General features: G+C 69.7%; 48 protein-coding genes, 2 tRNA genes and 2 pseudogenes (2 of these 52 only partly in view). 30 read left to right on the top strand and 22 right to left on the bottom strand.

What is annotated here, in order from left to right; genetic code table 11:
• From murJ to trxA, 6 genes are all read left to right on the top strand, one after another.
• Window positions 1–1,993 carry the 3' portion of a murein biosynthesis integral membrane protein MurJ gene (gene murJ / locus BUE44_RS10750; RefSeq protein ID WP_073496574.1) on the top strand. 449 nt of this gene lie to the left of the window's left edge, so only the last 1,993 of its 2,442 coding nucleotides appear in the window; the start codon falls outside the window, past its left edge; its stop codon occupies window positions 1,991–1,993.
• A 141-nt stretch (window positions 1,994–2,134) separates the two neighbouring features.
• Window positions 2,135–3,919 carry a protein kinase family protein gene (locus tag BUE44_RS10745; RefSeq protein ID WP_073496572.1) on the top strand — a complete coding sequence of 595 codons (1,785 nt, stop codon included), beginning with the start codon at window positions 2,135–2,137 and terminating at the stop codon, window positions 3,917–3,919.
• Window positions 3,920–3,954: 35 nt separating this feature from the next.
• The gene (sigM, locus tag BUE44_RS10740) at window positions 3,955–4,629 is read left to right on the top strand and encodes an RNA polymerase sigma factor SigM (protein WP_073496570.1); all 675 of its coding nucleotides are present in this window, start codon (window positions 3,955–3,957) and stop codon (window positions 4,627–4,629) included.
• Window positions 4,626–5,510 (top strand): anti-sigma factor family protein, encoded by an 885-nt coding sequence (locus tag BUE44_RS10735; protein WP_073496568.1) that lies wholly within the window; start codon window positions 4,626–4,628, stop codon window positions 5,508–5,510. The genes sigM and BUE44_RS10735 overlap by 4 nt, the downstream gene beginning before the upstream one ends.
• 145 nt (window positions 5,511–5,655) lie before the next feature.
• The gene (gene trxB / locus BUE44_RS10730) at window positions 5,656–6,606 is read left to right on the top strand and encodes a thioredoxin-disulfide reductase (RefSeq protein ID WP_073496566.1); all 951 of its coding nucleotides are present in this window, start codon (window positions 5,656–5,658) and stop codon (window positions 6,604–6,606) included.
• Window positions 6,607–6,648: 42 nt separating this feature from the next.
• A complete protein-coding gene (gene trxA / locus BUE44_RS10725) occupies window positions 6,649–6,978 on the top strand; it encodes a thioredoxin (RefSeq protein ID WP_073496564.1) in 330 nt (109 codons plus the stop codon).
• A gap of 127 nt (window positions 6,979–7,105) precedes the next feature.
• On the opposite strand, the gene BUE44_RS10720 is transcribed toward trxA, so the two are convergent.
• The 9 genes from BUE44_RS10720 to rpmH all read right to left on the bottom strand — a co-directional run bounded on the left by BUE44_RS10720 (window position 7,106) and on the right by rpmH (window position 13,764).
• The gene (locus BUE44_RS10720; protein WP_073496562.1) at window positions 7,106–7,723 is read right to left on the bottom strand and encodes a GNAT family N-acetyltransferase; all 618 of its coding nucleotides are present in this window, start codon (window positions 7,721–7,723) and stop codon (window positions 7,106–7,108) included.
• Between the two features lie 75 nt (window positions 7,724–7,798).
• Window positions 7,799–8,893, bottom strand: coding sequence for a ParB/RepB/Spo0J family partition protein (locus BUE44_RS10715; RefSeq protein ID WP_073496560.1), 1,095 nt, complete (start codon window positions 8,891–8,893; stop codon window positions 7,799–7,801).
• Window positions 8,890–10,014, bottom strand: coding sequence for a ParA family protein (locus BUE44_RS10710; RefSeq protein ID WP_073496558.1), 1,125 nt, complete (start codon window positions 10,012–10,014; stop codon window positions 8,890–8,892). The genes BUE44_RS10715 and BUE44_RS10710 overlap by 4 nt, the downstream gene beginning before the upstream one ends.
• Before the next feature lie 235 nt (window positions 10,015–10,249).
• Window positions 10,250–10,993, bottom strand: a complete 744-nt coding sequence (rsmG, locus tag BUE44_RS10705; RefSeq protein ID WP_073496555.1) for a 16S rRNA (guanine(527)-N(7))-methyltransferase RsmG — start codon at window positions 10,991–10,993, stop codon at window positions 10,250–10,252.
• Window positions 10,994–11,101: 108 nt separating this feature from the next.
• The gene (locus BUE44_RS10700) at window positions 11,102–11,620 is read right to left on the bottom strand and encodes a Jag family protein (protein ID WP_073496553.1); all 519 of its coding nucleotides are present in this window, start codon (window positions 11,618–11,620) and stop codon (window positions 11,102–11,104) included.
• Window positions 11,621–11,635: 15 nt separating this feature from the next.
• Window positions 11,636–12,892, bottom strand: a complete 1,257-nt coding sequence (gene yidC / locus BUE44_RS10695; RefSeq protein WP_073496551.1) for a membrane protein insertase YidC — start codon at window positions 12,890–12,892, stop codon at window positions 11,636–11,638.
• A 2-nt stretch (window positions 12,893–12,894) separates the two neighbouring features.
• Entirely contained in the window at window positions 12,895–13,212 is a 318-nt protein-coding gene (yidD, locus tag BUE44_RS10690; RefSeq protein WP_073496549.1) for a membrane protein insertion efficiency factor YidD, read from the bottom strand.
• On the bottom strand, window positions 13,209–13,607 hold the full coding sequence (rnpA, locus tag BUE44_RS10685; protein ID WP_073496547.1) for a ribonuclease P protein component: 399 nt from the start codon (window positions 13,605–13,607) through the stop codon (window positions 13,209–13,211). Before rnpA ends, yidD begins: the two co-directional genes overlap by 4 nt.
• Window positions 13,608–13,626: 19 nt before the next feature.
• Window positions 13,627–13,764, bottom strand: a complete 138-nt coding sequence (gene rpmH / locus BUE44_RS10680) for a 50S ribosomal protein L34 (protein ID WP_030354375.1) — start codon at window positions 13,762–13,764, stop codon at window positions 13,627–13,629.
• Between the two features lie 389 nt (window positions 13,765–14,153).
• On the opposite strand from rpmH, the gene dnaA reads away from it, so the two are divergent.
• From dnaA to BUE44_RS10620, 12 genes are all read left to right on the top strand, one after another.
• Window positions 14,154–16,010, top strand: coding sequence for a chromosomal replication initiator protein DnaA (gene dnaA, locus BUE44_RS10675; protein WP_073496545.1), 1,857 nt, complete (start codon window positions 14,154–14,156; stop codon window positions 16,008–16,010).
• 732 nt (window positions 16,011–16,742) lie between these two features.
• Entirely contained in the window at window positions 16,743–17,873 is a 1,131-nt protein-coding gene (gene dnaN / locus BUE44_RS10665; RefSeq protein ID WP_073496541.1) for a DNA polymerase III subunit beta, read from the top strand.
• Window positions 17,870–18,877 (top strand): phosphogluconate dehydrogenase (NAD(+)-dependent, decarboxylating), encoded by a 1,008-nt coding sequence (gene gnd, locus BUE44_RS10660; protein ID WP_407640017.1) that lies wholly within the window; start codon window positions 17,870–17,872, stop codon window positions 18,875–18,877. The genes dnaN and gnd overlap by 4 nt, the downstream gene beginning before the upstream one ends.
• 58 nt (window positions 18,878–18,935) lie before the next feature.
• Complete coding sequence (gene recF, locus BUE44_RS10655) at window positions 18,936–20,084, top strand: DNA replication/repair protein RecF (RefSeq protein WP_073496537.1); 1,149 nt, start codon at window positions 18,936–18,938, stop codon at window positions 20,082–20,084.
• Window positions 20,081–20,629, top strand: a complete 549-nt coding sequence (locus BUE44_RS10650) for a DUF721 domain-containing protein (RefSeq protein ID WP_073496535.1) — start codon at window positions 20,081–20,083, stop codon at window positions 20,627–20,629. Before recF ends, BUE44_RS10650 begins: the two co-directional genes overlap by 4 nt.
• A gap of 332 nt (window positions 20,630–20,961) precedes the next feature.
• Complete coding sequence (gene gyrB, locus BUE44_RS10645; RefSeq protein ID WP_073496863.1) at window positions 20,962–22,962, top strand: DNA topoisomerase (ATP-hydrolyzing) subunit B; 2,001 nt, start codon at window positions 20,962–20,964, stop codon at window positions 22,960–22,962.
• Between the two features lie 43 nt (window positions 22,963–23,005).
• Window positions 23,006–25,660: a DNA gyrase subunit A gene (gyrA, locus tag BUE44_RS10640; protein WP_073496533.1), complete on the top strand. Its 2,655-nt coding sequence runs from the start codon at window positions 23,006–23,008 to the stop codon at window positions 25,658–25,660.
• 3 nt (window positions 25,661–25,663) lie between these two features.
• Window positions 25,664–26,335, top strand: a complete 672-nt coding sequence (locus tag BUE44_RS10635; RefSeq protein ID WP_073496531.1) for a DUF3566 domain-containing protein — start codon at window positions 25,664–25,666, stop codon at window positions 26,333–26,335.
• A 70-nt stretch (window positions 26,336–26,405) separates the two neighbouring features.
• A tRNA-Ile gene (locus tag BUE44_RS10630) sits at window positions 26,406–26,479 on the top strand.
• Between the two features lie 234 nt (window positions 26,480–26,713).
• Window positions 26,714–26,854 carry a DLW-39 family protein gene (locus tag BUE44_RS37830; RefSeq protein ID WP_200804389.1) on the top strand — a complete coding sequence of 47 codons (141 nt, stop codon included), beginning with the start codon at window positions 26,714–26,716 and terminating at the stop codon, window positions 26,852–26,854.
• A 180-nt stretch (window positions 26,855–27,034) separates the two neighbouring features.
• The gene (locus tag BUE44_RS10625) at window positions 27,035–29,023 is read left to right on the top strand and encodes a vWA domain-containing protein (protein ID WP_079189651.1); all 1,989 of its coding nucleotides are present in this window, start codon (window positions 27,035–27,037) and stop codon (window positions 29,021–29,023) included.
• Window positions 29,020–30,492 (top strand): hypothetical protein, encoded by a 1,473-nt coding sequence (locus BUE44_RS10620; RefSeq protein WP_073496530.1) that lies wholly within the window; start codon window positions 29,020–29,022, stop codon window positions 30,490–30,492. The genes BUE44_RS10625 and BUE44_RS10620 overlap by 4 nt, the downstream gene beginning before the upstream one ends.
• Before the next feature lie 10 nt (window positions 30,493–30,502).
• On the opposite strand, the gene BUE44_RS10615 is transcribed toward BUE44_RS10620, so the two are convergent.
• Both BUE44_RS10615 and BUE44_RS10610 read right to left on the bottom strand, forming a co-directional pair.
• Window positions 30,503–31,792: a serine/threonine-protein kinase gene (locus BUE44_RS10615; protein ID WP_073496528.1), complete on the bottom strand. Its 1,290-nt coding sequence runs from the start codon at window positions 31,790–31,792 to the stop codon at window positions 30,503–30,505.
• A gap of 39 nt (window positions 31,793–31,831) precedes the next feature.
• Window positions 31,832–32,401 (bottom strand): DNA-binding protein, encoded by a 570-nt coding sequence (locus BUE44_RS10610; protein ID WP_073496526.1) that lies wholly within the window; start codon window positions 32,399–32,401, stop codon window positions 31,832–31,834.
• A 103-nt stretch (window positions 32,402–32,504) separates the two neighbouring features.
• On the opposite strand from BUE44_RS10610, the gene BUE44_RS10605 reads away from it, so the two are divergent.
• Window positions 32,505–32,577, top strand: a tRNA-Ala gene (locus BUE44_RS10605).
• 106 nt (window positions 32,578–32,683) lie between these two features.
• Here BUE44_RS10605 and BUE44_RS10600 read toward each other — a convergent pair.
• Window positions 32,684–32,917 (bottom strand): S1 RNA-binding domain-containing protein, encoded by a 234-nt coding sequence (locus tag BUE44_RS10600; protein ID WP_073496524.1) that lies wholly within the window; start codon window positions 32,915–32,917, stop codon window positions 32,684–32,686.
• A 432-nt stretch (window positions 32,918–33,349) separates the two neighbouring features.
• Here BUE44_RS10600 and BUE44_RS10590 point away from each other — a divergent pair, with 432 nt between their 5' ends.
• Window positions 33,350–33,628 (top strand): hypothetical protein, encoded by a 279-nt coding sequence (locus tag BUE44_RS10590; protein WP_073496520.1) that lies wholly within the window; start codon window positions 33,350–33,352, stop codon window positions 33,626–33,628.
• Window positions 33,629–33,699: 71 nt separating this feature from the next.
• Window positions 33,700–34,371: an 8-oxoguanine DNA glycosylase OGG fold protein gene (locus BUE44_RS10585; RefSeq protein ID WP_073496518.1), complete on the top strand. Its 672-nt coding sequence runs from the start codon at window positions 33,700–33,702 to the stop codon at window positions 34,369–34,371.
• An 84-nt stretch (window positions 34,372–34,455) separates the two neighbouring features.
• Here the strand turns inward: BUE44_RS10585 and BUE44_RS10580 are convergent, their stop codons facing one another.
• A complete protein-coding gene (locus BUE44_RS10580; protein ID WP_407640015.1) occupies window positions 34,456–35,481 on the bottom strand; it encodes a tyrosine-type recombinase/integrase in 1,026 nt (341 codons plus the stop codon).
• Here BUE44_RS10580 and BUE44_RS10575 point away from each other — a divergent pair.
• From BUE44_RS10575 to BUE44_RS10565, 3 genes and pseudogenes are all read left to right on the top strand, one after another.
• Window positions 35,461–36,302: pseudogene (locus BUE44_RS10575) on the top strand (hypothetical protein); the annotation flags it as partial. The gene BUE44_RS10580 and the pseudogene BUE44_RS10575 overlap by 21 nt on opposite strands.
• Window positions 36,303–36,765: 463 nt before the next feature.
• Entirely contained in the window at window positions 36,766–38,310 is a 1,545-nt protein-coding gene (locus BUE44_RS10570) for an ATP-binding protein (protein WP_073496512.1), read from the top strand.
• A gap of 67 nt (window positions 38,311–38,377) precedes the next feature.
• On the top strand, window positions 38,378–41,359 hold the full coding sequence (locus tag BUE44_RS10565; protein WP_073496510.1) for a Z1 domain-containing protein: 2,982 nt from the start codon (window positions 38,378–38,380) through the stop codon (window positions 41,357–41,359).
• A 100-nt stretch (window positions 41,360–41,459) separates the two neighbouring features.
• Here the strand turns inward: BUE44_RS10565 and BUE44_RS39510 are convergent, their stop codons facing one another.
• Both BUE44_RS39510 and BUE44_RS39750 read right to left on the bottom strand, forming a co-directional pair.
• A complete protein-coding gene (locus tag BUE44_RS39510) occupies window positions 41,460–41,675 on the bottom strand; it encodes an 8-oxoguanine DNA glycosylase OGG fold protein (RefSeq protein ID WP_322939925.1) in 216 nt (71 codons plus the stop codon).
• Between the two features lie 67 nt (window positions 41,676–41,742).
• Window positions 41,743–42,120, bottom strand: a pseudogene (locus BUE44_RS39750) (8-oxoguanine DNA glycosylase OGG fold protein); the annotation flags it as partial.
• A gap of 516 nt (window positions 42,121–42,636) precedes the next feature.
• Between BUE44_RS39750 and BUE44_RS10555 the strand changes: the two are divergent.
• Window positions 42,637–43,911 (top strand): DNA cytosine methyltransferase, encoded by a 1,275-nt coding sequence (locus tag BUE44_RS10555; RefSeq protein ID WP_073496506.1) that lies wholly within the window; start codon window positions 42,637–42,639, stop codon window positions 43,909–43,911.
• Window positions 43,912–43,944: 33 nt separating this feature from the next.
• On the opposite strand, the gene BUE44_RS10550 is transcribed toward BUE44_RS10555, so the two are convergent.
• The 5 genes from BUE44_RS10550 to BUE44_RS10530 form a co-directional block, all read right to left on the bottom strand.
• Entirely contained in the window at window positions 43,945–44,436 is a 492-nt protein-coding gene (locus tag BUE44_RS10550) for a very short patch repair endonuclease (protein WP_073496504.1), read from the bottom strand.
• Window positions 44,433–45,386 carry a NaeI family type II restriction endonuclease gene (locus BUE44_RS10545; protein WP_073496502.1) on the bottom strand — a complete coding sequence of 318 codons (954 nt, stop codon included), beginning with the start codon at window positions 45,384–45,386 and terminating at the stop codon, window positions 44,433–44,435. Before BUE44_RS10545 ends, BUE44_RS10550 begins: the two co-directional genes overlap by 4 nt.
• A gap of 287 nt (window positions 45,387–45,673) precedes the next feature.
• Window positions 45,674–47,509, bottom strand: a complete 1,836-nt coding sequence (locus tag BUE44_RS10540) for a DEAD/DEAH box helicase (RefSeq protein ID WP_073496500.1) — start codon at window positions 47,507–47,509, stop codon at window positions 45,674–45,676.
• A complete protein-coding gene (locus tag BUE44_RS10535; RefSeq protein ID WP_073496498.1) occupies window positions 47,510–48,928 on the bottom strand; it encodes a ParB N-terminal domain-containing protein in 1,419 nt (472 codons plus the stop codon).
• 40 nt (window positions 48,929–48,968) lie between these two features.
• A complete protein-coding gene (locus BUE44_RS10530) occupies window positions 48,969–49,652 on the bottom strand; it encodes a hypothetical protein (RefSeq protein WP_200804388.1) in 684 nt (227 codons plus the stop codon).
• A 313-nt stretch (window positions 49,653–49,965) separates the two neighbouring features.
• Between BUE44_RS10530 and BUE44_RS10525 the strand changes: the two genes are divergently transcribed.
• The gene (locus BUE44_RS10525; protein ID WP_073496496.1) at window positions 49,966–50,643 is read left to right on the top strand and encodes a helix-turn-helix domain-containing protein; all 678 of its coding nucleotides are present in this window, start codon (window positions 49,966–49,968) and stop codon (window positions 50,641–50,643) included.
• Between the two features lie 321 nt (window positions 50,644–50,964).
• On the top strand, window positions 50,965–51,249 hold the full coding sequence (locus BUE44_RS10520; protein ID WP_143172494.1) for a hypothetical protein: 285 nt from the start codon (window positions 50,965–50,967) through the stop codon (window positions 51,247–51,249).
• A gap of 725 nt (window positions 51,250–51,974) precedes the next feature.
• On the opposite strand, the gene BUE44_RS10515 is transcribed toward BUE44_RS10520, so the two are convergent.
• On the bottom strand, window positions 51,975–52,508 hold the full coding sequence (locus BUE44_RS10515) for a GNAT family N-acetyltransferase (RefSeq protein WP_073496492.1): 534 nt from the start codon (window positions 52,506–52,508) through the stop codon (window positions 51,975–51,977).
• Between the two features lie 162 nt (window positions 52,509–52,670).
• Window positions 52,671–53,315, bottom strand: coding sequence for an FMN-dependent NADH-azoreductase (locus tag BUE44_RS10510; RefSeq protein WP_073496490.1), 645 nt, complete (start codon window positions 53,313–53,315; stop codon window positions 52,671–52,673).
• Between the two features lie 84 nt (window positions 53,316–53,399).
• On the opposite strand from BUE44_RS10510, the gene BUE44_RS10505 reads away from it, so the two are divergent.
• The 3 genes from BUE44_RS10505 to BUE44_RS10495 form a co-directional block, all read left to right on the top strand.
• On the top strand, window positions 53,400–53,882 hold the full coding sequence (locus tag BUE44_RS10505; protein WP_073496488.1) for a MarR family winged helix-turn-helix transcriptional regulator: 483 nt from the start codon (window positions 53,400–53,402) through the stop codon (window positions 53,880–53,882).
• Window positions 53,883–53,999: 117 nt separating this feature from the next.
• Window positions 54,000–57,467, top strand: coding sequence for an AfsR/SARP family transcriptional regulator (locus tag BUE44_RS10500; RefSeq protein ID WP_073496486.1), 3,468 nt, complete (start codon window positions 54,000–54,002; stop codon window positions 57,465–57,467).
• A 72-nt stretch (window positions 57,468–57,539) separates the two neighbouring features.
• Window positions 57,540–57,671, top strand: the beginning of a protein-coding gene (locus tag BUE44_RS10495; RefSeq protein ID WP_073496858.1) for an MFS transporter. It continues 1,452 nt past the right edge of the window; 132 of the gene's 1,584 nt are visible here — the first part of the coding sequence; it begins with the start codon at window positions 57,540–57,542; its stop codon lies off the right edge, out of view.

Raw genomic sequence — 57,671 nt, 5'->3', positions numbered from 1 at the left:
CAACGAGACGACGGGCTTCTCGATCCCCGTCTACCAGGACCCGGGATACGGCCAGGACTTCCACCAGGGCGAGCCCTACGCGGACCCGCACTACGCCGACTCCCAGTACGTCGACCCGCGCTATGCCGACCCGCGCTACGGCTATCCGTACCAGCAGCCCTACCAGGAGCCGTACCAGCAACCGCAGCAGCAGCCCTACCAGGAGCCTTACCCGGCGCAGGGGTACCAGCAGCCCGGGCAGCCGCCACAGGGCGCCCAGCGGCCCGGTACGGCCGCCACGGGTCCGCTCCGGCCTGCAGCGGCCGGCGCCGGCACCACCGCGACCGTACCGACCGCCGGCAGCGCCGCTCCAGCCGCCCGGTCCGGCGGCATCCTGAAGTCCAGCGCCCTGATGGCGGCCGGCACCCTGGTGTCCCGCGTCACCGGCTTCGTCCGCACCCTGGTGATCGCCGCGGCCATCGGCGTGGCCACCCTCGGCGACTCCTACCAGGTCGCGAACGTGCTGCCGACGATGATCTACATCCTCACCATCGGCGGCGGTCTCAACTCGGTCTTCGTGCCCCAGTTGGTGCGCGCGATGAAGGACGACGACGACGGCGGCAGCGCCTACGCCAACCGGCTGCTGACCGTGGTGATGGTGGCGCTCGGCGGCATCGTCACCGTGACCGTGCTCGGCGCGCCGCTGCTGGTCAAGCTGATGTCCGCGAAGATCGCCGACAACCCGGACACGTACAACGTGGCCATCGCCTTCGCCCGCTACTGCATGCCCACCATCTTCTTCATGGGCGTGCACGTGGTGATGGGCCAGGTGCTCAACGCGCGGGGCAAATTCGGCGCGATGATGTGGACACCGGTGCTGAACAACGTCGTGGTGATCTTCACCTTCGGCATGTTCATCTGGGTCTACGGCTCCTACGGCTCCACCCGGATGGACGCCACCACGATCACCCCCGAGGGCGTGCGGCTGCTCGGCATCGGCACCCTGCTCGGCCTGGTCGTGCAGTCGCTGGCGATGCTGCCCTACCTGCGGGACGCGGGCTTCAAGTTCCGGCCGCGCTTCGACTGGCGCGGGCACGGCCTGGGCAAGGCCGCCAAGCTGGCCAAGTGGACGTTCCTGTTCGTCCTGGCCAACCAGGCCGGCCTGATCGTCGTCACCCAGCTGGCCACGTGGGCGGGCGCCAACGCCGACAAGAGCGGCTATCAGGGCACCGGCATCACCGGCTACAACTACGCACTGCTGCTGTGGCAGATGCCGCAGGCGATCATCACCGTCTCGGTGATGGCCGCGGTGCTGCCGAGGATCTCCCGGGCCGCCGCCGACGGTGACATCACCGCGGTCCGCGACGACATCTCCTACGGACTGCGCACCTCGGCGGTCGCGATCGTGCCGGCGGCCTTCGCCTTCCTCGCCCTCGGCGTGCCGATGTGCGGGCTGCTCTACGCCGGCACCAACGAGGGCTCCGCCCGCAACATCGGCTTCATCCTGATGGCCTTCGGTGGCGGCCTCATCCCCTACTCCGTGCAATACGTCGTCCTGCGGGGCTTCTACGCCTTCGAGGACACCCGCACGCCGTTCTACAACACGGTGATCGTGGCCGCCGTCAATGCCGCGGCCTCGGCCCTCTGCTTCGTCGCACTGCCCGCCCGCTGGGCCGTGGTCGGCATGGCCTTCTCCTACGGCCTGGCCTACGCGGTCGGCGTCGGGGTGGCCGTCAAGCGGCTGGGGGCCCGCCTCGGCGGCGACCTGGACGGCCGCCGGGTGATCCGCACCTACGCCCGGCTGGTCGGCGCCTGCGTCCCGGCCGCCGCGGTGGCCGGGGTCGCGGCCTACGTGATCAGCGGGAAGCTGGGCGGCGGCCCGGCCGGATCGCTGGCCTCGCTCGTGGTCGGCGGTGTCCTGTTGGGCGGGATCTTCCTGGTCATCGCGAAGCGGATGCGGATCCAGGAGCTGAACGGCATGATCGGCATGGTGCGGGGGCGGCTCGGCCGCTGATGCGACGTCCGCCCCTCGGCATTGCCGCCGCCGCGCAACCTTCATGGCCCGCCGCGTGTCGTGCATAGAGCCGGACTGTGGGCACAATTGTCATCGGCTCGACGTGGGGTCGCGCTCATGGATGGGGAGGCAGGAACGACGGTGGCGGATCGGAGCACGGCGGCCGTCGGAGTGGCTGATGAGGGCGGCGAGGCACCGCCCGCAGCCCAGCAGGACGACGCCACACCCGACGGTACGACGACGGACGACCAGGTAAGCGACACCGCCGGCGACGGCACCCCGCCCAAGGACATGGCGGACAGCACCCAGAAGATCGAGGACGACCCGGAGAAGACCGCACAGGACCCCGTCGCCACCGCCGGACCCCCGCCGGCAAAGCCCCGCCCCAAGCCCAGGGCCACCGCGCCCGACCTGCACAGCGGCCACCGGCTGGCCAGGCGCTACCAGCTCGCGGAGTGCGTCACACGAGTGGACGGCTTCAGCAGCTGGCGCGCGGTCGACGAGAAGCTGCGCAGGGCCGTCGGCATCCACCTGCTGCCCGCCGACCACCCGCGAGCCCGCCAGGTGCTCGCCGCCGCCCGCTCGGCCGCGCTGCTCGGCGACCCCCGGTTCGTCCAGGTCCTCGACGCGGTCGAGGAGGGCGACCTGGTCTACGTGATCCACGAGTGGCTGCCGGACGCCGGCTCGCTCGCGGACCTGCTGGCCGCGGGCCCGCTGGAGCCGCACGAGGCCTACCAGATGGCCAGCCAGGTCTCCCAGGGGATGGCCGCGGCCCACCGCGAGGGGCTGGCCCATCTGCGACTGGACCCCGGTGCGGTGCTGCGGACCAGCTCCGGGCAGTACCGCATCCGGGGGCTGGCCGTCGCCGCCGCGCTGCGCGGGCTCAGCTCCGAGCGCCCGCAGCGGCAGGACACCGAGGCGATCGGCGCACTGCTCTACGCCGCCCTCACCCAGCGCTGGCCCTACGAGGAGGACGCGCACGGCCTGGCGGGACTGCCCAAGGGCGTCGGCCTGGTCGCGCCCGACCAGCTGCGCGCGGGCATCCACCGCGGCATGTCGGACGTGGCGATGCGGGCGCTGGTCAACGAGGGGGCGACCGCGTCCCGCGAGGAGTCGCCCTGCACCACGCCGGAGGAGCTGGCAAAGGCCATCGCCGGCATTCCGCGGATCCGGCCGCCCGAGCATCCCGCCCCGGTCTACCAGCCGCCGGCCTTCCAGCAGCCCCCGCAGCCGCCGCCCGGCGCGACCCGCTACGCGGGCGCGGGTCCGGCCGCCGCTCCCCCCGTCCCGCCGCCCGCCCTGCCCGGGCGCACCGGCAGCGCACTGAAATGGGCCGTCTCCGCGCTGCTGATCGTGGCGATCGGGCTCGGCAGCTGGCAGCTCGCCGACGCCATGAAGTCCCGCGAGAACCACAGCCCGCGCAAGCCGACCACCTCGCCGCACGCGAACCAGAACCCGGCGCCGCCGCCCGCCACGCCGCTGACCATCGTCAGCGCCAAGGACTTCGACCCACCGCCGGGCAACGGTAGTGAGACCTCGTCCCAGATCGACCGGCTCAAGGATCATGACCCGAACACCTACTGGGAGACCAGTTGGTACACGACGGCCGACCTCGGGGGACTGAAGGACGGCGTCGGGGTGATCCTGGACCTCGGCGCCGAGCATCGGGTCAGCGGTGTGACGGTGAGTCTGAAGGGCGGCGAGACGGACCTGGAGCTGTGGGCGGCGCCCTCCGGCACCAACGCCCAGCCGACCCGGCTCGACGGATTCCAGAAGGTGACCGGCGGCTCCGGCACGCAGCAGGTGGCGCTCAAGCCCGGCACGCGGGTCACCGGCCGCTACCTGCTGGTCTGGCTGACCAAGCTCCCGAAGGACTCGGACGGCACTTTCCGTGGCAGGATCTCGGAGATCAGCGTGACGGGCTGAACCGGCCCGACGGAAGCGGACGGGGGAGTCTGGCCTTGCAGCGCATACCGCTCGGCGAAGCCGACGACACCGATCTGCTGGCCCGCCATGTGGCGGGCGAAGCTGATGCCTTCGGCGAACTGGTCCGCAGGCACCGCGACCGGCTCTGGGCGGTCGCCCTGCGCACGCTGGGCGACCGTGAGGAAGCCGCTGACGCCGTGCAGGACGCCCTGGTGTCGGCCTTCCGGGCCGCCCATACCTTCCGCGGCCAGTCCGCCGTCACGACCTGGCTGCACCGGATCACCGTGAACGCCTGCCTGGATCGGGCCCGGCGAGCCGCCTCACGCCGCACCGCACCGGTAGCCGACGAGAAGAAGTTCGAATCGCTCCTCGAACCGCACGAGTCCGCCGAGATGCCCGCCGAGCGCGACGAACTGCACCGCGAACTCCTCGCGGCACTGGCGACGCTGCCCGCCGAGCAGCGGGCGGCTCTGGTGCTGGTCGACATGCAGGGCTATCCGGTCGCGGAGGCGGCCGCCGTGCTCGCCGTACCGGAGGGCACGGTGAAGAGCCGATGCGCTCGCGGTCGCGCCCGGCTGCTGCCGTTGCTCACCCACCTACGGGCCGGCGGCGGAGCCGACCGGGCCGGGCCGGTCGGCGGAAGGAACCGGACGGAGGGGACATCCGTCCCACCGGCAGGAACGGAACAGGGCGGAGGTGACCACCGATGACATCTACCACGGATCAGGACCCGCACCCCGACGTCATGGCGATCTCCGACCTCATGGAGGGCATCCTGCCGCCGGAGCGGGCGACGGTGGTCCGCGCCCATGTGGAGTCCTGCGTGGAGTGCGCCGAGGTGCTGGCATCGCTCCGCGAGATCCAGGATCTGCTCGGTGGAATGCCGGAGCCGGAGCCGATGCCCGTCGAGGTGGCCGCACGCATCGACGCAGCGCTCGCCGACGAGGCCCGGCTCGACGGCGTTCTGCCGTATGTTCCACGTGAAACATCGCTGCCGTCGCAGGACGCCTCCGGCCCGCGAAGTGTTCCACGTGGAACATCCGCGTCGGTCGGCCGCTCCTCAGCTTCCACCGGACCCGGTCGCCGCCGGTTGCGCCGCGGGCTGCTGATCGGTGCGGCCTCGGTCGCCACCGTCCTCGCCCTGGGTGGCCTGGTCTACGAATTGGCGTCCTCCAGCGGTGGGAACACCATGAACGCCGACAGCGGTGCGCAGCGAAAGAGCGGCGCCCGAAACCAAGACGCCTCCAGCGTGGTGGGAGACGACGTGGCACGGCTCCTCGGCGGGGCGCGGGGGGGCAAGACCGGCAGCAACGGTGTCACCTCGCCGATGCTGCACGCCGACGGGGACTCCAGGGTCACCGCACCCGACGGCACCGTCGTCACCGTGCCGAGCTGCGTGCTCCAGGCCACTCATCGGACCCAGCGGCCGCTGGCCGCCGACCGGGAGCCCTACCAGGGCGTCGACTCCTTCCTCGTGGTGTTGCCGGATCCTGCCGACGGCGACCGGGTCGACGCGTTCGTGGTGACAGCCTCCTGCACGGCCGACACCCCCGGCAGAGTGCTCTTCCACAACAGCTATCCACGGAGCTGAGCAGGCCTCCGTCCGGCTCACCGTGGTGGGCGTGGGGCGGTGCGCCGCCGGGGGAATGCCAGCCCCGTAGGATCCGTTAGGCACGACGAGAGTCCAGCCAGCGCCGGACCCCCACAGCAGTCCCGCAGAGACGAGGAAGACACCCGTGAGCGACGTCCGTAACGTGATCATCATCGGCTCGGGGCCCGCGGGCTACACCGCGGCGCTGTACACGGCACGCGCCTCTCTCAACCCGCTGGTCTTCGAGGGCTCGGTCACCGCTGGCGGTGCGCTGATGAACACCACTGAGGTGGAAAACTTCCCCGGGTTCCGGGACGGCATCATCGGGCCGGACCTGATGGACAACATGCGCGCCCAGGCTGAGCGGTTCGGCGCCGAGCTGATCCCTGACGACGTGGTCGCGGTCGACCTCAGCGGCGACATCAAGAGCGTCACGGACTCGGCGGGCGTCGTCCACCGGGCCAAGGCGGTCATCGTCGCCACCGGGTCGCAGCACCGGAAGCTCAACCTGCCCAACGAGGACCAGCTCTCCGGTCGTGGCGTCTCCTGGTGCGCCACCTGTGACGGCTTCTTCTTCCGCGAGCACGACATCGCTGTGATCGGCGGCGGCGACACCGCGATGGAGGAGGCGACCTTCCTCTCCCGGTTCGCCAAATCCGTGAAGATCGTGCACCGCCGGGACAGCCTGCGGGCGTCCAAGGCGATGCAGGCCCGCGCCTTCGCCGACCCGAAGATCTCCTTCGTCTGGGACAGCGAGGTCGCCGAGCTCCATGGCGACGGCAAGCTCTCCAGTCTGACCCTGCGTAACACCAAGACCGGAGAGACCTCGGAGCTGCCCGTCACCGGGCTGTTCATCGCGATCGGCCACGACCCGCGGACCGAACTCTTCAAGGGTGTGCTCGACCTCGACGCGGAGGGCTATCTCACCGTCCAGGCACCGAGCACCCGCACCAGTCTGCCCGGCGTCTTCGCTGCCGGAGACGTCGTGGACCACACCTATCGCCAGGCGATCACCGCGGCGGGCACCGGCTGTTCCGCCGCCCTGGACGCCGAGCGCTACCTGGCGTCGCTCGCCGACGCCGAGAATGCCGTCTGATCCCCATCCCCACCCGCTTGAACCGAACCTGAGGAGACTGCCGTGGCCGGCAAGCCCAAGTCCGTGACCGACGCCGACTTCGCCGAAGAGGTCCTGGCCAGCGACAAGCCCGTGCTGGTCGACTTCTGGGCCGAATGGTGCGGCCCCTGCCGCCAGATCGCCCCGTCCCTGGAGGCCATCGCGGCGGAGCACCCGGACGAGATCACCATCGTCAAGCTCAACATCGACGAGAACCCCGTCACCGCTGCGAAGTACGGCGTGATGTCCATCCCGACCCTCAACGTCTACAAGGGCGGCGAGGTCGTGAAGACGATCGTGGGCGCCAAGCCGAAGGCCGCGCTCGTCCGCGACCTGTCCGACTTCATCAGCTGATCGCGCACTGTTCCACGTGGAACATCGAAGGGCCGGCTCCCCCGGAGGGAGTCGGCCCTTCGTGTCATGGGTGAAGTGGGAAGGTGAACACGAGGGTGAGGGCGGCGGGTTGGTCCGCCCGGTCACGTCACAGCGGGCGGAGAGCCGGCTCCTTCTGGACGGCGCCCAGCAACCGGTCGATGGCCATCTCGACGTCCTCCTTCCAGGAGATCGTGGAGCGCAGCTCCAATCGCAGCCGGGGAAAACGAGGATGCGGGCGGACCGTCTTGAAGCCGACCGCCAGCAGATGGTCGGCCGGCAGCACGCAGGACGGCGCTGACCACTTCGCGTCGCCGAAAGCCTCGATCGCCTTGAAGTTCCGCCGCACCAGATCCTTCGCCACGGTCTGCACCAGCACCCGGCCGATGCCCTGGCCCTGGTAGCCCGGCAGGATGCGAGCCGTCATGAGCTGAACGGCGTCAGCGGACACCGGGCTGGTCGGGAAGGCCAGCGAGCGCGGTACGTAGGCGGCCGGGGCGTAGAGCACGAATCCCGCCGGGACCTCGTCCACGTAGACCACCCGGCCGCAGGAGCCCCACTCCAGCAGCACCGCGGAGATCCAGGCCTCCTTCTCCAGCTCGGGCTTGCCCGCTTGGATCGCGGCCTCGCCACTCACCGGGTCCAGCTCCCAGAAGACGCAACGCCGGCAGGGCTTGGGAAGGTCGGGAAGATTGTCGAGAGTGAGCGGTACAAGCCGACGGCCCATCTGTCAAGGACCCCATTCCTGTCGCTGACCGAACTACGGTGGCACCCCGGCGCTCAGGGCCGAGGTGCCACGGCGTCACTCGTCGTCGTCCTCGGCCTCGTCCTCCAGCCGGTTCTCCAGGACCTTGCCCTCGCCCGGCGCCATCGCGCCGAGGATGCGCTCCAGATCCTCTATCGAGGCGAACTCCACCACGATCTTTCCCCGCTTCTGGCCCAGGTCCACCTTCACCCGGGTGTCGAAACGGTCGGATAGCCGGGTCGCCAGATGGGTGAGCGCCGGCGAGACCCGGCGGCCGGCCCGCGGCGCCGCCGACTTCTTGGCCGTCGTCGGCTCGCTGTTCATCAGCTTCACGATCTCCTCGACCGTGCGGACCGACAGCTCCTCCGCGACGATCCGGAGCGCCAGCTTGTCCTGGGCTTCGGAGTCCTCCAGCGCGAGCAGCGCGCGAGCGTGCCCGAAGGAGATCACTCCGGCCGCCACCCGGCGCTGCACCGGGGCCGGCAGCTTCAGCAGCCGCAAGGTGTTGGACACCTGCGAGCGGGACCGGCCGATCCGGTCGGCCAGCTGCTCATGCGTGCAGGAGAAGTCCCGCAGCAGCTGGTCGTAAGCCGCCGCTTCCTCCAGCGGGTTGAGCTGTGCCCGGTGCAGGTTCTCCAGCAGGGCGTCCAGGAGGAGCTTCTCATCATCGGTGGCCCGGACGATCGCCGGAATCCGCTCCAACCCTGCTTCGCGGCAGGCCCGCCAGCGGCGCTCACCCATGATCAGCTCAAAGCGGTCCGCGCTGATCTGCCGTACGACGACCGGCTGGAGCAGGCCCACCTCCTTGATGGAGGTGATCAGCTCGTTGAGCGCGTCCTCGTCGAACACCTCACGCGGCTGCCGCGGATTGGGGGTGATCGCGTCGAGTTCCAGCTCGGCGAAGTAGGCACCGTCGACCGGTACTCGCGAAGCCGAAAGATCCGGCTCTGTTTCACGTGAAACAGGGATGTCCACCACCGGCGGTACGGACTCCGTCGGCCGGCGGTCCACCAGCCCCGCCACCTTGGCCGCCGCGACGCCGCGGTCCGTCACCAGGACCGGCCCGGTCCCCGACGTTGGGCTGGTCGCCTGCGGCGCGGCTGGGATCAGCGCGCCGAGACCACGGCCGAGTCCTCTGCGTCGATCACTCACTGGATCCCCTCCGACATGCTGTGCGGGTGCTGCTCGTTGTGCTGTTCGCCCTGCGACTGCGGGTCGTACTCGACGGCCATCTCACCCGGTAGGCCCCGCAGCGCCATCTCCCGGGCGGCCTCCAGATACGACAGCGCGCCACTGGAGCCCGGGTCGTAGGTCAGGACGGTCTGGCCATAGCTGGGCGCCTCGGAGATGCGTACCGACCGGGGAATGCTGGTGCGCAGCACCTCCTTGCCGAAGTGGGTGCGCACCTCCTCCGCCACCTGGGAGGCCAGCCGGGTCCTGCCGTCGTACATCGTCAGCAGGATGGTGGAGACGTGGAGCTTCGGGTTGAGGTGAGCGCGGACCAGGTCCACGTTCTTCAACAGCTGCCCCAGGCCCTCCAGCGCGTAGTACTCGCACTGGATCGGGATGACCACCTCGGCGCCGGCCACCAGGGCGTTGACGGTGAGTAGACCGAGCGAGGGCGGGCAGTCGATCAGGACATAGTCCAGCGGCTGCTCGTACGCCTCGATCGCCCGTTGCAGCCGGCTCTCCCGGGCCACCAGCGAGACCAGTTCGATCTCGGCGCCGGCCAGGTCGATCGTCGCGGGAGCGCAGAAGAGCCCCTCCACGTCGGCCACCGGCAGCACCACGTCAGACAGTGGCTTGCTCTCCACCAGGACGTCGTAGATCGACGGCACCTCGGCGTGGTGGTCGATCCCCAGCGCCGTGGAGGCATTGCCCTGCGGGTCGAGGTCGATCACCAGCACCCGGGCACCGTGCAAGGCCAGGGAGGCCGCCAGGTTCACCGTCGTCGTGGTCTTGCCGACCCCGCCCTTCTGGTTGGCGACCACCATCACCCGGGTCTGCGCGGGTCTGGGCAGCCCTTCACCGGTGCGGTTCAGTGCCTCGACGGCCATCTGGGCAGCGCGGCCGATCGGGGTGTCATCCATAGGAGGCAATGTTTCACGTGAAACACCGCTCCCGAACCCCGGGGGCACGGAAAGTGGTCCCCCGGCTGATTCAGCTGAGCGGGGACCGGGGACCGGGTCGGCCATCGGCCCCGCGATATTGGCGTCGGACCGCAAGGACTCACACTCCTCGACTTCAGGCTCGCTATGAGGAGAGCCTGCCATGCCCGAGGGGTGCTGAACCAGCGAGCCCCGGTCGGCTGTGGATAAATCCCGGTTATCCACAGCCGAATTGGGCTTGGACGGTTTGTTGGCGCGCGCCTCGGCCGCGGCGCGACCACGGCTGAGGACTCCTGGAAGCAGTGAGCGACGTTTCACGTGGAACACGATGCGCCGCGCCAAGCCGGTATCCCGGCAGACACTCCGGATTATGCAGTTTTGGCCGTTTCCGGCTAGTCGCTCAGCGGCGTCGGCGCCCCGCGCTGCCGCCGCTGCGCGGGGTACGGCTCGCGCGGGCAGCCTTCGCCCGCCGAGTGGCCGCCCGAACTCCGCCGGGGCTTTCTCCTACCAGGACCCGGACGACTGTGGACAACGGATCGACCACGCCGGCGCCGACCTGTGTCACCGAGGCGCTCACCGCGCCCAGCCGGCCCAGCGCCGCCCTGGCCGCCTTCAGCTCCTCCTCGGCAGTGTCGCCCTTCAGTACCGCCATCTCACCGTGCGGGCGCAGCAGCGGCAGCCCCCAGCCGGCCAGCCGCTCCAGCGGCGCGACCGCGCGAGCGGTCACCACGTCCACCGGCGGCAGCTTGCCCACCATCTCCTCGGCCCGACCGCGGACCACCGTCACGTTGGCCAGCCCCAGCAGCCGTACCACCTCCTCCAGGAAGGTCGTACGGCGCAGCAGCGGCTCCAGGAGGGTGATCTCCAGGTCCGGCCGGGCCAGGGCCAGCGGGATGCCGGGCAGGCCGGCGCCCGAGCCCACATCGCAGACGGACACGTCCTCGTCGATCACCTCGGAGAGCACCGCGCAGTTCAGCAGGTGCCGCTCCCACAGCCGGGGCACCTCGCGCGGCCCGATCAGACCGCGTTGCACCCCGGCATCCGCCAGCAGCTCGGCATAGCGCAGCGCATCGGCGAACCGCTCGCCGAACACCGCCCCGGCCTGCTCGGGCGGCGCCGGAAGCTCCGCTGCTGCCTCCGTCACGGGACTGTCCTTTCCTCGGTTCTCGCATGCGTTCGTTCGTGTCCAGGCTGACAAGCTTCGGCCCCGCCTGCGAGCAGACGGGGCCGATCGATCGGGGCGAACAGCCGGTCAGACCGGCAGGACGACCACCCTGCGCTGGGGCTCCTCGCCCTCGGACTCGCTGCGGAGACCTGCCGCGGCGACCGCGTCGTGCACGACCTTGCGCTCGAACGGCGTCATCGGGTCCAGCTTCACCGGCTGACCGGTCTCCTTGGCCTCGGCCGCGGCCTCGGCGCCCAGCTGGGCCAGCTCGGCGCGCTTGCGGGCCCGGAAACCGGCGATGTCCAGCATCAGCCGGCTGCGCTCACCGGTTTCCCGGTGCACCGCGAGCCTGGTCAGCTCCTGGAGCGCCTCCAGCACCTCGCCGTCCCGCCCGACGAGCTTGGTCAGCTCGCGGGTGGAAGTGTCACCGATGATCGACACCGACGCACGCTCGCCCTCGACGTCCATGTCGATGTCACCGTCGAGGTCGGCGATGTCCAGCAGCCCCTCCAGGTAGTCCGCCGCGATCTCACCCTCCTGCTCCAGCCGGGTCAGAGTCGCGGACGAGCCGCTGTCGGGTGCCGTGGTGGTGTTGACGTCGCTCACGCCTGGACTCTCCTCTTACTTCTTCTTCGACGACAGGTTGCCCGGCTTGGCCTTGGCCCCGCCGGACTGCTTGCCCGGCGTGCCGCCGCTCTGCTTCTGGCCGCCCGCCCTCGGGGCACCGGCGCGCGGTGCGCCGCCGCTGCTCTTGCCGCCGCCACCGGACCTGGGAGCACCGCCCTTGGGAGCACCGCCCGACGTGGGACCGCCCGGCTTCGCACCACCGGACGCGGACTGGTCTGCACTGGGGGCGTCAGCCTTGGCATCGCTGACGGAGTCGTTGGAGCCGTCGGCGACAGAGCCGGCCGAGCCGCCCGCCCGGGGCGCTCCGGGACCGCCCGCGGCGGCTCCGGTCTGGCGCTTGGCCTTCGGCTGCCGCTTGGGCTGGGTGCGGTTGGCACGCGCGACCTCGACCGCCTCCTTGGCGGCGACCTCCTCGGGCGCCTCGACCAGCTTGCCCTTGGCCCGCAGCCGCTCCTGGCGCTGCTGGAAGGCCAGGCTGCCGGGGGTGGGGTTGCGGTAGATCACGAACATCTGCTGGCCCATGGTCCACACGTTGGTCGTCAGCCAGTAGATGAGGACACCGACGGGGAAGTTGATACCCATCACGGCGAAGATCACCGGGAAGACGTACATCAGCATCTTCTGCTGCTGCATGAACGGGGTCTTCACCGTCATGTCGACGTTCTTGGTCATCAGCTGGCGCTGCGTGTAGAACTGCGAGGCCGACATCATGAGGATCATCACGATGGTGACAAGCCGCACATCGGTCAGGGTCGCACCGAGCACGTGGACCTTCGCGGCGCCGTCGGTGAACTTCGCCGCCAGCGGGGCACCGATGATGTGGGCCTTCTGCGCGCTGTGGACGAGGTTGAGGTGGATGACACCGACCTCATTGCCCTTCGCGACGTTGCTGAGCACGTGGTAGAGCGCGAAGAAGAACGGGGACTGCGCCAGAATCGGCAGGCACGAGGAGAGCGGGTTGGTACCCGTCTCCTTGTACAGCTTCATCATCTCTTCGGACTGCTTCTGGCGGTCGTTCTTGTAGCGCTCCTGGATCGCCTTCATCTTGGGCTGGAGCGCCTGCATGTTCCGGGTGGACTTGATCTGCTTGACGAACAGCGGGATCAGGCAGATCCGGATCAGGATCACCAGCGAGACGATGGACAGACCCCACGCCCAGCCGCTGTCCTTGTCGAAGATCAGGCTGTAGAACGAGTGGAACTGGACGATGATCCACGACACTGCGTCGTATAGGGGGTTCAGGATCCCCACGGTCAGGCTCCTTGGGCGTGAGAGGGTCCGGTGGGCTCGGGCGTGACGGGCCCGTCGGAGCCGCCCCGCAGGGTGCGGCGCAGCAGTTCGTGCCATGGCGGCCGCTTACGCGGCGGGACATGGTCCACTCCGCCTGGCGACCAAGGGTTGCACCGGAGGATGCGCCACGCGGTAAGGGCGGTGCCCTTGATCGCGCCATGCCGGTCGATGGCGGTGTACCCGTAGTGGGAACACGACGGGTAATACCGGCAGACCGGGCCGAGCAGTGGACTGATCGTCCACTGGTACAGCTTGATCAGTGCCAGCAGTGGGTATTTCATTGAGCCACCCTCCCCTCGGCGTCGCCATGGGTGTCACGGCCCAGCAGCCGCTGCAGTGCGGCGTCCAGGTCGAGGGCCAGCTGTGCGTGGTCCGCGTTTCCCGCGTCGGGAAGCGCGCGTACCACTACCAGGCTACCGGGGGGCAGCAGCGACAGACGCGCCCGGACGAGATGACGCAGTTTGCGCTTCACCCGATTCCGCTGTACCGCCCCGCCGACTGCCTTGCTCACGACGAAACCCGCACGTGCCGGGGGAGTGCTCCCCCCAGGCACATGCGGGTACATGGCGTCTCGACGCAGATGGACGACCAGCAGCGGGCGGCCCGCCCGTCGTCCACGGCGAACCGCCGTCGCGAAGTCCTGGCGCCGCCTCAGCCGATTCTCGGTGGGCAGCACGACATCAGACCTGAGGCAATCAGGCGGACAGGCGCGCGCGGCCCTTGCCACGGCGGGTGGCGAGGATGGCGCGACCCGCACGCGTGCGCATCCGCAGGCGGAAGCCGTGGGTCTTGGCGCGGCGGCGGTTGTTCGGCTGGAAGGTGCGCTTGCTCACTCGGGGGCTCCAGAAGAGATCGTGTCCGGCGGGGCGTCGCCTGGCTGTCACCGTGCGCCCACGAAAAGCTCGCGGACCAAACGGGTGCACCGCTTGACGATCATCCTGCAGCGTTAACGCTTCGGAAGATCCTCGCCCATCGGTAGGCAGGCGGCAGCAGCCATCGACAACTCGACCTCGATACGGTACGTGCGGCTAGGCCATCCGGTCAAACCCGGCGGCGCGCCCCCGTCATTTGTACACAGCCTGTGGACAACGACTTGAACCACGCCCGCCGCGCTGATTACCGTGGCTGAACTCCGTACTCTTCCCGCCCCTGCCGAGGTCCACACGCCTGCGGGAGTTCGCTGCCCCACCTACGCAACTAAGCAACCGAGAGAGCGTGCCCTGTGGCTGACGTATCCGCCGATCTTGCCGCAGTCTGGCCACAAGTGCTCCGGAAACTGCTGGTGGACAGCGAGGACCTGAAGCCGACCCACGCGGATTGGCTGCGTCGCATCCAGCCGCTGGCGCTGGTCGCCGGCACCGCCGTGCTGTCGGCACCGAACGAATACGCCAAGAAGATCCTCGAGGGCCAGCAGCTCAAGCAGCTGATCACGGATGTGCTCAGCCATGAGTTCGGTCACACGGTGGGGATCGCCATCGCCGTCGCCTCCGGAGGCGAGCAGGACCAGCCGGACGGCGGTACGGACGACTGGCCGCCGCGTACGCCCGAGGACGAATGGCAGCAGCCGGGCCTGGGGAACTGGGGGGCGCCGGCCGGTGGCGGTTTCCAGGACCGCAGGCCGGACGCCTACTCCGACGCCCGGGACGACCGCGGCGACCGGGATCCGCGCGGCGACCGGGACGACCGCGACCTCAGGGGGCCGCGCGACCAGCGGGACCGGCTCGACGACCGTGACCACCGCGACCCCAGGGACCCGCGCGGGCACCACGACGACCGTGACCACCGCGACCCCCGTGGTGACCGGGACCGGGACCGGGACCGTGACCGCTATCGCCCCGACCGTCTGGACGGCGGCTACCCGGCCGTACCGCACCAGGCGCACCCCGCCGACCGCCCCTACGGGCCCGGCTCAGGAGGCGGCTACCCGTCGCAGGGGGCGCAGCAGCCCGCTGCCCGGCCCCAGCGGTCCTCGGCGGTTCCGCCGCCCCCCGGCGGCAGCAGCGGCTCGGGGGCGGGCGGTTCCGGCGGCAGCGGCGGGGTCGTGGAGCCGACCGCGCGCCTCAACCCGAAGTACCTCTTCGACACCTTCGTGATCGGTGCCTCCAACCGCTTCGCGCACGCCGCGGCGGTGGCGGTGGCCGAGGCGCCGGCCAAGGCGTACAACCCGCTGTTCATCTACGGCGAGTCCGGGCTGGGCAAGACGCACCTGCTGCACGCGATCGGGCACTACGCCAGGAGCCTCTACCCGGGCACCCGGGTCAGGTACGTCAGCTCGGAGGAATTCACCAACGAGTTCATCAACTCCATCAGGGACGGCAAGGCGGACGCCTTCCGCAAGCGCTACCGCGACATGGACATCCTGCTCGTCGACGACATCCAGTTCCTGGCGAGCAAGGAGTCGACGCAGGAGGAGTTCTTCCACACCTTCAACACCCTGCACAACGCCAACAAGCAGATCGTGCTGTCCTCCGACCGGCCGCCCAAGCAGCTGGTCACCCTGGAGGACCGGCTGAGGAACCGTTTCGAGTGGGGCCTGATCACCGACGTCCAGCCGCCCGAGCTGGAGACCCGGATCGCGATCCTGCGCAAGAAGGCGGTCCAGGAGCAGCTGAACGCGCCACCCGAGGTGCTGGAATTCATCGCCTCGCGGATCTCCCGGAACATCCGGGAGCTGGAGGGTGCGCTCATCCGGGTCACCGCCTTCGCGAGCCTCAACCGGCAGCCGGTGGATCTCCAGCTCACCGAGATCGTGCTCAAGGACCTGATCCCGGGCGGCGAGGACTCGGTCCCGGAGATCAGCGGCACCGCGATCATGGCGGAGACCGCGGCCTACTTCGGGCTGGCGGTGGACGACCTGTCGGGCTCCTCGCGCAGCAGGGTGCTGGTCACCGCGCGGCAGATCGCCATGTATCTGTGCCGGGAGCTGACCGACCTGTCGCTGCCGAAGATCGGCGCCCTCTTCGGCGGCCGCGACCACACCACGGTCATGCACGCCGACCGGAAGATCCGCTCGCTGATGGCCGAGCGGCGGTCCATCTACAACCAGGTGACCGAGCTGACCAACCGCATCAAGAGCTGACGCGCGCCGCCTCCCGTTCGATTACCCGTCGCCGCGGTCCTGTTGTCCACAGGATCGCGGCGATTTGTCTGTCCACACCCTGGGGACACCGGAGTTGTCCAGATATTCTCCACAGGCGCACCACCCGCCACGGTGTCCGGGCAGCTCAGTGGGGTGGGGATATGTGGGTAACCGTCGTCCACAGACTGTGGAGGGAGCGGGCGTCCACAGCCCCGCTGATCGGTTGTCCACCGCTCGCCCACAGGTTGAGGCCGGTTGTGCACAGCTCCGGGCCACTTCTCCACATGTTTGTCCACTGTTCGGCAACGAAACGTGCTCTGTCCCACGGGAGAGTGAAAGCCGTCACACCAACGTGGTGGGTTGGCCTGGGGAGAACCTGGGTATTTCTGGGGACAGAGCTGGGGACAACCCCATGACGCCTGTGTACGGGGTGTGCACAACTTTCCGTCGTCCACAGGACCCCCTGGTTGTCCACCGGCGCCGCCCACAGGCCCTGGGGATAAAAAACGAGGCCTGACCTGCGCGGGAACAGGTTATCCACGGTATCCACAACCCCTACTACTACGACTACACGTAGATAGCGGGGAAACTGCTTCGAAGCGGGTCCTGTGCACAACTCGGACCTCGCCGCCCGGCAACCCGTGGCGCCGCTTGACGCCAAGCCGCTCCGACTGACAGTCCTGTGCGTCAGACTGTTCCCCGACAGCTGGCAACAAGCAGGAGGCGGTTCCGGTGAAGATCCGGGTGGAGCGCGACGTACTCGCCGAGGCAGTGGCTTGGGCAGCCCGCAGCCTTCCGGCCCGCCCCCCGGTGCCGGTGCTCGCCGGACTGCTGCTCAAGGCCGAGGACGGCCAGCTGAGCCTGTCCGGCTTCGACTACGAGGTCTCGGCACGGGTCGCCGTCGAGGCCGAGGTGGACGAGGAGGGCACCGTCCTGGTGTCCGGCCGGCTGCTCGCCGACATCTCCCGCGCGCTGCCCAACCGCCCCGTGGAGATTTCCACCGACGGGGTCCGCGTCACCGTCGTCTGCGGCAGTTCCCGCTTCACCCTGCACACCCTGCCGGTCGAGGAGTATCCGGCGCTGCCCGCGATGCCAGTGGTGTCCGGCACCGTCCCCGGCGAGGTCTTCGCCGCCGCTGCCAGCCAGGTCGCCATCGCGGCCGGCCGCGACGACACCCTGCCGGTGCTGACCGGTGTACGGATCGAGATCGAGGGCGACACGGTGACGCTGGCCGCCACCGACCGCTACCGCTTCGCGGTCCGCGAGTTCCTGTGGAAGCCGGAGCAGGCCGACATCTCGGCCGTCGCCCTGGTGCCCGCCAAGACGCTGCAGGACACCGCCAAGTCGCTCACCAGCGGCGACACGGTGTCCATCGCGCTGGCGGGCTCCGGCGCCGGCGAGGGCCTGATCGGCTTCGAGGGCGCCGGGCGGCGTACGACGACCCGGCTGCTGGAAGGCGACCTGCCGAAGTACCGCACGCTCTTCCCGACGGAGTTCGCCTCCGTCGCGGTGATTGAGACGGCACCCTTCGTCGAGGCCGTCAAGCGCGTCGCCCTGGTTGCCGAGCGGAACACCCCGGTGCGGCTGAGCTTCGAGCAGGGCGTCCTCACCCTGGAGGCCGGCTCCAGCGACGATGCACAGGCTGTGGAAAGGGTCGACGCCAAGCTGGAGGGCGACGACATCTCGATCGCCTTCAACCCGACCTTCCTGCTGGACGGGCTGAGCGCGATCGACTCCCCCGCGGCGCAGCTGTCGTTCACCACCTCCACCAAGCCGGCGCTGCTCAGCGGCCGGGCAGCCGTCGACGCCGAGCCCGACGAGGCGTACAAGTACCTGATCATGCCGGTGCGGCTTTCCGGCTGAGCCCGCCCGCGGCTGCCGCGGCGACGGACGTAGGCTCGTCCCCAGGTCAGGTTCAGGCTCAGGCAGCAGCAGGCGGCCCCGCACACCACGGGGACGCGCGCGACGCTTCGAACGAAGGATTTGTGATGCAGCTCGGTCTCATCGGTCTCGGCAAGATGGGCGGCAACATGCGTGAGCGCATCCGCCGCGCAGGCCACACCGTCATCGGATACGACCGCAATCCCGATCTCGCCGATGTCCACAGCCTCAAGGAGCTTGTGGACGGCCTGCAGGGTCCGCGCGTGGTGTGGGTGATGGTGCCGGCCGGCGCCGCGACCCAGTCCACCATCGACGAGCTGGGCGAGCTGCTCTCCCCCGGCGACCTGGTGGTCGACGGCGGCAACAGCCGCTGGACGGACGACGAGAAGCACGCCGAGCAGCTGGCGGCCAAGGGCATCGGCTTCGTCGACTGCGGTGTCTCCGGCGGCGTGTGGGGCCTAGCCAACGGCTACGCCCTGATGTACGGCGGCAAGGACGAGGACGTCGCCAAGGCGCAGCCGATCTTCGACGCGCTCAAGCCCGAGGGCGACGCCGGAGCGGTCCACGCGGGCCGGGTCGGCGCCGGACACTTCGCGAAGATGGTCCACAACGGCATCGAGTACGCGATGATGCAGGCTTACGCCGAGGGCTGGGAGCTGCTCGAGGCGGTGGACTCGGTCACCGACGTCCGCGAGGTCTTCCGCTCCTGGAAGTCCGGTACGGTCATCCGCTCCTGGCTGCTCGACCTGGCCGTGGACGCCCTGGACAAGGACGAGCACCTGGGCGCCCTGCGCGGTTACGCCGACGACTCGGGCGAGGGACGCTGGACGGTGGAGGCCGCGATCGACAACGCGGTGCCGCTGCCGGCGATCACCGCCTCGCTCTTCGCGCGCTTCGCGTCCCGCCAGGAGGACTCGCCGCAGATGAAGATGATCGCCGCGCTCCGCAACGAATTCGGCGGCCACGCCGTCACCGCCGCCGAGTAGGCGGCCCGCACCACACAGCAAGCATGGGAGGTCGGCGCGGAGACGCGCCAAGCACGCGATGCACGTAGCGCACCTGTCGCTCGCCGACTTCCGCTCCTACGCCCGGGCCGAGGTCCCTCTCGACCCGGGCGTCACGGCTTTCGTGGGCCCCAACGGGCAGGGCAAGACCAACCTGGTCGAAGCGGTCGGCTACCTGGCGACGCTGGGCAGCCACCGGGTCGCCTCCGACGCCCCGCTGGTCCGGGTCGGGGCCGAGCGGGCGGTGGTACGGGCCCAGGTCGTGCAGGGCTCGCCCGCCGACGGGGAGCGCCGCCAGCTGCTGGAGCTGGAGATCAACCCGGGCCGGGCCAACCGGGCCAGGATCAACCGCTCCACCCAGGTCCGGCCGCGCGATCTGCTCGGCATCGTCCGCAGCGTGCTGTTCGCACCGGAGGACCTGGCGCTGGTCAAGGGCGATCCGGGGGAGCGCCGCCGCTTCCTCGACGAGCTGATCACCGCCCGCGCACCGCGCCTTGCGGGCGTTCGCAGCGACTTCGAAAGAGTGTTGAAGCAGCGCAATACGCTGCTGAAAACCGCCGCGCTGGCCCGCAGGCACGGCGGCAAGGGCGCCGACCTGTCCACTCTCGACGTGTGGGACCAGCACCTGGCCACCGTCGGCGCCGAGCTGCTGGCCCACCGGCTCGACCTGGTGGCGGCGCTGCAACCGCTGGCCGACAAGGCGTACGAGCAGCTGGCGCCCGGCGGCGGCCCGGTGGGCCTGGACTACCGCAGCTCGATGGGCGAGGAGGTGCTGGCGGGCGCGGCCGGCCGCGAGGAGCTCTTCCAGCGGCTGCTCGAAGCACTGGGTGCGGCCCGGCGGCAGGAGATAGAACGCGGGGTGACCCTGGTCGGCCCGCACCGGGACGACCTGCTGCTCAGGCTCGGCCCGATGCCCGCCAAGGGCTACGCCAGCCACGGCGAGTCCTGGTCGTACGCCCTGGCGCTGCGGCTGGCCTCCTACGAGCTGCTGTGCGCGGACGGCGGCGAACCTGTGCTCGTGCTGGACGACGTCTTCGCCGAACTGGACGCCAGGCGCAGGGAGCGGTTGGCCGAGCTGGTGGCGCCGGGCGAGCAGGTGCTGGTCACCGCGGCGGTGGACGACGACGTACCGGGGGTGCTGCGCGGTGCGCGCTTCTCGGTGGAGGACGGGACGGTGGTTCGGCAGTGAGCGAGACGGCGGGGACCGGCGACGTACCCCAGCAGCCCGCGCCCCCGGAGGCGTCGGGCGTGGACCTGGCGCGGGTGGCGCTGCGGGCGGCCAAGGAGCAGGCCAGGGCCAGGGGCGCCGCGGCCGTACAGAAGAAACAGGCCAGGCGGGGCGGGCTGCGCAGCGGTGCCAGGGCGGACGGCAGGGATCCGCTGCCGCTGGGGGCCGCCATCAACCGGCTGATCACCGAGCGCGGCTGGGAGGCGCCGGCCGCGGTCGGCGGGGTGATGGGCCGCTGGCCGCAGCTGGTCGGCCCGGAGGTCGCCCAGCACTGCTCGCCCGACCGCTACGACGAGGACGCGCGGGTGCTGACCGTGCAGTGCGACTCGACGGCGTGGGCGACCCAGCTGCGGCTGCTGGCGCCGACCCTGGTCGCCCGGCTGAACGCTGACCTCGGCCACGGCACGGTCAAGCTGCTCAAGGTGCTCGGTCCTGCGGCCCCGACCCGCTCCTACGGCCGGCTGCGGGCGCCGGGCAGCCGCGGACCCGGCGACACCTACGGCTGAGCGAGCCGGTTCGCGCAGGTGAGCGACCTGCCGTGGGTCTGGCGTACAGGTGTACGGCTGCCGGACCGGGTCCCTGCGCAGCGTAGCCGGGTCTTGACAGCCGGAAGCCCTGGACGCCCGTGTGAGCGGTTTTGGCACCGGGGCCGCGTGTAGGGAGTCGGGCGGCTGCCGTTTTGGGCGGCACATGCGAAGGGAGGTACCGGCAAAGCCCCATTCATGTCGGCGCTACCGGTAGACTGGCAGACACACCGCCCTCCCCTGGCATCGCGGCAGGGGTACCCCAGCGGAACTTGTCGAAGACGCAGCCGATCCCGCCCTGCGGGACCCGGCTCGTGCTGTGCCAGAAAGGGCGCTTCGTGGCCGATTCCGGCAACCCCAACGAGAATTCCAGCAAGTCCTACGACGCCAGCGCGATCACCGTGCTCGAAGGCCTCGACGCGGTGCGCAAGCGCCCCGGTATGTACATCGGCTCGACCGGTGAACGCGGCCTGCACCACCTCGTGCAAGAGGTGGTCGACAACTCGGTCGACGAGGCGATGGCCGGTCACGCGGACACCATCGACGTGACGATCCTCGCCGACGGCGGCGTGCGGGTGGTGGACAACGGCCGCGGCATCCCCGTCGGCATGGTCGCCTCCGAGGGCAAGCCGGCCGTCGAGGTGGTGCTGACCGTGCTGCACGCGGGCGGCAAGTTCGGCGGCGGCGGCTACGCGGTCTCCGGCGGTCTGCACGGCGTCGGCGTCTCCGTGGTCAACGCGCTCTCCACGCGCGTCGCCGTCGAGGTCCGCACCGAGGGCCACCGCTGGACGCAGGACTACAAGCTGGGGGTGCCGACCGCCCCGCTGGCGAAGAACGAGCAGGTCGAGGAGACGGGGACGTCGGTCACCTTCTGGGCCGACCCGGACATCTTCGAGACCACCGACTACTCCTTCGAGACGCTGTCCAGGCGCTTCCAGGAGATGGCCTTCCTCAACAAGGGCCTGCGGATCTCGCTGACCGACGAGCGCGCCGACCACGTCGACGAGGAGGGCAAGCCGCTCACCGTCTCGTATTACTACGAGGGCGGCCTGGTCGACTATGTGACGTATCTCAACTCCCGCAAGGGCGAGCTGATCCACCCCACCGTCATCGACATCGAGGCGGAGGACAAGGAGCGGCTGCTCTCGGTCGAGGTCGCGATGCAGTGGAACAGCCAGTACAGCGAGGGCGTCTACAGCTTCGCCAACACCATCCACACCCACGAGGGCGGCACCCACGAGGAGGGCTTCCGCGCGGCGCTGACCAGCCTGGTCAACAAGTACGCGCGGGAGAAGAAGCTGCTGCGTGAGAAGGACGACAACCTCAACGGCGAGGACATCCGCGAGGGTCTGACCGCGATCATCTCGGTCAAGCTCGGCGAGCCGCAGTTCGAGGGCCAGACGAAGACCAAGCTGGGCAACACCGAGGCGAAGACCTTCGTGCAGAAGGTCGTGCACGAGCACCTGACCGACTGGCTGGACCGCAACCCCTCCGAGGCCGCGGACATCATCCGCAAGTCGATCCAGGCGGCCACCGCCCGGGTCGCGGCCCGCAAGGCGCGCGACCTGACCCGCCGCAAGGGCCTGCTGGAGTCGGCGTCGCTGCCGGGCAAGCTCAGCGACTGCCAGTCCAACGACCCGACGAAGTGCGAGATCTTCATCGTCGAGGGCGACTCGGCCGGCGGCTCGGCGAAGTCCGGCCGCAATCCGCAGTATCAGGCGATCCTGCCGATCCGCGGCAAGATCCTGAACGTGGAGAAGGCCAGGATCGACAAGATCCTGCAGAACACCGAGATCCAGGCGCTGATCTCGGCCTTCGGCACCGGGGTCCACGAGGACTTCGACATCGCCAAACTGCGTTATCACAAGATCATCCTGATGGCGGACGCCGACGTCGACGGCCAGCACATCAACACGCTGCTGCTGACCTTCCTCTTCCGCTTCATGCGTCCGCTGGTCGAGGCCGGACACGTCTACCTGTCCCGCCCGCCGCTGTACAAGATCAAGTGGGGCCGCGACGACTTCGAGTACGCCTACTCCGACCGTGAGCGCGACGCGCTGGTGGGGCTGGGCAAGAGCGGCGGCAAGCGGATCCGCGAGGACTCGATCCAGCGCTTCAAGGGCCTGGGCGAGATGAACGCGGAGGAGCTGCGGGTCACCACGATGGACATCGACCACCGCGTGCTCGGCCAGGTCACGCTGGACGACGCGGCCCAGGCCGACGACCTGTTCTCGGTGCTGATGGGCGAGGACGTGGAAGCCCGCAGGTCGTTCATCCAGCGCAACGCCAAGGACGTCCGGTTCCTGGACATCTGAGTCGGCCCCCACTTTGGCCGTGTGAAAGGACAATCTGACAGCGATGGCCGACGAGACCCCCAACATCCCACCCGTGCCCGATGTGCCGGCGTCCGAGCGGGAACTGCGCAACGAGTCCGGCGGACTGCGTGTCGAGCCCGTCGGGCTCGAGACCGAGATGCAGCGCAGCTACCTCGACTACGCGATGTCCGTCATCGTCTCGCGCGCGCTGCCGGACGTGCGCGACGGCCTCAAGCCGGTGCACCGCCGGGTGCTGTACGCGATGTACGACGGCGGCTACCGGCCCGAGAAGGGCTTCTACAAGTGCGCGCGCGTCGTCGGCGACGTCATGGGCACGTACCACCCGCACGGTGACTCCTCGATCTACGACGCGCTGGTCCGGCTGGCGCAGCCGTGGTCGATGCGGATGCCGCTGGTGGACTCCAACGGCAACTTCGGTTCCCCGGGCAACGACCCGGCCGCCGCGATGCGGTACACCGAGTGCAAGATGATGCCGCTGTCCATGGAGATGGTCAGGGACATCGACGAGGAGACCGTCGACCTCCAGGACAACTACGACGGCCGCAACCAGGAGCCGACGGTCCTGCCGTCCCGCTTCCCGAACCTGCTGATCAACGGCTCGGCGGGCATCGCGGTCGGTATGGCCACCAACATCCCGCCGCACAACCTGCGCGAGGTCGCCGACGGCGCCCAGTGGTGCCTGGCCAACCCCGACGCCACCTCCGAGGAAGTGCTCGAAGCGCTCATGGAGCGCATCAAGGGCCCCGACTTTCCGACCGGCGCCCTGGTCGTCGGCCGCAGGGGCATCGAGGACGCGTACCGCACCGGGCGCGGCTCGATCACCATGCGGGCGATCGTCGCGGTCGAGGAGATCCAGAACCGGCAGTGCCTGGTCGTCACCGAGCTGCCGTACCAGACCAACCCGGACAACCTGGCGCAGAAGATCGCCGACCTGGTCAAGGACGGCAAGATCGGCGGCATCGCGGACGTCCGCGATGAGACCTCCTCGCGCACCGGTCAGCGGCTGGTCATCGTGCTCAAGCGCGACGCCGTCGCCAAGGTCGTGCTGAACAACCTCTACAAGCACACCGACCTGCAGACCAACTTCGGCGCCAACATGCTGGCCCTGGTCGACGGTGTGCCGCGCACCCTGTCGCTGGACGCGTTCATCCGCAACTGGGTGAACCACCAGGTCGAGGTCATCGTCCGGCGCACCCGCTTCCGGCTGCGCAAGGCCGAGGAGCGCGCGCACATCCTGCGCGGCCTGCTCAAGGCGCTCGACGCGATCGACGAGGTCATCGCGCTGATCCGGCGCAGCGACACCGTCGAGGTCGCGCGCGAGGGCCTGATGGGCCTGCTGGCCATCGACGAGATCCAGGCCAACGCGATCCTGGAGATGCAGCTGCGCCGGCTGGCCGCCCTGGAGCGGCAGAAGATCATCGCCGAGCACGACGAGCTGCAGGCGAAGATCAACGAGTACAACGCGATCCTCGCCTCGCCGGAGAAGCAGCGGCAGATCATCAGCGAGGAGCTGCAGGCCATCGTCGACAAGTTCGGCGACGAGCGGCGCAGCAAGCTGGTGCCCTTCGACGGCGACATGTCCATCGAGGACCTGATCGCCGAAGAGGACATCGTCGTCACGATCAGCCGTGGCGGCTACGTCAAGCGCACCAAGACCGAGGACTACCGCTCGCAGAAGCGCGGCGGCAAGGGCGTACGCGGCACGAAGCTCAAGCAGGACGACATCGTCGACCACTTCTTCGTGACCACCACCCACCAGTGGCTGCTGTTCTTCACGAACAAGGGCCGGGTCTACCGCGCCAAGGCCTACGAGCTGCCGGACGCCGGCCGGGACGCGCGCGGCCAGCACGTGGCGAACCTGCTGGCCTTCCAGCCCGACGAGCGGATCGCCCAGATCCTGGCCATCAAGGACTATCAGGCGGCGCCGTATCTGGTGCTGGCCACCAAGTCCGGCCTGGTGAAGAAGACCGCGCTCAAGGACTACGACTCCCCGCGCTCCGGTGGCGTGATCGCCATCAACCTGCGGGAGGCCGACGTCGAGGGCGGCTTCGACGAGCTGATCGGCGCCGAGCTGGTCTCGGCGGACGACGATCTGCTGCTGGTCAGCCGCAAGGCGCAGTGCATCAGGTTCACCGCGTCGGACGACGCGCTGCGGCCGATGGGCCGTGCCACGTCGGGTGTGAAGGGCATGAGTTTCCGCGAGGGTGACGAACTGCTCTCGATGAATGTCGTCAGGACCGGTACGTTCGTCTTCACCGCCACCGACGGCGGTTACGCGAAACGCACCGCGGTGGACGAGTACCGCGTGCAGGGCCGTGGCGGACTGGGGATCAAGGCGGCCAAGATCGTGGAGGACCGGGGCTCGCTGGTCGGGGCGCTGGTGGTCGAGGAGACCGATGAGATCCTCGCCATCACGCTGAGCGGCGGGGTGATCCGCACGCGGGTCAACGAGGTCAGGGAGACGGGCCGTGACACCATGGGCGTCCAGCTGATCAACCTCGGAAAGCGGGATGCCGTCGTCGGCATCGCGCGCAATGCCGAGGCGGAGGATGATCCGGAGGCGGCCGGTCCGGCCGGCGTCGAGGATGATGACACCGTGAACGACAGTGAGCGCAGCAGCGAGCACGACGTTGCGGCCGAGGGCGAGCAGCCCGCGGCCGGTGAACCGGAGGAGTAAGCCGTGAGTGGAGCCACGGGCGCCGCGGGTGGGGCCGGGAGGTCCGGGGGTGCCCGTGGCTCCGCCAACCTCAACGGCCCGGATGAGGGGGACTACGCCGTGTCGGGCACTCGCCAGCCGGCCCAGCCGCACCAGCCGCCGCAGGCGTATTCGCCACCGCCGCCGACCGCCGCACCCACGCCCACCGCTGGGCACGGCGGGCGCGGGCAGGCCAAGCCGGGCGGCACGTCGGGCGGGCACGGCTCGCCGGCCGCCGCCGGCGTGCGCCGGCCGCGCCCGGCCGCCAGGACGGTGCCGCGCACCCGCAAGGCGCGGCTGCGGATCGCCAAGGCCGACCCGTGGTCGGTGATGAAGGTCAGCTTCCTGCTGTCCATCGCGCTGGGCATCTGCACGATCGTGGCGGTGGCCGTGCTGTGGATGGTGCTGGACACCATCGGCGTATTCAGCACCGTCGGCTCCACGATCAGTGACGCCACCACCTCGGACCAGGGCGGCAAGGGCGGTTTCGACCTGGTGTCGTTCCTGTCGCTGAACCGCGTGATGCTCTTCACCACGGTGATCTCGGTCATCGACGTGGTCCTGGCCACCGCGCTGGCCACGCTGGGCGCCTTCATCTACAACCTGTCGGCCGGTTTCGTGGGCGGCGTCGAGCTGACGCTGGCCGAGGACGAGTAGGTCGCGGGCGTGCCGCGCGATACCGATTTTGGGACATGGCCTGCCGTGCGCTAATCTTTCGGTGCAGCGCGGGGCTATAGCTCAGACGGTTAGAGCGCTTCCCTGATAAGGAAGAGGCCCCAGGTTCAAGTCCTGGTAGCCCCACCGCGTGAGGCCCTTCACCTACTCGATCGAGTAGGTGAAGGGCCTTTTTCCTATCCGCCGGTGTATCCGCCTCCGCGTCCGCGCGCGTATCGCTGTCCGCCTGCGTATCGCTGTCCGCCGGCGTCCGTGGACGCGGGCGGCCATGCCGACATCAGGTCACCGTTCGGTATCGGCTGCTGTGTATAGTCGGGCGCGTCAGATGCTGTCCCCACCCATGAAGGAGGAGGTCACGCGATGAAGAAGTTTCTCCTGGTCGCACTGGCCGCCGTCGCCGGGCTGTTCGTGTACCGACAGATTCAGGCGGACCGCGCCGAGCAGGACCTGTGGACGGAAGCCACTGACGCTGTCCCGGCGGGTTCCGGCGCGAACGTGTGAGACGGCGGTGCGGTACCGCGAGGTGCCGCGACCGCCCCGGGTCCCGGCCGCACACTGCGGCCGGGGCCTTCGTTGTTGCAGGACCGTGACCGCAGCCGCTTGAGTTTGCGCCAGCAAATGATTACTTTGCTTGAGCAAACGACGAGGCGTGTCGTGCGGTAACGAGGGGGATGTGGCGCCATGGGACGACGACGACCACCGCCGAGGCGGCGGCCGCTGCCGCGGCCGGCTGCGGGGCTGCTGATCGCGGCACTCACGGGGCTCGCGGCGGCGGCCCTGCTCCCCGCGACAGCGGCGTGGGCGGCGCCGCCCGTGGCGGGGAGCCAGGACGGCAGCCTGATCATGGTGCTGGACTCCTCCGGCTCCATGGCGGGCCCCGACGGCTCCGGGCACACCAGGATCGAGTCGGCCCGCACTGCCGTCGGCTCGGTCGTGGACGGGCTGCCCGACGGCTACCCGACCGGGCTGCGGGTCTACGGCGCAGGCAAGGCCCACGGCTGCGACGACACCTCGCTGGCCCAGCCCGTCACCGCACTGGACAGGGCCGCGATGAAGCAGGCGGTGGACGCCGTACAGCCAAAGGGCGACACCCCCACCGCGCTCGCCCTCACCCGGGCGGCGGCAGACCTGCCAGCGCGGGGGCGGCGGACCGTCCTGCTCATCTCCGACGGCGAGTCCAACTGCGGCGCCCCCAAGCCCTGCGAAGTGGCGGCGAGCCTCGCGGGTGACGGCCTCGACCTGCGGATCGACACGGTCGGCTTCCAGGTCAAGGGCGCGGCACGCGACGAACTGGAGTGCATCGCGAAGGCCGGGCACGGCGCCTATTACGACGCCCCGGACGCCGCCGCCCTCGCCCGCCAGCTGGTCCGCGCCTCGCAACTGAGCGCCGACGCCTACCGCATGGCGGGCGACCCGGTGACCGGCGGGGCGAGCCCGGCGAAAGCCGCGGCAATAGGCCCCGGGCAGTACACCGACACCATCGGCCCCGGCGAGACCCGGTGGTATGCCGCCACCCTGGACGCGGCGAGCACCGCCGACCTGTCCGCGACGGCGGTCCCGCAGCCGGGTGTGCCGGTCGACTACGGCGACGGTATCGAGCTCAAGCTGGCCGGGACCGGCGCGTACGGCTACACCTGCGACTCGGACTCCACGCACTTCGGCCAGGACGAAGGCGCGATGACGCTGACCGGCGCGGTGAACCGGGTGCCGACCCGGGACGGCAAGGACGGCTGCGACAGGGCCGGCCGCTATCTGTTCTCGGTGCACCGCACCACGGCGGTCACCTCGGACCGCAGCCGCTGGCCGGTCGAGCTGCGCTTCGACAACGAGACGCCGCTGCCCGCGGGCACGGTCGCCGCGGCCGCCAGGACCGACTACGGCACGGCACCCGCGCCGCTGACAGGCGCCCCGAAGGACCTGGCCGGCGGCACGGGCTTCAACGACGCCACGGCGGTCGCCAAGGGCGTCTGGCGCGACCGGCTGCTGCCCGGGCAGACCCGCTACTACAAGGTGCACGTCGGCTGGGGCCAGCAGCTCACCTACGCGGCCGAATTCGCCAACGAGCCGCTGCTCGGCGGCGCCTCGTCCAGCACGTCGACCTTCGTGACGACCACCGCCTACGCACCGGGCCGGCTGCGCGTCGAGAGTGCCTCGGACGCGCGCGTCAACCGCTCCTACAGCGGTACGCCGGTGTCGGTCGGGCTCGGCACAGTGCCGGTGACCTGGACCAACCGCTGGGTGACCGACCGCGACGCGGCCCCCGTCCACAGCGCGGGCGACTACTGGATCGCGGTCGGCCTCGGCCCGGACGCCGCCCGGCTCGCGAAGAACACCGCGGTCGGGGTGATCCTGCGGGTCGATGTCACCGGCACGGAACTGGCCGGACCGCAGTACCAGGCCCCCGCGCTGGCCGCCGACGGCAAGGCGCAGGGCGGCGCACAGGGCCAAGCCGACGCAGATGGCCGAGCCGACGCAGATGGCCGAGCCGACGTACAGGGCGACGGCAAGGGCGGTTCGGGCATGGCGGCCAAGGAGACGGCTTCCGGAGGCGGCCTCAGAGGCATGGACCTGGTGGCAGCGGGTACGGGCGGCGCCGTCGCGCTCGCCGGGATAGGAGCGGTGGCGCTGGCGCACCGCCCGCGGAGCCGTACGACAAGGGGTGGGGCATGAGGCGGGACGGTTCGACGAAGCGCGGTACGTGCACCGCGGCGGCGCAAAAGCTCGGTATACGTACCGCGTCGAGGACGCCGGCCGCGAAGCGCCGCACCTTCGCGGCGGTGAGCAGGCGCGGCGTGTACACGGCGGTGGCCGCGCTGCTGGCGCTCACCGCGCTCCAGGGCGTCCAGGGCGGGCCGGCCGCCGCCGACGGCACTCCAGGACCGGGAGCGCCCGCGACGTGGCAACCGCAGGGCCAGGTGATCGCCGGCGCGGCCACCACCGCTGACGCGCCCGCGATGCGGCCGGGCGTCACCTACCGCGACACCATCAAGGTCGGCGAGACCCGTATCTACGGCATCACGCTGGTCGACAAGTCCTCCGCCTACGCCTCCGCCTTCGCCCTTCCCGCGCCGGGCACCCGGGTGGCCTACGGCGACGGCATCGAGCTGAAGCTGGTGAGCGCCGACGGCGACACCTGCGACAGCGTCGACGCGCACTTCAGGGACGACGGCGCCGTGCGCCCGGTGGGCAGCGCGGTGTCCCGGCTGATCGGCGTCGACTCCTCCTGCCAGGACGCCAACCAGTACGACCTGTCCGTCCACCGCACCAGCAACGGCACCTCCGACCCGGGCGTCTGGCCGCTGGAGCTGCGCCTTGTGCTCGAACCGCCGCTCAAGTCCGGCGCCGCGGCCGGGCACGCGCCGAAGGGCACCGGCACCGCCTCACCGACCCCGCTGACCAGCGGAACTGCGCAACAGGCCCGCGGCGGCACGTCGTTCGACACCGCGGCGGCGGTCAAGACCGGTATCTGGAAGGACAAGGTGCTCCCCGGTGAGACCCGGTTCTACAAGGTCCCGGTCGACTGGGGCCAGCAGGCCACCGTCTTCTCGGACTTCTCCAGCGTCCAGACCATCGACAGCGCCGGCTTCGTGATCTCCGGGGTGCGGCTGGCCGCGTACAGCCCGGTTCGCCAGCTGATCGACGACCAGGAGCACCTCTACGAGGGCACCCCGACCTCCCTGCACGAGCAGCTGGCGCCGGTCTCGTACGCCAACCGCGCGGCCGACGACAGCGACGTGGCGCGGGTCCGCTACGCCGGCTGGTACTACTTCGCCGTCTCCGTCCACCCGGACGTGGCCAAGGAGACCGGCGGCGCCGTGCCCGTGACGCTGCGGGTCGACGTCTCGGGCACCGCCCAGGCCGCGCCCGACTACGACGGGGACCCGAAGGCCGCCGGGATCGGCGTCGACGCGCACGACGTGTCGGCGGCGAACGGGGCGCCGCAGTCCGCCGGGCCCTCCGCGTCGGGCGAGTCGGCGAAGCGGTTCCTGGGCTTCGCCGCGCTCGGCGCGGGCACGGTGCTCGTCCTGTCGCTCGCCGTCTGGACCCTGACCGCCCGGCGCCGGGCGGCGGCCGTGCAGGACGCCGTGACGCAGCCGTCGCCGCCGCGATCCGGCTTCGGGCCGCCGCCGTCCTGGTGACGGGCCGGCGTCAGCCGGAGGCCAGCGCGTAGATGCCGACCGCGAAGCAGATCGCGGCCAGCACGAGAACCGGGATCACCACGGTGGGGGGTGGTCCCGGTCGGCGTGTGCGGGCGGGCGGCGCGGTCCCGGCGGCGGCCGGCACAGGCGCTGGCGGGGCGGCTTGCGGCTGCGGGACCGGCACCGTCGGCATCGGCATGGGCAGCGGGATGGGCGCGGGCGGCTGGGGGCCCGCCGGGACCGGGACGTCGGTCCTGGTCGGCGGGTGCGCTGGGGCCGCCAGCGGATAGCCGGCCGTCGGCGACACGTAACCGGGCTCCGGCTCCGGTGCCTGCCGCGGCGGTGCCGGGGGCGCCTGCGGGCGTACGGGTCCCGGCTCGGGGTGCACGGCCGCGGCTCCGGTCGTCCTCGGCCCCGAGGGGAGGGGGCCGTCGGGGCCGAAGCCCTCGGGCAGCGGCCCGATCTGGTCGAAGATCTCCACCGGTTCCTCCCCCGGCGGCGGCTCGGGAAGCAGCTCGACGGCTCCCGCGAGGGCCTTGCGCGCCCCGGTGGCGGTACGGAACCTGGCCCGCGGATCGGGCTGCAGCAGCGCCCCGATGACCTGCCACAGCGCGTCGGGCACCCCGATCGGCGCGGGCGGCACCCCGCCGGAGAGGAAGCGCTCCGCGATGGCGCGGGCGTCCGGCCGCTGCCCACTCAGCAGGTAGAGGGAGACCAGGCCGACCGCGTACAGGTCGGCGGGGACGTCGGGCTCCGCACCCATCATCTGCTCAGGGGCGAAATACCCCGGTGTGCCGACCACGAAATCCGCGTCGGTCAGCCGCGGCTCACCCTTGCGCATGGCGATGCCGAAGTCCGACAGCCGTACGTGCGGGGCGCCGGTGCCGGTCGCCTCTAGCAGGATGTTCGCCGGCTTGATGTCGCGGTGGATGATCCCCTCGGAGTGCACCGCCTGCAGCCCGGAGAGCAACTGGTCGACCAGCACGCACACATAGCGCGGCGGCAGCGGCCCGTAGTCGCCGATCAGATGGGACAGCGAGCCGCCGTGCACCAGGTCCATGGTGAACAGGACCTTGTCGTCGTCGGCCGCCCAGCTCGCCGGCGCCAGCACATGCGGGTGGTCGATCCGCATCGCCTGCTCGCGGACGAAGCGCAGCAGCGCGTGGGCGTCGCTCTGCTGGAGCACCTTCGCGGCCACATAGCGGCGCCGCCGCTGGTCCCAGGCCCGCCAGACCGCGCCCGCCCCGCCGCGCCCGATCGGGTCCACCAGCTCGTAACGGCCTGCGAAGACCTCACCCATGGCGTACCGCTCTCCCCCTGCTCGCCGTGCCTGCCGTCGTCAGTCCCTGTGCGCCTCGTAGTGGGCGACGGCCTCACTGGTCCGCCCGGCTCCGTACACACGAAGGAACTCTGCCAGTCCGGGATGGTCCGGCGCGAGGGAGTGGGCGGCCTGTTCGATCTCCTCGGCGGACGCGACCGACCGCAGCACCTCCTGGACGCCGCGCACCACCTGCCGGGGCGCGGCCGTCTCCGAGGCCAGGGAATGCGACGTCGTGCCGAGCAGGGAGGAGCCCGCAGACTCGCGGATCTCGTCCATCCTGGCCGCCGCCTCCAGCGCCCCGGTGCGCCCCTCCGCCACCTGCCAGGCCAGCTCCTGCAGCGCCTGCAGCCGCTGCACCACCGCCGGATTCCCGATCTTGGCCCGCTGCCCGCTCTTGAGCTGCGACAGCATCGGCGCGGACAGCCCGAGCACCGCGGCCAGCCGCGCCTGGTTGAGCCCGAGGTCCCCGATCAGCCGCTGGAACAACTCCCCCAACGGCTCCCCGTACCACCCCCGCTGCAACTCCCTGGCCTCCCCGGCCCGGCCCACGGCGCCCTGCCCCGCACCACCCTGCCCCGAGCCGTCCATACCCACTCCCCATATTTGCGCCTGCGAATCCGCAAACCATCCTAGGCGCCCCCAATTCCGGTACGGCCCACCCCACCCGACCCGGTACGCTGTTTTCCGACGCGGGGCCTTAGCTCAGTTGGTAGAGCGCTGCCTTTGCAAGGCAGATGTCAGGAGTTCGAATCTCCTAGGCTCCACAAGGATCTACGCAGGTCAGCGGCCCTCTCGCCCAGCTCGGGTGAGGGGGCCGCAGGCGTCCGGTACACATTCTGTACACATCTGGCCGCGGCCCACGTGCTCGGATCACTGCCGAGGGGGCGGTATCCGGCGGCGGGAGAGGGCCAGCCTGCGGCGCTCGCGGTCGATCTCGGCGACGAGGACGGTGACCTCGTCACCGACGTGGAACGCGTCCTCCGGGGCGTCCAGTGGCTCCAGGTCGAGCTCTCGGAGGTGGATCAGCCCTTCGACCCCGTCGGCCACCGCAACGAAGACGCCGAACGGGATCAGTTTCGTGACCCGTCGTCGTACCCGGATCACTCTGGCAGGATGCGGCCATGCCCTGGACACCGAGTGACCCTTCACAGCTCCCGGCTCCATGGTGGGTGCCGGACAACGGCATGCAGGGCCTGGACGCCGAGTTGACGCGCGAGCTGTCTCCGTCGCATCAGTTGCGCGGCGCGACGTTTTCAGCGACGGCACGGTGCGAGGGGTGTGACGACGTCCTGTTCCGTGTGGACGACCGCCCCTTCCCCTGGGCCGTCGTCCACCTGACCTGGAGCGGGCACGACGAGCGCGTGCCCTGGCCCGTGACTACACCTCTGGCAAGCCTGGCCGACCTCGTAGAGGGATCCGACCCACGGATGCAGGGGGTCCTCCGAGCGTGATCGCCCGGAATCTCAGGCAGACAAAGCCGTCGCGGCTTCGCAGGAGCGGCCGTAGCCCTCGAGCCGACGGGGAGGAGGCGGTCTCATGCCATTCGACGCAGCACGCCTGGCGCGCATCGCGGCCATGGAGGAAGTGGCCCGTCCGGTCTGGGAACAAGCCGGGGACACTGAACTGCTTCAGCAGTTCCTCTACGACAACGGTTGCCACGGGGTGGAGGCCGTCTTCGTCACCATGGGCTTGCTCGGCTGTGATCTCGGCGAGGCCCAGCGGGCCTTCTTCAACGCCCCGTGCCGCGATGCCGAGCGCAGATTCCACAACCAGGCCATGGATGTGCTCGCCGCGGCTGCCGACCACGAGGTCTGAGCGGCTCTGAAGCCGACAGAGCGCTGGCAGCCGGGCACCCTGGTCATGTTGCGCCCAGGAAGGAGTCTGACGTGATCGTTTTACCTGACGATCTCGACCTGCCCGACCGGGCCACGGTCCTCGCCCAGGCGATTCCTTTCGACCGCGACCGGTGGATACCTCGCCTGCCGGATCCGACGTGGTGGCCGGCCGCCCTCGACGAGTGCCCAGTGGAGGGTCGCTGGCCGAAGGTCGATCGGGAGACCGTTTTCCGCATCGCTGAGAAGGCCGACAGCGTCGTGGGTCGTCGGCACCTGCTTGTGGCCTCGCTTGTGTGGGGATCCGGCACCAGGGCGCGGACGGTGAGCCGCAGAGCACTCATATTCCGGGGTTCTCCACCGGAGGACATCGACGCCCGTCTGACCGCTGCGCTTGCCGTACTGCTTACGCGCGGCGCTGGTGAGGCCTACCGGGCCTTGAACAACGACCAGCGGATCCGCTACCTGGGACCGGCCTTCTTCACCAAGGTGCTCTACTTCGCCGGCCACGAGGCGGCGGCCGACCCGCGACCGGTCATCCTGGACAGCGTGGTGACCCGCGCTCTGCGGGCGGGCGACGGTGTGGATGCCTCATGGCGGAAGAACGGATGGACCACGCCCCAGTACGAGCAGTACCTGGCGGCAGTGCGCGCGTATGCCGACCACCGTGCCGTTCTCCCGGACCAGGTAGAGGCGGCCTTGTTCGCTCGCGGCAAGCAGGTGTGAGCCTGGCTCGCCGAGCCGCGGAGCGGCCCTCCCACCCGGCTGAGAGGCGGGAAGGCCGCTGAGCCGGCAGCTACACCGCAGACGTCAGGCGGCGGTTTGCTGCTCCAGCGCGGCCAGGTCGGCTGCAGCCTGCTCGGCCTTCCGCGCAGCCTTCTCGGCTTTGGCCCTGGCCTTGGTGAGGACGCGGGCGCGGCGCTTGTGCATCTTCTTGGAGACCTCGTCGAGGCGGTCGGGGAAGAGGTGGCCGTAGACGTCGAGGGTCATGGTGGCGGACTTGTGGCCGAGCATGGTCTGGACGACGTTGACGTCGGCGCCGCTGGCGATGGCGAGTGAGGCGGCGGTGTGGCGGAGCTTGTGGGGCGTGACGCCCAGATCGCCGAGTCCGGCTGCCGTGACGGCTGGGTCGAACACCCGGCGGACGAAGTTGCTGGCCCCCAGGGCGCCGCCCTGGGGGCCGGTGAAGAGGAGTTCGCCGGGGTCGCGGCCTTCGAGGTGGGGCCTGAGCTCGTCCGCGAGAAAGGCGCTGAGGGGTACGGACCGGCGCTCGTGGTTCTTGGGCGTGTCCAGGTAGAGCTTGCCGCGGTCGAGGCTGAAGGCCTCCACGATGTGCGCTCGGCGGGCGGTGAGGTCGATCCGGCCGACCTTCAGGGCGGACGCTTCGCCCCAGCGGAGGCCGGTGTAGGCGAGGAGCAGGATGAAGGCGCGGTAATCGGCGGCCGCGTCGGCCAGGGCTTCGACCTGGACCTCGTTCAGGTAGACGTGGTCGGCGGGATTGATGGCGGGCAGCGGCACGCCGGCGGCCGGGTTGAAGGCGAGGCGGCGGGACTTGACGGCGAAGCCGAGGATACGGCTGAGGACGACGTAGGTCTTGCGGATCGAGCGTGCGGCTTGGGGCCGTCCGTTGGTCGTTTTGCCTGCGGCCAGTTCGGTCAGCCACGCAGCGATGTCGTCGTACTGGATCCTGTCCACAGGCGTGGATCCCCGCCTGGGGATAAAGTGCGTGTCCAGCGCGATCCGGTAGCGCGCCCGGCTGGAGCGCTTGAGGTGCAGCTGGCTCTCGAACCAGGACTCAGCGACGACGGCGAACGGGACACGTCCGGCGGCGGCCACGCACGGCCCATGGCGGCGCCTTCCTGGTGACACCGTCGCCCCGTACTTACGCGCAGACGCCAGCGAAGCCCACCGCTCGGCGACGCTCTCCGCCGCCTCCGACTTGGTCTCCCTGACCAGGTGGATGGCTATGTACGAGCGCGAGCACGGCCTGGGACAGCGCTACTACGTCAAGGCGCTGAAGCTGGCCGGCGCCGCCGAGGACCACCTCACGTACTGCCGGACGCTGCGCGCGCGGGATGAGCCTCCAGGCTGGCAACCTCGGCTACGGCACCAAGGCCCTCCAACTCGCCGCCGCCGGAGCCTCACCCCGGGCAGGCCCCCGACTCCACGCCTTCCTCGCCGGCCAGCAGGCGGCCTCCGCCGCCCAGACCGGCGACCGGGCCCAGGCGTTCGCCCGGCTGGCAGAGACCGAAGCCGCGCTGTCGAAGGCCGACTCCCGCAAGGACGCCGTCGGCGGCTACGACACCTCCGCTTTCCTCTTCCACACCAGCGCCGTCCTCCACCACCTCGGCGACCTCCCCGGCTCCGTCAAGGCCATGCAGGACTGCCTCCGCACCCAGCCCCCGCAGGAACGCCAGGGCCGAGTCCACGCCAACGGCCTCCTGGCCCAACGCCAACTCGCACTCGGCCACCTCGACGCCGCCTGCGCCACCTGGGCGCTCTTCCTGGACGACTACGAGCAAGTCTCATCCTCGCGCGGAGACGAGCACTTCGACACGATGCGCACCCGCATCCGCACCCACCGAAAATCCCCCGCGGTCCGCACCCTTGAGCAGCGTGCGCGGGAGGTTGTGACCCGCAAAGGCGCAGCCGCGTAGGTCAGCGCCCATGTGGGAGCCGACGCCGTGCTGACTCCCGCAGGGGGCGGGCGGAGTGCCAGTCCGCTATCGCGCCCTGGTGCTGAGCCGCGGGTAACTCCGGCCCCTGCGGTAAGGAGGTGCGGTCGTTGGCAGGAGGGCGCCACGGGCGCGGTGCGGGCTCTCCGGTGCCGGGACTCCGTCTGCTCATACCTTCAGGACAGTCGGCCTGCCCTGAAGGTCACGAAGCGGCAAAATTGGCCGATGTGTGACAGATGTGCGCCCTAGCATGGCTTTGCTTGGGCAACGGGGCTGGCGCTGAACGGGCTTGGCCTGTCGGTCTGCTGAGGCGCGAGATCGCAATACCCGGTCGCGAAGCGGGCAACCGAACCAGGTTGTCTGAGACGTGTACTGCCGTCCGTATCGAATCGACGGGTCACTGCCCCGTGCTGCCCCGTTCTGTGCGCCAAGGATCCGCCAACGCATGCCAGCCTCCTCTTCCCTTCCTGACAGCTGGTACTACGACGTACCCACGACCGGCAGTAATCGGCTGCCCCCGGACGCTGGCTACGCAAAGGCACTTACCAATCAGGGATATGGGTTTGAAGTAGCGGTCGCCGACCTCGTCGACAACTCGTTGGACGCCGATGCCGAAGCGGTTGTCGTGCATTTCCTGCGAAATGCGCAACGCATCGTCTCCCTACTGGTACTGGACAACGGGCGGGGCATGGATGCCGTCGGCCTGGACAGCGCCATGACTGTCGGAAGACGTCGGGACTACGGTGACCGGTCCTTGGGCATGTACGGCACCGGGCTCAAGGCCGCGTCACTGTCGCACGCCAGCTCCCTCACGGTGATAAGCCGAACCAAGGGCAGCCGCCCCGAAGGCCGCAAGCTCACGGCGGAGGGAATCCAGGACGGGTTCCGCTGCGACACTGTGGACCTTGGCTTCGCACAGCAGCAGATCGACGCGTACGACGGGCTGATCCAATGGCACGGCACCATCGTGCGCTGGGACCAAGTACGGGCCTTCGACACAGTCTCCACTGGGCAGAGTGAGCAGTTCCTCTCTGAGGCCATCTCCCGCCTTGAGACCCACCTGGGGCTTTACCTGCACCGGTTCCTGAGCCGTGGGCTCAAGTTGGACATCGCGGTGTGGGACGTGGAGACGGGCGATGAGACGGACCACATCAGCGTGGACGCGCTTGACCCCTTCGCCTACAAAGTGCCTGGGAAGGCCGGGTACCCGAGACGGTTCACAGCCGAAGTCGAGGGTGTCGGCGATATGGAACTGGCCGCGCACATCTGGCCAGCGAAGTCCAAGCAGGCGTCGTTTCGGCAGATCGGCCCTCTGAGCGAGCGCCAGGGGTTCTACTTCTACCGCAATGACCGCCTTGTGCAGGCAGGTGGATGGAACAACCTGCGCAGCCCCGAGGGGCACCTGGCACTCGCCCGCATCGCTGTCGACCTCCCCAGCGCCGCCAACCAGGTCTTCAGCCTCGACGTGAAGAAGGAAAGGGTTCAGGTCACCCCGGCGTTTACTCGCGGAGTGGAGCAAGCCGTGGACCGATCGGGCGCGGTGTTCCGCTCGTATCTTGCCGATGCGGAAGCCGCGTACCGAGACGGCGCGTCGCGCTCTGTGGTGGAGCGCCCGTCCGTCATCGCGCCGGGCAGAGGTTTTGATCCGAAGGTCAAGCGGGCGGTGACAGAGGAACTGCCTCTGAAGATGGGCGAAGAGCCCATCCGTGTGGACTGGACGGTGCTTCCGGAGGGCCGCTTCTTCGACTTGGACCGGGAGAACAACACCATCCTCCTCAACAAGGCCTACCGGGAGGACTTCAACGAGGGCAAGCGCGGCGGGTCCAACGATGCGCCCGTCACCAAGGCACTCCTCTACCTGCTTGTCCAGGACTGCTTTGGACTCGGCCGCTGGGAGAGGAAGCGGGCCGATCGCATCGACTACTGGAACAGCATCCTCATCGGGGCGGTGGACGCGCAGCGCGAACGGCGCCTCCGCGCTGCCGACTGATGCGCGATCCCCAGCCGGGCAAGGCGCTCAGAGCGGCTCCCGGATTTCCCTGACAGAGAGACCCGCCATGAGCGACATGCTTCTGAAGATCCACACTTCCGCCCTGGACGGCTTAGGAGACAACCCCCGGCCCTTCGGAAAGTGGGCTGCCCTCGCCGCTGAGGACGACTACCCCGACGCCGATCTCAGTGAGGCCGAGTTCTGTGTGCAATTGGCGGAGGACAAGGAGCGGGGCGGAGCGCTGACGGCTCTCTGGGCACGGGTGCTGACCGCATGGGACTTCGCGGAGTCTCCCCCCTGGTCGCCGGACACCACCGCCCGCACGGCTCAGCGGCGGATCGCGGTCTACCATCGCCTCCGTATCGGCGATGCCATGCGCGAGGCGCTTGACGTGGCTGTTCCTGTCGCTGAGGTTCCGGGCGCCACCGTCATCGCCCGCGAACACACTCCTTGGTACACCCGGGAGCGGGCGAAGGCGCGATCGTTCTATTGGCAAGCGTACGAGCGCACGCTCCGGCGCAAGGGTTGGTCTGAGACTGCGATTGCATCACTGGACGAGGCCAGCCGCGCCGTCGTCGAGCGCCTTACCGACCCAGAGCAGGCAGCGCGGAGGCAGGCCAAGGGGCTTGTTGTCGGCTATGTGCAGTCGGGCAAAACCGCCAACTTCACCGGAGTCACAGCCAAGGCGCTCGATGCCGGCTACCGCCTCGTCATCGTCCTTGGCGGCACTCTCAACCTTTTGCGTGCCCAGACCCAGCGTCGACTCGATATGGAGCTCATCGGCCAAGAGAACATCCTGCGCGGCGCGGACCCTGACGACCTGGACTCGCTGGTAGGGATCGACTACGTGGGCGATGACGAGGATTGGCCGGACTTCGTCAGCCATGGAGTACGCCCGTCCACTCTGCAGGCTTTCGACATCGAACGCCTCACGACGCGGGAGAAGGACTACAAGAGCCTCGACCAGGGGATCCGTGCCCTGGAGTTCGAGAAGCGCGAGCCCACGCTACCCCTGTATGACCCGGCAAACCTGCACAGGGCCGCAGCCCGCGTGATGGTGGTGAAGAAGAACAAGCGGGTACTGGAGAGGCTGATCGGGGATCTCAAGCAGATCCATGGCATTCTTGGCGAACTCCCCGCGCTGGTCATCGATGACGAGTCCGACCAGGCGTCTGTGAACACCTCCGACCCGAAGAAGTGGGAGAAGGACGGGGCGCAGCGCAGTGCGATCAACGGCCTCATCTCGAAGCTGCTTACACTGCTGCCGAGAGCCCAGTATGTCGGCTACACGGCAACTCCGTTCGCGAACGTCTTCGTCGACCCGGGTGACGCCGAGGACATCTTCCCGAGCGACTTCCTCATCTCCCTTCCCCCTCCTGACGGCTACATGGGAGCGCGGGACTTTCATGATCTCGACAGTCCACTGGAGCCCGGACAGCGGACCTTCGCCAACTCGCAGCAGAAAACACACGTACGCGACGTTGGTGTTGGAAGCTATGACCGCCTCCAAGAGGCGATGGACGCCTTCGTCCTCAGCGGCGCATTGAAGCTCTACCGATCCGACCACGGGGTGCCGGACAAGCCTTTCCGCCACCACACTATGCTCGTCCACGAGTCGGTCAAGATGGACGACCACGCAGAACTCGCGCTCCGCATCAACTCCATGTGGCATCAGGCAGGCTATACATCCACCGCAGGCCACGACCGCCTTGCCGCTCTGTGGTCTACTGATTTCGCGCCGGTCTCCGCAGCACGCGCAGCGGACCTCCCCAACCCGGCTTCTTACGACGAGCTACGGCCCTACACGAGCCGCGCGCGGCAGCTGATCGGACAGGGCGGAAACCCTGTCGTCGTCGTCAACGGCGACACCGACAGGTACTTCGATCAGCTAGGGCTGGACTTCGACCGGACGCCGAACGTATGGAAAATACTGGTGGGCGGAACGAAGCTGTCCCGCGGGTTCACGGTCGAGGGCCTGACCGTCACCTACTACCGGAGGACGACCCGCCAGGGGGACACCCTGATGCAGATGGGTCGCTGGTTCGGATTCCGACCGGGCTACCGTGACCTCGTGCGGCTGTATATCGGCCGCGTTGAAGCGCTGACGAAGACCGTATCGGTCGACTTGTACGACGCATTTGAAGCAGTCTGCAGGGACGAGGAGCTTTTCCGCGAGCAACTCGCCGCGTACGCAGAGCTGGTCGACGGAAAGCCTCAGGTCACCCCCGACCAGGTGCCGCCCCTTGTCTACCAGCATCTGCCCTGGGTCAAGCCGACGTCACGGAACAAGATGTTCAATGCGGAACTGGTGGAAGTGCGCTCGCCGGGCAGGGCCATCGAACCTGCTGCCTACCCGCAGGACTCGGCTGCGCTCAGCCGCAACACCGAGCGGTGGAGTCCCCTGCTGGGCAAGCTCTCCCACCAGCCAGTGATGTTCACCCGCCGGGTCCAGGACGGCAGGGCATCCGCTGGAAGCTTCTCTGCGCTCACCGCCCGGATCAGCCACGCAGACCTGCTCGGTGTCCTCAGCAAGCTGGAGTGGGAGGCGGAAGGCATTTTCAGGCCGCACCTGGGCTACTTGGAACAGCTGGACGGCAGACTGGCGATCGTGGACGAGTGGCTTCTGATCTCTCCGCAGCTGTCCGGGTCCGACCGAATCGAAGCCTCGGTTCTGGGCTCCGTACCATTGTCGTTGGTCCGACGGACCCGACAGGCGGGGAAGCCCTCCTTCGGGCGTATCGCAGGTGTGCTGCACCGAGAGGTAGCCCAGGGCCTGATCGATACCGCCGATGGGTCTGACACCCAATCGGTCGCCGGCCCCGCTGTGGGTTCCCATACAGGTGTAGCTCTGATCTATCCGGTCGTCGAAGGAAAGGACAGCTCAGACGTGCGCGCCGCGATCACTGGTGGCGTGGCCGATCCGAGAGAGCTGGTGATGGCCTTCACCCTGATTCCTCCGAGATCCGCCATCGGCTCCTCTGGCCGCCTCGTCCGCTTCCAGGTGAAGGACTCCCGTCACCATGGTGAAGCGATCGTCGCGACGCCCTGAAGCATCTGCCTCTAGTTGCCATTGATGCCGCCAAGAGCGCACCTGCGAAAGCCGCGCCGCTGTTGCGAGGGGTGGCGCCGGGTGAGGGCCGGCCTGCCCCTCACGCGGTGGGATTCCACCGGCCCTCGAAGAAGGCGAGTTCGAGGAGATCCGGACAAGCCGGGGGCCAGCCGATTCCTGCCGAGGCGAGTTGCTCACTCGCGGCAGTCATCCATCGCAGGTAGACGCCATAGCGATGCGGGGTCCATCCGCCGTCGCTCCAGATCCAAGCCGCCACCTTGGCGGCGGACCTCGCCCATCTGCTCGCTAATGCCAGCGGCGTAGGCGCGAAGCACCCGCGCCACCCGCATGTCCAGAATCAGTGGGGCGGGAGGCGGTACGGTTCCGCCCGCCGGGCCGAGGAAGTAGAGAAGTTTGGTGAAGAACGCCGGGCCGAGGCCCTTTATTGCCCCTCGCAGGACGCCGTACGAGGCCACCGCACCATGGCTTCTGAGAGCTTCGGCCGCTTGGGCCAGGCAGTCGGCGAGACCAGGCTCAGCAAGGATCTCCGCCAACCGATGAGGTCCGTACCCGGTCAGACCCTGGCCCCAGACATACGAGGCCACCAGCGCTTCGTCCCACTCTTCGCGCGCCAGCGCATCATGTACCGCCGATACTGCCTGGCCTCGGCTCAGCAGGACCCTTTCTGTGCCGCTCCGGTCAGCCAGGCTTCCGGGCCAGGGAGCGACCGCGGCCCAGCGGGAGGGGACGTAGGCGACCGTGTGGCTCCCGGGGCCCTTTGCCTACTGGGCGCCGGCTCCTCTCAGCCACTGGCCGAGGGCCGCAACGGCGGAGTCTGGCAGCAGACGGGCTGCCATTTCGGCGTCGAGGACGTCCGCGAACTGTTGTCGGCCCATGTGGTCTCCCCGGAACGTCCTTGCGGAGCATCCTGGCAGCTGGCGTCAAGAAAGGCGCCGCAGCGCGGGGACCGTATGCGCTCCGAGGCCCCTACACGGAGACTTCATCGCAGGTGGGAGCCCTGGTGAACCGTCCCGCCGCTCCGCCGAAGAGGCCGCGTCCCTGGTTACGGCCCGACCTGCAATTACACTGGCGTCCCGGAGTTCGTGTTCGCGGTCAGCTGTACTTCGCCGACCCGCTGGACTTGGCCGGAGACAAGCTGGGATGTTCGTCCGAAGAGAACGGATCGCTAGTACGTTCGAACCAATTCGGACGCGGCAGAGGGAGCTCGGCGGGTCTTGGGCCCGCCAGCCCAGCGGTGTGCACGTGATGGAGGGCAAATGGCGGAGCTTCGTGTAGTCGAGATCTGTGCTGGGGCAGGAGGGCAGGCCCTAGGCCTAGAGCGTGCAGGTTTCGAGCACGAGCTGGCAGTGGAGCTGGACTCCAACGCTGTCAAGACGCTGAGGCACAATCGGAAAGACTGGAAGGTCGAGGAAGGCGACGTCGCCGACCCGAAGGTCTGGCGCCCCGAGGACCACAGGGGCAAGACCGACCTCCTGGCCGGCGGCGTCCCCTGCCCGCCCTTCACGATCGCCGGCAAGCAGCTAGGCGCCACCGACGAGCGCGACCTCTTCGCCTGGGCAGTCCGGCAGGTCCGGATCATCCAGCCGAAAGCCCTGATGCTGGAGAACGTGCGCGGCCTCAGCGCCAACCGTTTCGCCGCATACCGCCAACACGTGCTGGATGAGCTGCGCCGGTACGACTACGTGGCCTCATGGCGGCTGCTTCAAGCATCCGACTTTGGTGTCCCGCAGCTCCGCCCCCGTTTTGTCCTTGTCGCCCTGCAACGTGAATTCGCCCCGTACTTCACCTGGCCGGAACCGCTGGAAGGGCCTCCGCCGACCGTAGGGGAGACCCTCAAGGACCTCATGGCCTCAAATGGCTGGGAGGGTGCCGACGCGTGGGCAGAAGGGGCTGCCAGCATCGCACCCACCATTGTCGGAGGCTCGAAGAAGCACGGCGGCGCCGACCTGGGCCCCTCCAGGGCAAAGGCTGCCTGGGAGAAGCTGGGCGTGGACGGCTGGGGCGTGGAGAACGCACCACCCGAGCCAGGATGGACCCCTCCTCCTGGCAAGCCCGGTCCGAAGCTGACCTGCGAGATGGTAGCCCGCATCCAGGGGTGGAACGAGGGCGACTGGCACTTCACCGGTGGTAAGACCACCCAGTACCGCCAGATCGGCAACGCCTTCCCGCCGCCTGTCGCAGAAGCGGTCGGCCGCTCCATCCACCGGGCACTCAGCAAGGAGGGCGAGAAGGTCGATCTGGTCGAGACCACTGAGGTGATCCACGACCCGGTCTACAAGCTGCTGCACGGAGCCCCCCGCCCGGTCGGCATGGACCAGATCATCACCAAACTCCAGAAGGCCGGAGTGGAGCTGACCGAACCCGAGGTGGAACAGCATCTGGCACACCTTGAGCGGGACTTCGTGATCGAGCGGGCGAAGCGGTCGAGCGGGGCGTACGCCTACACCCTCGGCGAATTCAGGGCCTTCGTTGGGCAGGAAGGCCACGAACGGCACGAGCGGTTCGCGGTCAACAAATCCAGGATCAGCTGACTGCCCCCGCGGTATGGCAGCCCGGGCGACCGCCTACGCGTCGTCCCGGCGCTGCTGCGCTGCCCGCCGCCCTCTCACCGCTCCGACCACGGCCTCCGCGCACTCACCGGCAGGCTCGTGCTCCCAGAAGCGCAGGACCAGCCATCCGGCCTCTTCCAATCGTGCATCGGTCTCGCGATCGCGGCGCATGTTGCCGCCGATCTTCTCGCGCCAGTAGTCGGGGTTGGTCTTCGGCGGCACGAAGTGCTGCTTACACCCGTGCCAGAAGCAGCCGTCGACGAAGACCGCTATCCGTACCGGCCGGAACACCATGTCGGCGGTCCTCCGCATGCCGGGCAGCGGCTTGGCCGCGACGCGGTAACGCAGCCCGGCCGCGTGGACGAGGGAGCGCAGGGCCAGCTCTGGGGCGGTGTCGCGAGCGCGGTTTCCCAGCATGCTGCGCCGGTTAGCGGCTGAAGAGGCCCACGAGCCCTTCGGCGCTGTCCATGCAGCGCCTGCGTCGGCGTCGTGTGCTTTCGCGCTCATATCTCGGGCAGTTTCGGAACGGTCTCTTCGGGGTCCGACGGCAGTGCTCGTACCCACTGCTCCCCGTTCAATTCAATGTAGGGCGCGTCGCTGTGGGGCGCCTGCCGACGGGCGAGCCGCACGCTCACCGAGTCTCCTGCCTGCGGGACGGGCAGACCCAGCAGGCGCGCGATGTCGCCGTGGCTCGTGTAGTGGCCGAGGATGACGATGCCTCTGGGCTGCAGGCGCGAGCGGGAGCCGCCGTTATAGCGGACCCGTTTCATGTAGTCCTCCTGCATGGCGACGGTGGCGACCACGGTCCGGCTGATGCGCTTTCCCTGGGCACGCAGGAAGAGCTCATCGACGCGGCGCTGCCCGGACTTGTGGGCGAAGACCGCCTCCGCGTCGTCCGGCGAGAGCCGGAGCAGCATGTTCTCCTTGAGCGGCGCCTCATGGAAGAGCCAGCGGATGGCTGTCCGGCCCGCCTTGTTCAGGGTGGTCTTGGCATCGCGGTTCCCGCCGGTGTTGAGGCTGCCGGGAACTGCGCGCACCAGGCCGGCGGACCATTGGGCTTTGGTGTCGCTGGCCCAGACAACGAGCAGTACGTGTCCGAGGGCTTCCGGTGGGATCATCCAGCCGCCCGGAGTCTGCGAGAACTTGCAGTCCACGTCTACGCCGACGATCCGGTAGTCCATCTCCTCCCCGTCGCCGAAGCCGAACTCGCGCTGGAGGTTGATCTCGACGAGGGTCCCCATATGGGCCTTCTCCGTCTTGTAAAGCTGCTCCCAGCGGAAGCGGCCGGTGTGCTGCCCGTCGAGAAGCATGTCAATGCTCCTGCGAATCGCGCCTGCGGTGCGCTCCCCGTCCAGGTCCTGCCGCAGGATCGCTTCCGCTACGGCCTCCAGCTCCTCGTCCTGCACCGGCTCCTGTCCCCAGAGGGGGACCTGTATCGCCTCAGTACCGTCGTCCACAGGACGGGACCCTATCTGTCCCCACCCTGTGGAGGGGCGCGGAAGTATCCCATCCCGGCGGGCAGGACTCGGCGGCATGATCTGCGGGCCCGCCGAAACAATCGTTGACGCCGAAGGCCGGGTCGCACTGCCCTTGGACCTGCTGGCCGAAGCGGGCCTCGATCCGGACTCCAAGCTGCTCGCGTTCGGTGACGGCGACGGCCGTATCGTTCTCGAGCGCGAGGCGGACGCACTGGACCGGGCTGCTGAACGACGGCTCGCTCTGATCCGCGGGCCACGGGGCGGGATCAGCTGTGCTCGGCTTCTGCTCCCCGGGCATGGCGGAGCAGAGCCTGGAGGTCCGCCGCGTCCATGCCTGCGGCGAAGGCCGGCTCCTCCTCCAGGTCGCTGAGCATCTGTACGGAGGGGTCGTCGAGGATGCGGCCCATGAAGTCGAGTTTCTCGCCCAGGCGCATGGCGACCACCTCATCGGCGGTCCCTTCCGACGCCAGGACGGTGATACGCGTCACGGTGTCGGGAGGCAGACCGAGGCGGTGGATGCGGTCGAGGCTCTGGAGGAAGCGCCCGGCCTGGAAGTCGCGGTCGATGAACACCGCGTCGTGGCAGACCTGGTGCAGGCTGATGCCCTCGCCGAGCGTGGCCGGGTTGGAGACGAGGACCGCACAGTCCGCATCCTCACGGAAACGGCGCAACTGCTCGTCCCTGTCCGGAGTCCCCCCGTGTACGACGGCTGGGCGGTAGTCCGCGAAGAGGCGCTCCAGGGTCGTGATGCTCCGCACGAAACTCGCCCACACCAGGGTCTTGCGCCCCTCCGCGGCGTTGGCCGCAACGATTGCAAGTGCCTCCTGGTACTTGGGCGGCACCTCGTAGCTCGGCAGCTTCCGGAGGAGCGCCATGAGGGGGTCGCCATCGGGGACGGTGAGCGGCGGTACCCGGAGCGAGAGGGGCTCGTACTTGGTGGCGCCCGCAACAAGGAGGGCCGGACTGGTTGCGGCCATCAGCAGGCGGAGCACTGCTTTGCCCAAGGCTTGGAAGTCCGAGCGGCTGGACTCGGCGCGCGCGGTGAAGCGGCCGACCATCGCGTCGTAGATCTCGCGGTGCAGCGGGGGCATGGGCAGCATCCGCAGCCGCAGGTCGACGGGCGGGAGGCCGAGCTCCTGCTTGGTGGTGCGGGTGTAGAGCGGACGCAGGACGCGGCTGGCCTCGGCGAGGTCGCCGCCGTCGACCGCCTGGGTCACCACCCGGCGGCCATGGCCGGGCCAGACGAACGACAGCAGGTTCTCCAGGTCCTTCGCCCCGTTCGGCGCCGGGGTACCCGTGAGGATGAGCCGACGGGTGCTCAGCGGCCCCAGCGCTAGGCAGACGGCCCCGTACACGCCGGCGCCACCGAGCTTCATGCGATGGGCCTCGTCCAGGACCAGCATCGTGGGCACAGAGGTGAGCCAGTCCGCCAGGCCGAACTGGGAACGGCCGAGCCGCTCGTAGTTCACCAGGAGGACGTCGGCGGACTCGGGCATCCGGCTGCCGACCACCTGGACGTCCAGCGGCCGCTCGAAGCAGACACGGCTCTCGAACTGCCACGCCTCATAGGCGGACTTGGGGCTGACGACGAGCAGCCGGTCAACCTCGCCGCGCTCGCGGAGCGCGGCGAACACGGCCAGCGCTACCCGGGTCTTGCCGGCCCCCGGCACGCTGAAGTTCGCCCCGTGCCGCAGCGACAGCAGCCGGGCCGCGTCCCGCTGCTGGAAGGAGGTCAGACCGCCGCGCCATCCGTCGCCCAGCAGGCCGTCGAGGTCTTCCGGCGCGACGGCTTCCCCGTCGGTCCCGCCGTTGAGGAACCGCTCCGCGGTCTCGGCGGTGTCGAGCATCTCCTCGACCAGAGCCTGGAAGGGGCCGTCGAAGACGACACCCTCCGGGTCGGGCCAGCCGGCGAGTGCTTCGAGGCCCGCGACGAACTCATCGACCGGGATTGCCGCGGTGAGCAGTTCGGTCATCCGGCCGCTGGGGAACCGGGACAGCAGCCGAGCGAGGTCCCCCTTGTATTCCGGAACCGTCCGCAGCAGTGCCCGGGTCCGACTGATGTCGAACCCGAGGGCGAGGCTGGGAGCAGTGGTATCCGGCACTCACAGCCCTTCTTTGAGCAGTCCGACCAGCCAGGAGGTTTCGTCCCCGGGCTCGGGGATGGTGCGCTTGACCTCGACGGCGAGCTTACCCAGGCTCTTCCTGAGTTTGGCCACGGCGTCGTCGAAGGCATCCTCGTCGAGGCTGCGCGAACTGCGGGACATGACCAGGTCGGTGACGCACTGGTCGATGTCCTGGCACGCGTCGGCCAGCCGGGCGGGAGCGGCCTGCTTGCGCTTGCGGACCCGGGCGTCCTTGCCGGCGAAGTCGAGGGACTCCTCGAAGGCGTCCTTGTACGTTGCGAGGGTGTTCTGCGCCCGGACCCCGTCGCGGCTGCTGAGCGATACATCCGCGGAACTGAGTGCACGGGCCTGGAGGAGCGCATCGGTCATCGCACGGGCCGAGGCCAGCCTGTCGGACGGTCCCTTCACCGACCGCGCCAGTCCGGGGATCTTCACCTCGCCCGCAGTCGGCGCTGCGGGCTGCAGGCCCTCGGGGAGTGCCTTTGCCAGGTAGCGGTCCTGGAAGTCGGACTCGATGAGCCGCACGTCGGTCTTGGAGAACCCCAGCGCGATAGCCGAGAGGCGGGACTCCAGCATCAGCTCCGCCTTGTCCGGGTTGCTGGCGGCCTCCTTGGCGTACTTGCGGTGGAGTTCGCGCAGCTTCTCCGTGTGGTCCTCGAACGCGATGAGTGGGAGCGCTTTCCCGCTGGCCTCGCTCCTCTTGATCATGGTCCGGATGATGCTGAGGACCCATTGGTCCCGCCGGCACGCCTCTACGGTGCTGCGGAAGGCCGTCGCAATAGTCGGCAGCGACGTCCCCTGCGCCGCCATCTCATCAATGGCGAGCAGCCGGTTGATGTACGAGTAGTCCCTGCGGTGGTCCTTGCGCAGCTGGAGCGAGAGCTCGACGGCGGCGATGTCGGACCAGTCGCACGACTCGGGCAGCACGGCGACACGCATTGCGCGGGTGGGCCCGAACTCCTGCAGCAGTGCGGCCCGCCGGGTGTTGCCGTTGACGAGGATGCCGTCGCGGGTGATCAGGCCGGGGTCGTTCTGCCCGTAGTCACGGAGACTCTCCGCCAGATGGACGAACTCGGGGTCCGGCCGGGAGGGATCAGAAGGCAGGGCCTTGAGCAGGAGGTCGAGGTACTCCTGGCTCTCGTCGCTCCACGGCTCGGTGTCCAGCAGCCTGTCCCGGCCCACGTCGTGGCTGCGCTGGGCGCGGATGCGGTGTGTGGCCGGGTTGTAGTAGAGGTCCCCCACCTGCATCTCGATGACGTCGAAGTGGCCGGGCTTGCCGCGCCACTCGATCGTCAGGGTCTCGCGGGCACCGTCGGCATCAGCGAGTTCCTTGAGCCGCCGGGCCACCGTCGCGCGGTTCTCCTCGGCGCGGGCGGGGCGCCCGTAGTCTTGCGTCACTGCACTCTCCCCCTGCTGGATGTGTTGATCGCCGTGCAGCTCAAAGTCCGAGCGCCGCGCGTACTGCGGCGCGGGATTCCTCGGGCAGGGAGCGGTACTCGCCCCAGATCCGCTCGGCCGCGCTGAAGACCCGCTCGTCCGCCTCGGCCCAGCCGGCAAGAGCGCGGCGCTCTGCGACAGGCAGCGCGTTGACGGCGCTCAGCACCTTCGCCAGATCCACTACAAGTTCACGGGCGCCGAGGCGGCACCGCTGGCACTCGGTGACCAGCTCTTCCTTTGTGGTGCCATCCGGACGGAGCACGTCCCGGCGCGCGATGTCGAGCTGTGCCTGCTCGTAGGTCCCCTCGTAGACGGAACCCGGTGTGATGCCGCACGAGCGGCACATGTTGCCGTCACCGGAGATGACCTCGCGCCGCCTGCCGGCCCCGATGGCGATCGTGCCTCGCGGGCGGGTCGCCTTCCCGGGCTCCCAGACGGGAATCCCCGGCTTCACGAAGCGCTGCTCGACCGGATCGAGGCTTTTGTCCTCTCTGTTCGTACTGATCACCCACCCGAAATCCCGCAGGTCCCGCATGCGCCTGTCGACCTGCGAGACGCCGGGGAATGCCTGGCGCAGCTCTTCCTTCGTGAAGACCTCGCCTTCACCGACAACGGTCACCAGCCAGAGGGCAGCCCGCTTCATCGTTCCCAGGGAAGGGTCTTCCCACGAGGGGAGGTCAGACATTCGCACCACCGGATCTTAGGAAGTAGTTCAAGGGGTGGCGGCTGGAAGGGCCGTCGAGCTGAGAGTCTTCTGCCACCAGATTATTTATACCACGGTCACGGCGGGACATGATAAGCCCGTATGTTCTCGTTGGGGTACTTCATGGGGATATGCGTCCTCCCCGGTGGCGTGGTGCGCGAACGGGATTCTTTACAGCGCGGTAGGGAATTCCTCCCTGCGGCAGCTTTCCGAGAGCCCGCTGGCCGATGTAGTGTCGACCCGCGTCGCCTGCATGGCGGTCGCGCTCTCCCTCGCGCAAGGAGCCGGAGGTCCTGTGCCGCGTACGGTAAAAGTCGACATTGACGGAGAGGCTGAGCGGGAATTCGCCGCTGCCCTGAATGAGCTGTACTCCCTGTTCGCGCCGCTCACGATGGCATCGGTGGCGGGGCGGGTCGGCGTCTCCGAACCCGCGGTCTCCCACTGGCTCCACGGGCGGCGTGCTCCGCAGGAGCGGTCCCTCGCCCGCTTGTACTCCGAGGCGGTGAAGGTGGCACTGGCCGCGGGGCGCACTGTCCCTTACCGGCTTGACCAGTTGATCGACATGCGCCACGAAGTCTCCTGCCGCCACTCGGCCTGCAGGGATCGACGTGCCGCCATGTCGGCGTCGACGGAGGGGGACCGGCGCAACAGGGGGCGTCCACTGGCCGCTAGTGAGGGGGACCGGCGCAACGCGCAGGCTCCGTCTCTCCCGGCGGTCGGCAAGCGCTCGCCGACGAGGGAAGCCCTCGCACTCCTCGGGGCTGGCAACCGGAATGAAGCATTCCGGATTTTACGCCGCATGAGTATGTCTGCGTCGGTGGCGCAGCTTCAGTCCGCTGTTGAAATGCTACTGGAGTACGGCGACGAAGATGCCGCGCGTATCCTGCTCGGGGAAATGGTCGTTCATCGGAGTGGCGGGATGGTAGACATGGTGATTTTCGCATCCCGTTCACGGATGGGGGTGCAATCTTGACGCCGCCTGCTTCGGGCGAGCGTTATTCCGGCAACCGGTGGGCGTGTAGGATCTCCTGCAATCCGTCGAATCTTATTCGCCGGTGGTGCAAGATGTGAAGGCCTAGGACGCATTCGACGGGCAGTTTCGACGTCAGTACGTCCGATCATGCGAGAAAGCAGGTCAGGTACTGGTTCACGTCCGCGAGCCGCAGCCCTTCTGGGTCGTCGGCTCTATCCAGCTACGCCCACAGAAGGGCCCGGTGGTCCGGTTTCTGAGGCCGAGGACCAGCCGGGCCCCCGAAGAACCCCGTCAGGCCGTTGCATCCCTATGGAGCCCCTCGTGAGTAAGCGTAATCGCCCCCGTCCGCACATGTCGCGCAAGAGTGCGGCCCAGGCCCGCCGCGCCCGGCGGGCCAACCGCCCCTCCGGGCGCGGCTCCCGCAAGCCGCCGCCGCGCTGTGAGCGCTGTGCCCTGTCCGAGTCCCGCAACTCCCGGATCGGCAAGGTCTTCGGTCTGTTGTCCTGGACGGGGCGGGGCTTCGCCGATGCCGCGGGAAACCGCCTGTGGCGGTGGGTGGTCGACCTGGCCGTCTTCGTCGTGAGGCTGGTGATGCGCATCTTCTAGTGCGACTGGCTGAACCCCCGCGCTCTTGCGGTGTCAGCCAGCAGTGCATGAGGAGTCATACGTAGTGGCACCCGGCCGTCGGCCCATTCCGCATCTGCGGTCCGGGCCGGCGGCCTCGTCTTGGCAGGCGCCCGTCCGAGTGTGAATTTGATCGGCAGCCGAGCAGGCTGATGCCGGCGGGCGGTTCTCCCCTGGGCACCCAGCCCTCGGCCAGGCAGCACGCATTCAGCACACACGCCCCGCGAAGGTGCCCACCACCAGTGGCAACCAGCGGCAAAAGTTTCCCCAGGTCAGCGACCTTCTGTCCGCATCTGCCCAGCTCACGAGCCCGCCCCGGGGGAATTTGCAAGGCAGATGTCAGGAGTTCGAATCTCCTAGGCTCCACACTTGGTTCGTGCAGGTCAGCGGCCCCCTCGCCCGGGTAGGGCGAGGGGGCCGCTGGCGTTCACGGCGCATTCTGCACACGTCAGGCGAGCGAGTTCAGCGCCCAGCATGCACGCGCTGGGCGAGACCAGCCGGATCAGTCAGCCGTCGCCCGGAAGCGGAGACCCTCCGCTGATGGTGGCCGAGGTGGCCCGCTTCAAGCCCTGACGGACTCCTGGAGGGCCGGTTCCCCACGCGGGGGTCGGCCCTCCGGCACGTCGGCGGAGCAGCGTCACGAGCGCGGGTCGTCTTCCAGCCGCGCCACGTCGGAGCGACGGCGGTGGGTAAGCGACGCGGTCGCTTCAGGCGTGGAACTCGGTCAGATCGATGCTGTGGACACGCAGCGGATGTCCGTACGCCGGATGCGTCGTCTCGCGTTCCGGCGCCATGCCGAGCTTCCGCATCACGTTTTCCGAGGCGTCATTGCCCACCGCGCTGATACTGATGACGCGGTCGAGACCACGATCCTGGACCGCGAACTCCAGCGCGGCATGGGCGGCTTCGGACGCGTAGCCCTGTCCCCAGTACTGCCGGCCGAGCCGCCAGCCGATCTCCACTGCAGGCAGCACCTCCGGCAGGAACCGGGGGACGGACAGGCCCGCGAAACCAGCCAGCTCGCCCGAGGCCATCAGCTCGACGGCGAAGAGGCCGAAGCCCTCCTCGTCCCACTCCTCCTCCCACCGCTCGATGTCCTCCGCCGTCCGCTCCAGGTCACGGACGGAGCCGTCTCCGATCCAGCGCATGACCTCCGGGTCCGCGTTGATCTCTGCCATGGGAACAAGGTCGTCCTCGTGCCAGCGGCGGAGGATGAGGCGAGGGGTCTGGATCTCGGTCATGGCACCCATCCTGCCGAGGACGAGGACCGCAGCGGTAATCGATGGGTGCCCGTCATTGCGCCGGGGCCGGGCGCTGCTCGGGTACGCGCCCGGTGGTATTTCGGTGGCGGACGGGTCCCGTGGGCCGCTGGGGTCGGAGACCTCCCGCCCGTGGGGTGAAGGTCAGGCCGGTGTGGGGACGGGCCACAGGGCGTCGATGGACTCCTCGGCGGCCGCGAGGCTCTGGTCGGCCAGGGGGATCAGGTCGGACATGGCCGGGTTGACCTTGGCCAGGGTCAGTTCCGCGGTGATGAAGCGGGGGGTCAGGCCGGTCAGCGAGATGCCGTGGGGAAGCCACTGCTCGGCGTGGTCCCAGCCCTCGCGGGGGGTGCCGGGGGCGTAGCCGCCGCCGCGGGCGGCGAGGACGACGAGGTCGCGGCCGCCGAGCAGGCCCTCGTAGGTCTCCGGGTCGACCGACAGGCCGACGGCGACCAGGTGGTCGACCCAGGACTTCACGCTGCTGGGGGCGCCGTAGTTGTAGACGGGCAGGCCGAGCAGCACGCTGTCGGCGGCCTTCACCTCGGCCACGACCTGCTCGCTGAGCGCCCAGGAGGCGGCCTGCTCGGGGGTGCGGTCGGCGGCCGGTACGACGCCGGAGTGGACGGTGCTCGGGACGATGTGCGGCAGCGGGTCCGTGCCCAGGTCGCGGTAGGTGACGGTGCCGTCGGGGTGGGCGGCGCGCCAGGCGGCGGCGGCGCGGGCGGTGAGCCGGCGACTGACCGAGGTGGCGCCTTGGACGCTGGAGTCTATGTGCAGAAGGTGAGGCATCTCGTTGACCCTTCGTAACTGGTTTGTGTAACGCCAACGATTTATACCACGTCACGATTCCCGCCGGCCGGATAGACTTCTGGGATGGCCTCCCTGCCCGTGCTGAACCAGCCGCCGCGGCGGTCGGGCGCGCTGCTCGACAACCTCGCCCGGCGGATGCGCCTGCACGCCGAGTCGGTGCTGGAGCCGCTGGGGCTGCGCCCGCGGCATCTGGTCGCGCTGACCGTGCTGCGGGACCGCGACGGCAGTACGCAGCAGGCGCTCGCGTCGACGCTGATGATGGACCGGGCCACGGTGGTGGGGCTGCTCAACGATCTGGAGGCCGACGCCCTGATCGAGCGCCGGCGTTCGCCCGAGGACCGCAGACGGCACATCGTGCAGCTGACCGACCGGGGTGCCAGGCGGCTCGCGAAGGCGGAGTTCGCGCTGGCGGCGGTGGAGGACGAGGTGCTGTCGGCGCTGGACACCGGGCAGCGGGCCACCCTCTATGAGCTGCTGCTGCTCGCGGCGTCCGGGACGGCGCAGGAGTGCGGTCCCGCGGCGATCGCGTCCGACTCCCCGTGCTGACCGCGGTGGGGACGCCGATGCTGCTCCCTGTGCCTCTGCGGCGGGCGCGCTACAGAGCCGTGCGATGAGCTGATCTTGGGGCACGCCTGTGCGACCTCGGTACGACACAATCAGGGCGTGAAGTTCGGCATCCTCGGTGCGACGCGAGCCCTGGGCGCGGACGGCGTCGACGTGGCGCTGGGCGGTCCGCGGCGACGTGCGCTGCTCGCCCTGCTGCTCCTGGAGGCCGGCCGGCCGGTCAGCGGGGAGCGGCTGGTCGACGGGCTGTACGGGGAGGACCCGCCGGCCGGGGTGGGCAATGCCGTGCAGTCGCAGGTCTCCCGGCTGCGCCAGGTGCTGCCGGTGCCGATCGAGGGGCTGCCCGCCGGCTACCGGCTCGCAGTCGACCCCGACCAGGTCGACGCCCACCGCTTCCAACGGCTCAGCGCCCAGGGACGTGAGGCGCTGGCCTCGGCTGAACCGGCTTCGGCCGCCCGGTTGTTGCGCGAGGCTCTCGCCCTGTGGCGGGGACCCGCGCTGGCCGACGTCGGTGACGCGCCCTTCGCCGCCGCCCAGGTCGTACGGCTGGAGGAGCTGCGAACCGGCGCCGTCGAGGACCGGATAGAAGCGGATCTCGCTCTGGGTCGGCACCGCACCCTGGTCGCCGAACTCGGTGAGCTGGTGGCGGCGCACCCGCTGCGGGAGCGGCTGCGCGCCCAGCTGATGCGGGCGCTGCACGGCAGTGGTCGGCAGGGCGAGGCCCTGGCGGCGTACGAGGATGCCCGGCGGGAACTGGCCGACTCGCTCGGCGCTGACCCGGGACCCGAACTGGCCGCCGCCCAGCTGGCCGTACTGCGGGGCGAGCCGATGGCCGCACCGCCGGATGTTTCACGTGAAACCGGACCCGGCGGGGATGTTCCACGTGAAACATCGTCAGGTGGCAGGTCGGACAGACCGAGCGACCCGCTAGCGGGTACGACCCCGGCCGCCGCCCCCGTACGGCATGAACTGCCCGCCCAGCTCACGACCTTCGTCGGCCGGGCCGATGAACTCGCCCTCATCGGCGACAGATTGGCGCGGCAGCGGCTGGTGACCCTGATCGGGCCCGGCGGTGCGGGCAAGACCAGGCTCGCGGTGGAGGCCGCCCGCCGCCATCCGCAGGACGCCTGCTTCGTGGAACTGGCCGGGGTGACCGGCGGAGCCGAGATCCCGCAGGCGGTGCTCGGCGCACTCGGCCTGCGTGGCGGCCTGCGGCCCCCGGTCGGCCACGGCACGGCCGGCGCCTCCGCGGCGGTGCCCGACCCGGTGGCACGTATCGCCGCGGCGCTCATCGAGCGCCCGCTGCTGCTGGTGCTGGACAACTGCGAGCACGTGGTGGCCGACGCGGCGGTCTTCGCCGAGCGACTGCTCATCGGCTGCCCGCAGTTGCGGATTCTCGCCACCAGCCGGGAGGCGCTCGGTATCACCGGTGAGGCGCTGTGCCCGGTGGCCACCCTCGGTATGCCGCAGCCCGGCACGGACCGCGAGCAGGTACTCGCCTCCCCCGCCGTGCGGCTGTTCACCGACCGGGCCGCCGCCGTCAGCCCCGGGTTCGACCCCGCGGCCGACCCCGCCACCGCGGACACCGTGCTGCGGCTGTGCTCCGTCCTCGACGGCCTGCCGCTGGCCATCGAACTGGCCGCCGCCCGGTTGCGTTCGCTGTCGGTCACCGAGATCGCCGCCCGGCTCGGCGCGCTGCCTGCCGACGACCTTTCGTACAGCCTCGGAGTACGCCCCGACGCGCTCTTCCGGCTGCTCTCCCGGGGCAGCAGAACCGCCCAGCCGCGGCAGCGGACGCTGCGGGGGGTCGTCGACTGGAGCTGGGACCTGCTGCCGGACGACGAACGGGCGGTGCTGCGCCGGGCCGCGGTCTTCGCCGGCGGCTGGACCCAGGCCGCCGCCGAGGCGGTGTGCGCGGACGGCGACGTCATCGAGGCGGACGACGTCCTCGACCTGATGGCCGCACTGGTCGAGAAGTCCCTGGTGGTCGCCCAGCACACCGAGGGCACCGGCCTGGTCCGCTACCGGATGCTCGAATCCATCCGGGCCTACGGCGCCGAGCGGCTCGCCGAGGCGGGCGAGACCGAGCGCACCCACGCCGCGCACGCCGCCTACTTCCTGGACTTCGCGCTGACCGCCGACCCGCATCTGCGCAGGGCCGAGCAGCTGGAGTGGCTGCGACTGCTGTCCGACGAGCGGGACAACCTCCAGGCGGCACTGCACCGGTCGCTCGACGCGGGCGACATCCCCGGCGCGATGCGCCTGATCGCCGCGCTGTCCTCCTACTGGCTGCTGCGGGGAGTGCGGTACGAGGGCGTGGGTCCCGCCCGGCAGGTGCTCACGGCGGTCGGGTCCACACCTCCGGAGGGTCTGGAGGAGGAGTACGCGCTGTGCGTGCTCGCCGTGGTCAGCGCGCTGTCCGACCCGACCGGCTACACCGCGCACGTGGCGGCGGCGACCGAGATCGTCGAGGGCATGGACCGGATCGCCCGGCGCTTCCCGGTGCTCACTTTGCTGTGGGCGCCCTTCGCCGGAGTGCCGCACGGTGACATGGACACCTTGGAGGGCGTCGAGGCGCTGCTCGCCGGCCGGAACGACCCCTGGTACGACGCCCTGGTGCACCTCGGCTTCGGCTTCCAGGCCTGGATGGTGCGGGGCGACACGGCGGTCGCGCAGCGCGAGTGCGAGCGGTCGCTGGCCGGCTTCCGCGGCCAGGGCGACCGCTGGGGCCTGATCACCTGCCTCAACGTGCTCGCCGACCTCGCCGACTTCCGCAATGACTTCGCGCAGGCGCTCGACTTCATCGGCCAGGCGCTGGTGCTCGCCGAGGAGCTGGACTCGGTGCTCGACGTGGCGGAACTGCTGACCAACCGCGCCGCCTTCAGCCTGCGGGCCGGAGATCTCGACGCCGCCACCGCCTACTGCGAGCGGGCGGTGACGCTCTCCCGGCGGGCAGGGGCCCCGGAGACACTGGCGATGGCGCACCGCTGCCTCGCCGACATCGCCCGGCTGCGCGGCGACCTGCCCCGCGCCCGCGCGCTGGCCGAGCAGGCGCTCGCCGAATGCCCCACCGGCTGGTTCTCCAGCAACAGCACGCGGTCCGTGGTGCTGACCTCGCTGGGCCTGGTCGCCGTGGCCGACGGCGACGCCGAAGCCGCCCGCGGCCACTTGAGGGCCGCCGCCACCTTCGACAGCGAGGTGCTGCTGCTGTCGATGAACGCCGCGCACATCGCCGGCGCCGCCGCCGCTCTCGCCCTCCTGGACGGCGACCCGCGGCGGGCCGCGGCGCTGCTCGGCGTCGCGGAAGCACTTCGTGGCAGTCCCCTGACCGGCCCCGACGCCGCCGCCACCGCGGCGGCCGCCCGCGCCGCGCTGGGAGAGACCGCATACGCGGCGGCCGTCACCGCGACGGCCGCCCTGGACCGTTCCACGGCCCTCGGCGTCCTGACCTCGCTCGTCACCGAGGACGTCACTGCGGGCGGCACCGCGGGCGGCACCGCGGACAACGCTGAGAACGTCACCGAGGACGCCGCCCAGCGCCTCACCGAGAACGGCACCGGAGCCTGACCGGACAGCCGGTGCGCGGGCGGTCAGCGCGCGGTGCGCGGCCGGTCAGCGGCGCCGCGCACGCTGCCGTACATGACGACGACAACCAAGCACGACACGACCGGCGGGGCGGCAGCCCGGCAGAACGCGCGGCGCTGGACCGTACTCGCCCTCTGCTGTGTCGCCTCCGCGATGCTGGGCATCGACGCCAGCGTCCTGAACTAC

Origin of the sequence: Actinacidiphila paucisporea (assembly GCF_900142575.1) — a bacterium.
Classification (GTDB): Bacteria; Actinomycetota; Actinomycetes; order Streptomycetales; family Streptomycetaceae; genus Actinacidiphila; species Actinacidiphila paucisporea.
The sequence above is the reverse complement of the archived record's forward strand: the minus strand, read 5'-3'. Positions and strand labels throughout refer to the sequence as shown.

Bases quoted from the DNA above. Each gene is read 5' to 3' on its own strand.
- BUE44_RS10735 (WP_073496568.1), top strand. From the start codon at position 4,626: ATGACATCTACCACGGATCAGGACCCGCACCCCGACGTCATGGCGATC.
- BUE44_RS10720 (WP_073496562.1), bottom strand. From the start codon at position 7,723: ATGGGCCGTCGGCTTGTACCGCTCACTCTCGACAATCTTCCCGACCTT.
- BUE44_RS10710 (WP_073496558.1), bottom strand. From the start codon at position 10,014: ATGGCAGGCTCTCCTCATAGCGAGCCTGAAGTCGAGGAGTGTGAGTCC.
- yidD (WP_073496549.1), bottom strand. From the start codon at position 13,212: ATGAAATACCCACTGCTGGCACTGATCAAGCTGTACCAGTGGACGATC.
- recF (WP_073496537.1), top strand. From the start codon at position 18,936: ATGCACGTAGCGCACCTGTCGCTCGCCGACTTCCGCTCCTACGCCCGG.
- gyrA (WP_073496533.1), top strand. From the start codon at position 23,006: ATGGCCGACGAGACCCCCAACATCCCACCCGTGCCCGATGTGCCGGCG.
- BUE44_RS37830 (WP_200804389.1), top strand. From the start codon at position 26,714: ATGAAGAAGTTTCTCCTGGTCGCACTGGCCGCCGTCGCCGGGCTGTTC.
- BUE44_RS10625 (WP_079189651.1), top strand. From the start codon at position 27,035: ATGGGACGACGACGACCACCGCCGAGGCGGCGGCCGCTGCCGCGGCCG.
- BUE44_RS10620 (WP_073496530.1), top strand. From the start codon at position 29,020: ATGAGGCGGGACGGTTCGACGAAGCGCGGTACGTGCACCGCGGCGGCG.
- BUE44_RS10615 (WP_073496528.1), bottom strand. From the start codon at position 31,792: ATGGGTGAGGTCTTCGCAGGCCGTTACGAGCTGGTGGACCCGATCGGG.
- BUE44_RS10610 (WP_073496526.1), bottom strand. From the start codon at position 32,401: ATGGACGGCTCGGGGCAGGGTGGTGCGGGGCAGGGCGCCGTGGGCCGG.
- BUE44_RS10590 (WP_073496520.1), top strand. From the start codon at position 33,350: ATGCCATTCGACGCAGCACGCCTGGCGCGCATCGCGGCCATGGAGGAA.
- BUE44_RS10570 (WP_073496512.1), top strand. From the start codon at position 36,766: ATGCCAGCCTCCTCTTCCCTTCCTGACAGCTGGTACTACGACGTACCC.
- BUE44_RS10565 (WP_073496510.1), top strand. From the start codon at position 38,378: ATGAGCGACATGCTTCTGAAGATCCACACTTCCGCCCTGGACGGCTTA.
- BUE44_RS10555 (WP_073496506.1), top strand. From the start codon at position 42,637: ATGGCGGAGCTTCGTGTAGTCGAGATCTGTGCTGGGGCAGGAGGGCAG.
- BUE44_RS10550 (WP_073496504.1), bottom strand. From the start codon at position 44,436: ATGAGCGCGAAAGCACACGACGCCGACGCAGGCGCTGCATGGACAGCG.
- BUE44_RS10530 (WP_200804388.1), bottom strand. From the start codon at position 49,652: ATGTCTGACCTCCCCTCGTGGGAAGACCCTTCCCTGGGAACGATGAAG.
- BUE44_RS10515 (WP_073496492.1), bottom strand. From the start codon at position 52,508: ATGACCGAGATCCAGACCCCTCGCCTCATCCTCCGCCGCTGGCACGAG.
- BUE44_RS10510 (WP_073496490.1), bottom strand. From the start codon at position 53,315: ATGCCTCACCTTCTGCACATAGACTCCAGCGTCCAAGGCGCCACCTCG.
- BUE44_RS10505 (WP_073496488.1), top strand. From the start codon at position 53,400: ATGGCCTCCCTGCCCGTGCTGAACCAGCCGCCGCGGCGGTCGGGCGCG.